We start from the raw sequence: 56,297 nt of genomic DNA, 5'->3' as shown, positions 1-56,297 counted from the left end.
TCCACGTAGTGAGCCTCTCGAGGTTGGCGGAGCTGGGGCTTTCATTCGTTCTGCGGTGGGGTTCGCTTTCCTACCCGCGTTCGTCACGTCCCTGCTAGGTGTCGTTCGTCCGCTCGTCGCGTCTCACCTGAACAGCGGAGATGCCCATTCGTCGCTCATTTGCGACCGTTCACCGCCCGGGTTGCAGTGCGGGTCGGCCGAGCGTCCGTGCTGAGCAGGCCGGACGGAGTAGAGCGTGGTAGTGGATCGCCGGATCGGGGCGCGGGCGGCTCCGGGGCGCGATGGCCCAGCGTGACGCTCCGTCAGGGCCATCCGTGCGACACCAGGCGGCGCTCCGCATGCCAGGGCGGTCGGGCTCGATGCCACACGGCGCGCCGGAGCGCGCTCCAGAAATGCCCATGTGAGTGATCGGTGTTGATCGACCTGACGTAGGGTGCGGCCATGCCGACAGCGCTCGTCACCGGTGCGAGTCGTGGACTCGGCGCCGCTTTCGCCCAGCGGCTCGCCCGCGACGGCTTCGATCTGGTCCTCGTCGCGCGGGACAACGTCGGTCTGCAGCGGGTGGCGGGAGAGGCAGCGCGTCTCGGCGTCAGGGTCGAGGTGCTCGCGGCCGATCTCGCGGACGCCGCCGAGCGGACCGCCGTGGAACGCAGGGTCGCCGACCGGGCCAGGCCCGTCGATGTCCTGGTCAACAACGCGAGCTACGAGTGCGGCGTCGACTTCCGGATGGCTGATCCGGAACCACTGCAGACGGAGATCGACGTCAACGTCACCGCGGTGATGATCCTGACCCACGCCGCGCTGCCGGGAATGATCGAACGCGGCCAGGGCTCGGTGATCAACGTCGCGAGCTTCGCCGGCTACCTGTCGGCTTCCGGCTCGGCCCACTCCGCCACGAAGGCCTGGATGATCGCCTTCACCGACACGGTCGAGGCGTCGCTGGCCGGCACCGGCGTCCGCATGATCGCGCTGGTCCCGGGACGGCTGCGCACGGGCAAGCACCGTGAGCTCGAGCCGACCGGCACGTCGATGATGTGGCTGGAGCCCGACGCGGTGGTGGATGCCTGCCTCTCCGATCTCGCCCGTGGGCGCACGGTCTGCACGCCGGGGCTGGTCTACAACGCTGTGGTCCGAACGCTCGAAACTCCCCGCCGCACGCTGCGCACGCTGGCGCGCCTCACCGGCCACCGCCGCGGGCAGATGCGGCAGACGGTGCCGGGACACCTGCCGGAGATCTCGAGCAGCTGAGGCACCGCCCGCTCGGCGGCTCCCGCCGAGCACAGCCGTGGCCGTCAGTGTCGGCCGAGCAGTCGGCCCACGGCGGATCTGACCGACTGGGTGGCGTCGCGCGCGCTCTTCTTCTTCTTGTTCTCGTCCCGCTCGCTCGTGCGGCGCTGCGCCGTCGCGTCCGTGGTCGCTACGAGCTCGGGCAGGTCGACGTCCGCCAGGGCCGCCCGGACATCGCTGAGCCGCATGTCGGGCGCGCCGTCCGTGGTCGCGAGGACGCCACTCCCCGAGAGACGCACGCCGGGGAGCCCGACCCGGGTGGGGGAGAGCTGCACCGCGCCGCCCGCCAGGTCGGAGACCTCGACCTTCGGGAGGGCGACCGCGCCGTCGGAGACCGCGACGTCGAGTCCGCCGTCCCGGTTGCGGGCGACGCTGAGGCGAGGCGGGGTCATCCGTCCCTCGGACACGGCGACCCCGGGCGTCCGGAGGGTGCCGCCGCCCGGAAGGTTCAGAACGTGCTGCGGCACCTCGACGGCGGGCACGCGAATCTCGGGCGTGGCGACGGTCACGATGGACGACCCGGCTGCCGGCTCCGCTCCCGGGGACGTGCCCAGGTCCAGGATGCTCGGTACGGCAGCGGAGGGCGGTGGCGCCTTGTCGTCGAGCCCCGGAGCTGTGAAGGGGTCGGCCCTCGTGTCGTTCGGTGCACCGAACGCGTCCCGGCCGATCTGCGTTCCGGACGCCGGCGGCCCGTACTCGGTCGCGGCCGTCGCGGCCGGAGTGAAGAGCTGCGCCACCGCGGTGAGGGTGATGTGCTGGCCCGCGCGGGACGGTTCGGGGCTCCGGGGCCGGTCCAGGGTGCCGCTGCCGGTGCTCGGGCCCGGGTCCGATGCGAAGTCGACCGCACCGCGAGGGGTCCGGACGGTGTCCACCACCGCACCGCTGAAGACCGCGCCTGCGGCGAACAGGGCACCCGCGGCGGCCGCTGCCTTGCGGGCGCTGCGACGTGGAGGCCCGGACGACACGACCGCGGGGCGGGAGTGCCCGCGTGGGGTGAGCGGACGATCGGCCGCATGGGGCCCGCGGCCCTCCCGTCGCAACAGGGCTGCGACCGAGATCATCGTGCCGGGCCCGTAGTCCACGATCGGCCGAGGCGGGTGCGCCGGGTCGAAACAGCGGACGACCAACTCGGCGACCGAGACCGTGCTCGGCGACGAATGTCGATGTCCGGACGGCCGGGGACGCAGTTCCACGGAGTCAGGGCCTTTCGCAGGGGTGGATGTTCACGGGGCGGGATCGTCTTCCTACCCGCGTTCGTCGCGCCCCGGCTAGGGGTTGGCAGCTCGTTCCTCGCGTCTCACCTGAATAGCTGAGGTGACCGCTCATCGCCGATTTGGCACCGTTCGGCGGCAAAATCGGCCGTTTCGTCCGCCATTCGGCGGCAGCACCGCGCCAAACGGCGTAGTGCGGGATCCGTGCGCGATGACTACACGTAGTGATGGAGACGATGCGGTCCGGATGGGGGATGACCCTGTGTCACCCCTGGTTAGGTCCGTCCGTGCACCTCCGACCGGAGGATGCAGAGGGCCGATAGGGAGCCTTCCGGCACCCCTCTTGCTCACCGAGGGAGAAGTCCGGGCGCCCGGCGCGACACTGAACGATACGAAACGTATCGATTAGGCGACCGTGCCCGCCCCGCCGTGACGGACGCCGCGATCACCCCTCCCGTCCCGGCATGATCGCCTGCAGAGTCGTTCCGAACCGTCCGCCGATCTTGCGTCCGAGCCGCGGTCGCCCCGGACCTGCACTCGGGCGGTGGGCAACACCCCGTGGCTCGACCCTCGATCGAGGGAGGGTCGGTTATAGTCCGCCACAGCAGATCCGGTGCGCCGCGAGGAGGGCACGATCACGACCGGCAGCGAGCGGGAAGGGCGTGCTGGTCGTCGACGGAGCCAGGAGTCGCACCACGCGATCCTCGCCGCCACACGCGAGCTCCTCGAGGAGGTCGGCTACTTCCGGCTGACGGTGGAAGGCGTGGCGGCCAGGGCCGGCGTCGGGAAGACCACCGTCTACCGGTGGTGGCCGTCGAAGAGTGCGCTCGTGCTCGAGGCCGTGGACGCCGGCGCGGCGGAGCAGCCGCAGCCCACGGGTGACATCCGGGCCGACGCCCGTGCCGCCATGGAGGCGATGCGCCTGGACCTGCGGGCCCCGCTGGCCACCACCCTCCTCGCGCTGGCCGGCGATCTGCTGCAGGACTCCCCGGGCGGTGCCGGTCCGGTGGACCTGTTCCAGGCCGGCCGAGAGGCCTTCGAGAAGATGATCGAGGGTGCGGCCGAGCGCGGTGACCTGCCCGCCGACATCGACGCCGGGCTCCTTCAGGACATCTACGCCGGCACGCTTCTCTACCGCGTGCTGTGCCGTCGGTCGACCGAGCACGTCGTGGACCGGCTTCTCGGCCTTCTCCTCGACGGCGAGCTGCCCCGGCGCGTCTCGGAGACCGGATCCGTCTGAACTCCCGGCAACGTTATTTCCTGCCGAGTGGACGACGTTGCACGTGCTGTTTCTTCCGCCTATCGTCACGGTTCCGGGCCGAAAATTCGCCCGGCACCCCAGCCCCCGGTGAATTGTAGATCGGCGATCTCCGGAAGTGGGGCGATTCCTGTGCCGGTACCTGACGCACGTCCGGGGCTCGTCGCGGCGCCCGACCTGGTCGGGATCGTCCTCCGCGCCGGTGGCGGCCTGGTCGACCATGTGCTCTGTGCGGTCCGTGACGACAATGCCGACGTCGAACTGCAGGTCGTCGACCACGGGGAACGCGTGCAGGTCTGGGCTCATGGGACGCTGCGGGTGAACGCGGCCACCCTCGCGTGGCACGCCGGCCGTCCCTTCGGGACCGCGGAACTGCAGTCGATGATCGTGTCCTGTCAAGGAACGCTCGACGTCAGCGGTGATCGTATGACGCTGATTTCGGAGAGTCGCCGAAGTGCGCGGCGCGAACGTTTTTCTCTCCGCTCTTGAGCTTTGGCGTCACGATGCGCGGGCGCGGTCGCAGAAAGTGAATATTCCTTCCGCCGCTCGGGTGGTCGAAACCTGACTGGCTGATGGTCGTACGGGTTGAGATACGGTACGTTTCGTATATAGAACGACGCCGGGCCCCAGGTCCTCGGGTGGTTCACCGTGATCGAGCGCTTCTGCGCCGACACACCGGCATCCACTACTCCGATCCATCCCATCTTCTCCCACGTTGCCGTGCCGAAGTCACCGGCAAGGTGGGTGTCCGACCGAGGCCATCGGTGGGCCGGGGTGGTGACGCCCGGGCGGACCGTGCTTCTGGAGGCCAGCCGATGAAGATCGTGGTGACCGGTGGGGCGGGCTTCGTCGGAGCCAACCTCTGCCGCCTACTGACCAGGCAGGCCGATGTGGAGGTCGTCGTGGTCGACGATCTCAGCTCCGGGCGGCTCGACCACCTGCACGGCGTGCCCGTCGACGTCCGGGTGGCGTCGATCCTCCAGGAGGAGGCGCTGCGGAGGGCGTGCGACGGCGCCTCGTCGATCGTCCATCTCGCGGCCGCGGTGCCCGAGGCCGATGGTGCCGTGCGGCGCTGCCACGACGTCAACGTGACGGGCACCCTCGCCGTACTCGACGTCGCCAGGGAAGTCGACGCCCAGGTGGTTCTCGCGTCCTCGAGTTCCGTGTACGGGCACAACCCCACCCTGCCCAGGTCGGAGGATCTGGTCTGCCTCCCCGCTACTCCGTTCGCGGCCGGGAAGCTGGCGGCGGAGTCCTACGCGTTCGCCTACCGGTCCTGGTACGGGCTGCGGTGCACGGCGTTCCGCTTCTCCACGACCTACGGCCCGTGGCAGTACCCGGACCGCGCGCTCCCGGCCGTCGTACCGGCGCTCGTCGCCGCCGCGCTGCGGGGGGACCCACTGATCGTCCACGGTGACGGCGAGCAGAGCCGGGAGCTCACCTTCGTCGAGTCCGCCGTGGAGGTCCTCGCGCGCAGTGCGCTGCAGCGCTCCTCGGACGGAGCGGTGAACCTGGCGGTCGGCACCCCCACCACGATCAACGAGCTCATCGCGGTGCTGTCCGACCTGCTCGGCCGGCGGCTCGCCGTCGAACACCGCGCGGCCCGTAGCGGGGAGGTCCGCCACTGCGCGTCGTCCGCAGCCCGGGTGCAGCGGCTGTTCCCCGGTGTCAGGAGACTGCCGATCGAGGAGGGCCTCGTTCGCACGATCGTCTGGATGGAGAGCCAGGCGGGGGTCAGCGGAGCTTGGCGCCGTACACCTTCTCGACGGTCAGCGCCATCAGCACCCTGCGGTCGGACACCATGACCGACCGGTACTCGTCCCAGTTCGGGTGCTCGCCCGCGGCCTTGCGGTAGTAGTCCACCAACGCCTGGACCTCGGCGCCGTCCGGGTCGGTTCCCGGGCCGGTGAGGGTGGCCGTGCCCTCGGCGGTGGCCCAGGCCCAGCCGTCCGAGCTGGTGACCTCGAGCGCGGCCCGTGGGTCCCGGCGCAGGTTCGCCGTCTTGGCGCGCCCGTCGGTCATCGACACGTAGAGGACACCGGCGTCCCGGTCGTACAACGGCGTGACGGGGGAGAGCTGGGGGCGGCCGTCCGACTTGATCGTCGCGAGGACCCCGAGGCGGGCATCGGCGAGCAGCGTGTGCGGGTCGAATTGTCCGGTCGTCATGCTCGGCAAACCCACCACCGGAGGCCGGCTATTCCTGATCACGCACAGCGTTGCACGTGATCAGCTCATGGTCGTCCATCCAGAGCGGCCGAGGGACCTGGCTCGTCGAAGCCGCAGCAACCCCGTACCTCACGGTGCCGGGTGCTGACGCCAGGATCGATGTCGCTGATCCACCCCGGCCTTTCGGCCACCCGTTCCGGGGGTCCCTGCCGTCCGGTGTCGTGAGAGGACAGTCATGGCAGCGATCCCGTACGTCCCGGCGCTGCTGTTCCACCGCGGCGACTACGGGCTCGTTCTTCCGCGGCCCCGTGAGGAGGCCGGGTGAGCCACTGGTAGATCACGGTATGATGACATATCACCAAAATACTTCAACGTTCATGCGTTCCCGTCTAGGTTCTCCGGTGCCGAGCCCGGCGTCGCCGGGCTGTTCACTCGGGAGTCTTGATGAACGTCGTCGCCTGGATCCTGCAGATCGTGCTCGCCGTCGCCTTCCTGGGCTCGGGCGTGATGAAGGTCGTGCGTCCGAAGCCGGCACTGGTGTCCGCAGGCATGGGCTACGCGGAGGACTTCTCCGGCGGCGCGATCAAGGCCATCGGTGCGCTCGAGATCGTCGGGGCGATCGGCCTGATCCTGCCCTGGGTCCTGGACGTCGCTCCGGTCCTCACACCGATCGCGGCGGTCGGGCTCGCGCTCGTGATGGCGGGCGCCGTGGTCGTCCACGTCCGCCGCAAGGAGCAGTTCGTCCCGGCGCTGGTGCTGGGCGTGCTGTCCCTCGTGCTCGCCGTCCTCCGCTTCGCCTCCTGACCCCCACGCTCAGGGTGGGGTGAGGGCACCGTCGAGCATGCGGGCGAGGGTCTCGGTGAGGACGTCCACGCCGGAACAGAGGTCCTCGTCGCGGGTGAACTCCGCCTCGGCGTGGGAGATGCCCTCGACGCTCGGGATGAACAGCATGACGGTGGGGACGACGTCCTTCATGTTGGTGGAGTCGTGGCCCGCCCGGGTGCGCACGATCATGGACGAGACGCCGAGGTCCTCGGCCACCGTGCGCGCCAGTTCCACCCCCTCCGGCTGGTAGAGGTGGCCCTTCCAGGTGTGGGCGAACCGGCGCTCGATCTCGACGTCGGCCTTCACCTCGATCTCGGCGAACTGCCGGCGGAGCAGGGCGTCCGCCTCCGCGAGCAGGTCGTCCGACGGCGAGCGGAGGTCGAGGTGCATGTGCACCTCGCGGGCGACGACCACGGGGGAGTTGGGCAACACGGTCAGCTGCCCGCACGAGGTGTGCAGCTCCTCGCCGAACCGGTCGGCGAGCTCCCGTACCGCGACCACGGCGAGCGCCGCGCCGTACAGGGCGTCCCGACGGTCGGCCATTGCGGTGGCGCCGGTGTGGGCCTGGGACCCGATGACCGCGATCTCGTACTTGTTCGCGGCCCACGTCGCGTCGACGAGCCCGAGCGTGGTGCCGGTCTTGTCGAGCTCGCGGCCCTGCTCGATGTGGATCTCCGCGTAGGAGCACACCTCCCGGGAGGTGCCGAAGACGTCCGTCTCGCCCAGGCCGTCGATCGCCTCGAGCGCGTCGCGGACCGTCACGCCCGCGGCGTCGGGGGTGTCGAGGGCGGTCGCCAGGGGCATGGCTCCGGTGAACACCGCACTGCCCATCATCGAGGGCTTGAAGCGGCTGCCCTCCTCGTTGAACCAGTTCACGACGCCGATGTTGAACCGCGGCGTCTCACCCGAGTCGCGGTAGTGGACGCGCAGGCGGTCGGCGGCATGCGCCGCGGCCAGCACGCCGTAGGCGCCGTCGAAGCGGCCGCCCCTCGGCTGGCTGTCGAGGTGTGAACCGGCGAGGACGAAGGGCGCGCCGGGTACGAACTCGTAGAGGCCGAACATGTTGCCGACCCGGTCGTGCACGACGGTGAACCCGCGCTCGGTCAGCCACGCCGCGAGCCAGGCACGGCTGCGGCCGTCCTCCGGGGTGGCGGCCTGGCGCTCGACGCCCCCTGCCGCGGTGGCCCCGATGGCCGAGAGGTCGACGAAGTCGGCGAGCAGCCGGGCATCGGCGCCCGGGTGGGGGGGCACGCGGGGGAAGCCGGCCGCAGCATCGGTCGTGGTCATGAACGCTCCTCGGTCCGCACGGAGAAGGCCTCTTTCCGGCAACCCCATCCAACACGTGCCGGCATGACCGATCCTGTACGAGTGATCGGATTTCTGGGTACGGGCCGGATGGGTCTGCCGATGGTCGCCAACCTGGTACGAGCGGGCCACGTGGTCGTGGCCCACGACCTACGGCCGGAGCTGGAGGCGAAGGTCGTGGCGTGCGGGGCGCGGTGGGTCGGCACGGTGGCCGAGGCCGCTGCGGCAGCCGACGTCCTGATCACGATGTTGCCCGGTCCTCCCGAGGTGGTGGAGGCGATGACGGGTGCGGGCGGCGCCCTCCGGGCGCTGCCCGCCGGTGCCACGTGGATCGACATGACCAGCAGCGCGGCCGCTTCGGCCGGGCCGATCCGGGTGCAGGCCCTCGCCCGTGGCGTCGATGTCCTCGAGGCGCCGGTCGGCGGTGGTGTCCCCGCCGCCGAGGACGGGTCACTGAAGCTGTTCGTGGGGGGAGAGATCGAGGTCCTCGAACGGCACCGCTCGGTGCTCGAGGCCGTCGGTGATCCGCAGCGCATCGTCCACGTCGGTGGCCACGGCGCCGGGTACACGACGAAGCTGCTGGTCAACCTGTTGTGGTTCGGTCAGGCCGTGGCCACCGCGGAGGCTCTTCTGATCGGCAAGCGCGCCGGGATCGACCTGGGTGTACTGCGGAGCGCGGTGGCCGACAGCGCGGCGGCCACCGACTTCGTCCGGCGTGATCTCGATGCTCTGTTCGCCGGTGACTACATGGCCTCCTTCGGCCTGGACCGGTGTTGCGAGGAGCTCGCGAACGTGACGGCCCAGGCGCGGGAGTACGGGTTGCCGGTCGAGCTGTCGGATCTCGTCACCCGGATCCATCAGCGCGCGCTCGCCCGTTACGGACCTGTCGACGGCGAGCTGCTGGCCGTGGCCCTGCTGGAGCACGAGGCCGGACTCGAGCTGCGGTGAGAGCCGGACGTCAGGGGGCGTCCGTCTCGGGGGCGAGCATCCACACGGCGACGTAGATGACCACGCCCGAACCCGCACCGAGCAGCGTGAGGGCGACCAGCCCGATGCGCAGCAGGGTGGCGTCCATGTTCAGGCTCTCGGCCAGCCCTCCGCAGACCCCGCCGATCATGCGGTCGGTGCGGCTGCGGCGCAGGCGGAAGCTCGGCTTGGCCGTGGGCGGCACAGTGTCCGACGGCGGCGGGACGGCCTGCTCGGAGAACGGCGACACGGGCGGCTCGACGCCGGCATCGGAGGGCACTCGGGACGTGGTGTCGGTCGTCGTATCCATGTCCACGACTCTGCCGGGAGCCGGTCCGCGGCACCTCCGGGTGAGCCCTGGAAACGACCCCGGCCGGACCCTGACCGGCGTGCCGGGGTGATCACGGTCAGGCGTGCGAACCCAGTGCCGTCAACGGCGACGGCATGACCTGCCGCATCCACTCGAGCTGGCGTCGGCCGTGCACGGCGTCGCCCCCTTCGTGCCCGTTGAAGGGGTACACCTCGATCGACGTGGCCGGACGCCGCGGTGCCCTGCTCCCGTAATGGTTGTAGGCGGCGAAGACGGTGGAGGGCGGGCACACCGCGTCCCTCAGCGCGACGGAGAACTGGGCCGGAGCCGTCGCCCGCCGGGCGAAGTTGACCCCGTCCACATAGGAGAGTGTCTGCAACGCGGTGTCGACCGCATCGCGGTGGACCGACAGGTACTCCATCACCTCTCGCCAGGGTCCCTGTTCGGTGAGCTCGAGGGCGCGCTCCGCGTGGCAGAGGAAGGGCACGTTCGCCTGGACCGCCGACAGATCGGGTACGAGACCGCCGACGGCGATGGCGAGGCCTCCGCCCTGGCTGTTGCCGAGCACGGCCACGCGGTCGGTGTCGACGCCGGGCAGTTCGCGCACCGCGTCGACGGCCCGGACCGCGTCGGTGATGAGACGGCGGTAGTAGTAGTCGGCGGGGTCGAGGATCCCGCGGGAGAGAAACCCCGGCGCGGCGGGCGCGGAACCGACCGGGTCCGGGGTGTCGCCTCCCGAGCCGTACTGGCTGCCCTGGCCGCGGCTGTCCATCACCAGGTGCGCGTAGCCCGCTCCCACCCACGCCAGCCGCTCGTGGGGGAGTCCGCGTCCCCGTCCGTAGCCGACGTACTCGACGACGGCGGGGAGCGGCTGGTCGCCGTCCACGCCGTGGCCCGCCGCCGGACGGGAGAACCACGCCTCGATCGGCTGGCCGTCGAACCCCGCGAAGGTGACGTCCCAGGTGTCGACGAGCACGAGCCCGGTGTCGACCCGATCGACGGCGAGAACGGCGGGAGTGTGCCGGGCCTGGTCCAGGGTCGAGGCCCACCACGCGTCGAAGTCGGCGGGTTCCCTGACGTCGGGCAGGTAGTGCTCGAGCTGGGCCACCGGGAGGTCGAACTGTGCCATGCGCGTCCTCGTCCTCGGAGTCGCGGTCAGGAGCCAGTAGAGCACACACGCTTGCAGAAAACTACGGACAGTGACTTCGTGCAGCTCACAGGCGCCATGTCCGCGACCACCGTTATGCCTGGCGGACAGTGTTTCTGCGGTGTTTGTGCAAACGATGCAGAGTTGCAGAGGATCATCAGCACCGCGAGGCTCGCCGGAGCCGTGCAGACAGGACAGGAGAGCCATGAGCGCTGGCCACGTCGCCAGGCCGCCCACCCCCATGATCGACCCGTGCTGGCTCGGGCCTGCCACCACCGCGTTGCTGCGCGGGCGGCATGTGAGCCTGCTGGGGGCCGGACCGGTCGCGGACACCCTGCGCCAGGAGTTGGAGACGGCGGTCGGGCCCGCCGGCACGGTCGGTGGCGACCCGACGGGCGAACCGGCGCTCGTGCTCGCCCGTCGCGATCTGCTGGCCGGCGCCACCACCCCCCTCAGCGGTCCCTTGCGTCGTGCCGTCGACGCGGCAGCGGGGCTGGGCGAGGAGGGCTTCGCCCTCGTCGGCGACGGCCGCTCCGCCGCCGTGGTGGCCACCGGAGAGCGCGGGCTGCTGTACGGGTACTTCCACCTGCTGAGGAGGGCGGGCTCGGCCGACGTGCTGCCCACGCTGGACGTGGTGCAGGAACCGGCTCTGCCCCTCCGGATGATCAACCAGTGGGACAACCCGAGCGCCAGGGACCACCTGGGCAGCGTCGAACGCGGCTACGCAGGCGACTCGATCTTCTTCCGTGACGGGCGGATGGTGGACGACCGCCGCCGCATCGCCGACTACGCACGCCTGCTGGCCTCCGTCGGCATCAACGCGGTGTCGATCAACAACGTCAACGTGCATCCGGCAGCGGTGCGCCTGCTGACCGACGGCCTTCCCGACGTGGCCGACGTCGCCCGCATCTTCCGGGGCTTCGGGATCTCCACCTACCTCAGCGTCAACTTCGCCGCCCCGCTCGTTCTCGGTGACCTGCCGACCGCCGACCCGTGCGACGCATCGGTGGTGGCGTGGTGGGGGGGCGTGGCCGAGCGCATCCACCACGAGATCCCCGACTTCGGCGGGTTCGTGGTGAAGGCCAACTCCGAGGGCCGACCGGGCCCCTTCGACTACGGCCGGGACCACGTCGACGGGGCCAACCTCCTGGCGGGTGCACTGGCGCCCTTCGGCGGCAGGGTGTTCTGGCGCTGCTTCGTCTACGACCACCGGCAGGACTGGCGCGACCGCAGCACCGACCGGGCCCGCGCCGCCCACGACCACTTCGCGTCGCTCGACGGCCGCTTCGCCGACAACGTGGTGCTGCAGGTGAAGTGCGGGCCGATGGACTTCCAGGTGCGCGAGCCCGTCTCCCCGCTGGCCCTGGCCATGACGCGGACGAACACGGTGGTGGAGTTCCAGATCACCCAGGAGTACACCGGCCAGCAGGTCGACCTGTGCTGCCTGCTGCCGCAGTGGCAGGAGTTCCTCGCCTTCGACGTCAGCGGTGAGGGGGGCGACACCCTCGCCTCGGCACTGGCCCGCCGCGGCGCGGCGCGGGCGTCCTCGGGTGTCTGTGCCGTGTCCAACATCGGCGACGACGCGAACTGGACCGGGCACAAGCTCGCGCAGGCCAACCTCTACGGGTTCGGCCGGCTCGCGTGGGACCCGGCACTGTCGCCGCGCGAGATCCTGGACGAGTGGGTCGCGCTGACCTTCCCGGACGCGGCCGACCTGCACGAGACCCTGGTCGAGATCCAGATGGGGTCCTGGAGCACCTACGAGATGTACACCGCCCCGCTCGGTGTCGGATGGATGGTCACGCCGCACACGCACTACGGGCCGGCCATCGACGGCTACGAGTACTCGAAGTGGGGCACCTACCACTTCGCCGACCGCGACGGCCTCGGCGTGGATCGGAGTGTGGCCACCGGCACCGGCTTCTCAGGGCAGTACCCGACGGCGTGGGCGGAGCGCTACGAGCACCTCGAGACCTGCCCCGACGAACTGCTGCTGTTCTTCCACCACGTGCCGTACACGCACCTGTTGCACACCGGCGAGTCCGTCATCCAGCACATCTACGACACGCATGTCGACGGAGCCGAGCGCGTGGTGGCCGTGCGTGACCTGTGGCGCTCGCTGGAGGGCCGCCTGGACGCCGTCTCCTGGACGAACGTCATGGAACGGCTGGAGCGGCAGGTGGACTCCGCCCGGGAGTGGCGCGACCAGGTCAACACCTACTTCTTCCGCAAGTCCGGCATCCCCGACCGGCACGGGCGCGTCATCCACTGAGCCGGCGGCGCTCCCGTCAGCGGGCCGGGGTGGCGGTGAGGTAGGCCTTGGCGACCCCGACCGCGGGGCCCGAACTGCCCGCCCCGACGGCGAGCACGGCGAAGGCGAGGTCGCCGCGCGTGCCGATGAACCAGCCGTGGGAGTGGACGCCGTCGCCGTACTGGGCGGTGCCGGTCTTGCCTCTCGTGTCGGACACCCCGGCGAGCTGGGTGGCGGATCCGCCGGTCACGGTCTCGCGCATCATGGCGGCGAGCTGGGTGCGCAGGTTCTCGGGGAGCGCCTCCGGAGCAGTCGCGGTGGTTCCCGGCCGATCCTGGATCAGGGTGGGGTGGGGAGTGCGGCCCGCGGCGGCGGTGGCGGCGACCAGCGCCATCCCGAACGGGCTGGCCACGACCCGGCCCTGGCCGATCGACTCCTCGACCTGGTCGGCGGGGGAGACGGGCTCCGGGACACGGCCGGTCACCGTGGTCATGCCGGGCACGTCCCAGTCGGGCCCGAGGCCGAACAGCGCGGCCGTGCTGCTGAACGCGGTGGGATCGAGGCCGACGCCGAGACGGGCGAACGTGGTGTTGCAGGAGTGGGCGAAGGCGGTGTGGAGCGGGACGGTGCCGAGGTCGAACTGGTCGTCGTTGGGGATCTGGCGCCCCTGCACGTTCTCGGTCCCGGGGCACGGCAGCACGGTGTCGGGCGTGGCCAGGCCGGCCCGCAGTGCGGCGGTGGCGGTGACGACCTTGAACGTGGAGCCCGGCGGGTAGAGACCGGTCAGCGCGATCGGGCCCTCGGCGTCGGCGGCCTCGTTCTGGGCCACCGCGAGCACCTCCCCGGTGGACGGGCGGATCGCCACGAGCGCTGCCGCGTCGTCGAGCCCGTTCACGGCGTTCTGGGCCGCGGTCTGGGCGTCGAGATCCAGGGTCAGGCGCACGTCGGACGCCGGTCGGGGGTCCTCCCCGGCGAGGCGGGTCCGGAGGGTGCCGTCCGCGGTGACCGTGCCGACCTGCCAGCCCGCTCCGGCGTCCTCCGGCTGTTCCTGGGCCAGCTGGGACAGGGCGGGGGAGCGCACGCCCCGCTCGGTGAGGCGCCGCTGCTGGGACGAGAACACGATGCCCGGAATTGCCTGCAGCGCCTGCTCGACGCGCGCCGCGTCGTCCTCGCGCAGGGTGATCAGGGTGGTCGGGCCGGTCGTCCCGGACGCGAGGACCGCGCGGAGCGACGCGCGGGTGACGTCGGGGTCCACGCGGGCGAGCACCGGCGCGACGGCGTTCAGGGTGGCGTCGAGGTCCTGGGTGCGGGCGGGATCGAGCCGGACCAGCGTCACCGTCTGCGTCCTGACGAGCGGGAGGCCGTTGCGGTCGACGACGCGAGCGGCTGCCGTGCGCATCGCGCGGAGTTCCAGGTGCTCGCCGGCGCGGAGCTCGTCGTGCAGCACCGACGGGGCCCACCGGACCCGCCGCTCGCCGCCGTCTTCTCCGAGCGCACCGTGCGCGAGATAGGACCACGTGCGTCCGTCGCCGAGATCCCAGGACGCCTGGTAGGAGAACCGCTCGTCGGCGACCTCCCGCACCTCGGCGGTGAGCCGCGGGTGCCCGAGGCCGTCGAGGACGCCGGTGATCGTCTGCGTCGCTGCCGCCGGGTCGTCGGTCGAGGCGGCGGCCGCCGCCACGTCCCCGCGTTCGAGCGCGTCGACGAACCGGCCCACCGCCGACTCCGCTGCCGAGGGTCCGGGAAGGAGGGAACACGACGTGGTGACCGCCAGGCCGGTGACCGAGAGTGCCGCCACCACGGTCATCGTCAGGCGGCGTTGCTTCGTTCTGCGCACGCGCAGAGGCAATCCGAGCAGCGACGATAGTGCAAATAAGAATATTGCCGGGGTGCGATATTGATCTGATATCGCGGCCGGTAGGTTCGCGGAGTGGATCTGCTCCGGCACCTGGATTTCTTCGTGGCGATTGCCGAGGAGGAGCACTTCGGCCGGGCTGCGGGCCGGCTCGGGATCGCGCAGCCGCCACTGTCGCAGGGCCTGCAGCGACTCGAGCGCAGCCTCGGTGTGGTGCTGGTGGAACGGAGCCCGCGCGGCGTCCGGCTGAACGCGGCGGGCCGGGATCTGCTGCCCCGCGCCCGCGCGCTCCTGCAGGACGCCGAGGACCTGCGACGGGTGGCGGCCACCCACGGCGCCGCGGCCGCATCGCTCCGGGTGGGGACGGTCCCCCAGGTCACCGCCCGGGTGGCCACAGCGGTGGCGACCGCGTGCCAGTCCGAGACCGGCGGTCTCGTGGAGATGACCACGGCCTCGACCACGGAACTCGTCGACGCCGTGACCGCCGGACAGCTGGACCTGGCCGTCGTGATCCATCCCGCGCTGCTGGGCGCGCTGCGCAGCGGACCCGTCGTCCGCTTCGAGACCGCGCTGCTGGTGCCGGCCGCCCATCCCGCGGCACGCAGCGGAGAGCCGGTGGTGATCCGGTCGCTGCGTGGCCTCAGGATGGCGATCCCTCCCCGCTCCCACGGGACGGCAGCACACGACCTCCTGCTCGACGCGCTCGACCAGCGCGGACTCGTGGCACCCGCGCTCTCCGCGCCCGACGACCGCGCCGCGCTGGTCCTCGTCGCCACCGGCCGCGCGTTCGCCCTCACCGCGGACCCGGACCTCACGGCACCGGGCGTCGAGCGGCGTCCGGTCGCCGGCGATCCACTGCCGTTGCGGCTGCGCGTCGTGTGGCGCAAGGAGGCCCCTGACACGGCGGTACCGGATGCCGTGCTGTCGGCGTTGCGCGACGAGGCCGGTGACCGGGGGATAGCCTCGTGAACGAGCGGGAGCACGAGATCCGGCAGGCCTTCACCGACGCGGGCGTGCGGGGCTGGCTGCACGCCACAGCGCTCGGCGGGCCGCGCACGCGGGAGATCGGGCTCGGGCCGGACGAGCCGGTGGTGATGGCCTCGGTCTACAAGCTCCCCCTGCTCGTGGCCTTCTGCCGCCAGGTCGACGCGGGCACCGTCGCCCCCCGGGAGGAGGTCACGATCGTCCCGGCCGAGCGCACCGCGGGCTCGACCGGCCTGTCGGTGCTGCGGGACCCGGTGACCATGTCCTGGCGTGACGTGGTCTGCCTCATGATCGCGGTGTCGGACAACGCCGCCGCCGACGTCGTGCTGGAGCGGATCGGGCTCGACCGGCTCCACGAGACGATGGCCCACCTCGGCCTCACCCGCACGCAGGTGCGTGGGGGCATGGCGGACGTGCACCGCACTCTCGTCGCCGACACCGCCACCGCCGACACCGCGGCCGCGTTCCAGGCGCTGGCCAGCCACGACGTCGCGCCGGAGATCCGTGCCTACGACCCCGGCTACGGCAGCGTCACCACCCCACGGGAGATGACGGGCCTGCTCGCCGCGATCTGGTCCGACCGGGCGGCCTCACCGGAGCAGTGCCGGTTCGCCCGCGAGGTGCTCCACTCCCAGATCTGGCCGCACCGCCTGCGGTCCGGCTTCCCGTATGCCGGGGTCCGGGTGGCCGGCAAGACCGGCAGCCTCGGTGCCCTGCGCAACGAGGTCGGCGTCGTGCACTTCGAGGGCGAGCACCCCGTGGCGGTCGCGGTGTTCACCCACGCCGCCCGAGCCGACGCCGCCCTACCCCGCGCCGACGCCGCGATCGGGCAGGCGGCGCGGCTCGCCGTCACCGACCTGCGCTCCGGCCGGCTGTGACCCGTGGAACGGAAGCTCGCGGGTTCGAGACTCACGCCGGCGCCCTCCCGGGGGCGCAAGGGCGGATCTCACGGCGATCACCGAGTGAGCGCGGGCCCGCGAGGGCAGGCCGATGTGTGCCGGACTACTGCTCCCCGAGCTGGGGCCAGGGCGCGTCCAGGGCCGGGTCACGGTGTTGTGCGAGCTCGTCCGGGGTGAACACCGGTGCCGGGACGGTGGGCGGGATGCCCACGCCCTCGTAGTTCCGGCCGTCGGGGGCGAGGTAGTCCTCGTTGCCCAGGGTGAAGGTCCAGCCGTTGGGCAGCTTCCGTTCCATGTCGTCGGCGAACACGCCCTGGGTTGCCGTCCCGACCCGGCTGGGGGCAGGCGTGCGGCCCAGCAGCGCCTCCGTGAAGGTCTCACCGGCACTGACGGTCAGGTCGCTGGTGAGCACCCGCACCGGTCCGGTGTAGCGGGGACCGGACCCCGGGGTCACGGTCACCACCCGGAGGCGCCCGTGGGCGCTCGGGTCGTCGGGGTTGTTGCGCGCCTGCTTGGAGTAGGCGGTGTAGGGGGTGCCGGTCAGCCGCCCGGCGACCTGCAGTCCCAGTTGGTCGTCGCCGCCGCTGTTCCAGCGGACGTCGATGATCAGTCCCTTCCAGGCCTGGACCCGGGCCTGGGTGAACACCGAGTCCAGCGCCGTTGCGAGCACGGCGCTGTTCTCCGGGAAGAGGTTGTCGTCGGTGCCGTAGCTCTCGAACCCGGTGATGCGCAGATAGCCGCGGGCGCCGGGCAGGTCGGCGTAGGCGATCTTGCCGTCGGCGAAGGTCTGGATGTCGGTGACGCCCAGGTCCTGGCGGAGATGATCGTCCACGGCCCGGGTGGCGTCCCGGCGTGATACGTCGTCGCCGTCGCGGGTGCCCGGCCGCTTCCCGGAGAACGAACTGTCGCCGGGCCCGTCGATGGAGGCGTGCGCGTCACCGAGCGGCCTGATCATGTCGACGAGGATTCGGTACAGCTCGTCGGGGGTGGTGCCGGCGTTCACCATCGGCCGGTACTTCTCTCGAATCGCGTTCCAGTCGACGTTCTTGCGCTGGGTGGAGTTGTAGTTCTCCGCGAATGTCGCCCAGAAGATGTCGAAGTCGGTGAGCGGGTTGTCCGGCGTTTCCCGGGTACACGCCGCGGGCAGCGCGGAGATCGGAACGAGGTCGATGTCCGCCGCGGTGCCCAGCAGGCGCAGAGCAGCCTGGCCGTTCGCCGTCCGGTGCAATGTCTCCACGGCCACCTGGTCGTCGTTGCCGTACTGCACGGTGCCGTCCGGCCCGGCCGTCCCGAGCTGGGTCAGGGTCTGGTTGGGCAGGCAGCTGACCGATGTGGTGTCGAACGTCTCCGCGTGACCGTCTCTGACCGCGACGATCCAGCCGTAGCCGTCGGTTCGCCACACCCCGTCCACCGGGGTGGTCCGGCTGCCGGTGGCCGGTGCGGCGCAGGCCGACAGCACGACGGCCAGCACGACGAGAACTGTCGCGCGGAGCGACGGATGCATGGACGTCCTTCTGGTACGGCGGTCGGCACGTGGGCAGGAAAACGCAATGCTTGCCGCTGTACCCACGCACCGCTGCTGAACGTGAGCGGACGAACATCGAGGGAATAGAACCGCGCACCAGGAATCGTCTGCCTACTCGTGATCCGTACGCGTTCACGTAATCGTCAGCTCATAGGCTCGGCGTCGATCCCCAGGCGGTGATCGTGAGCTCCCAGCGCAGTCGCCCGTCCGGCCCGGTGGTCGCGGGCCGTCCGGGACCCGAGCCGTCGAGGGTGGCGGTTGATCCGACCATCGGCTCGACGCCGACCGACCGGTAGGGGCGCGTTGCGGGCCATCCGCCGAGGTTGCGCCACAGCAGCAGCGAGCAGGTGGCGGCCGGGTCGCCCGCCGTGACGCGCCAGCGCAGGACGAGGGCGTCCGGGCCGTCCACCACCGCGGCGGCACTGCAGCCCGGCAGCACCGCGGCGACGGCCGTGCCGTCGTCGGGGCCGAGCCGGTCCAGGGGCGTCCCGCCCGGGCCTACCGGCCACGTCAGCACGGCGACGGCGCCGTCTACGGGGTGGTCGAGCACGTGGGCGGTGTGGATCCCGGGCACGTGCAGCCGGGCCGCGGGGGAGAGGTCGAGCAGGGCGTGCACCGCGTGGACGAACGGGGTGCCGGGCGGCCCCGTCACGGCGTAGTCGACGGTGAGCGACCCGTCGGCGCGCATCCGGCGGACCAGGCGCAGCGTGCCCGCTCGGACCCGGTGCTCGCCCTCGGCGGCAGCCCACGGTCGGGACCAGACGGCTCCGTGGTCGGGCTCCCCGCGGACGGTGGGACAGCACTCCTCGACGCCGCCCGCGTCGACGAACGCCGCCCCCGGGCCGACCGCGCACCGCGCGGCGGTCACCTCCGGGTCGGGGTTGTTCCACAGCCACTCGCGCTCTGCGACGCCGTCACGAGCCGAGCGGAGCGAGGTCCAGCGCCCGCCGAGGCCGGGGTCGGTCTCGACCGTCAGCGACCGGGGTTCCCACGCCGGATCGTCCGCAGGCCAGATCCGGGTGCCGGTCACGCCGACAGGTCCAGGACGATCACGTCGCAGTCCGGGGCGAGCGCGAACGGCACGGGCACCCCGGCGGCGGCCAGGTCGTGGCCGGCCAGCACCCCGCACTCGACCGCGCCTTCGCCTGCGCCCGCGTGCACCCGGTAACGCGCGTCGTCGTCGAGGCCGGCGAGCGGCACCCGCACGGGAGCATTGCCCCGGCCCGCGCCCGGCCGGGACCACGCCAGCACCACGGCACGTGAGGAGTCCGCCGAGGTGTACTGCACGGTGTAGACGGGGTCGGACGGGCGCCCGTGGCGGGTGACCGAGCCGGTGTGCACGACCGGGCGGATCTCGCGGTAGAGGGCCACGAGCTCACGGGCCCTGGCTCGTGTCGGTTCGTCCCAGGCGAGCAGATCGGCGCCGATGCCGAGCACCCCGGCCATCGCGACGACGAACCGGAACTCGAAGCTCGCGGGTTCGGTGTCGAGGCGGTCGGGCTCGTCGGTGACCCACGAGCTCGTCACGTGCGGCGGGTACGCCGACAGGAACCCGTGCTGGACGGCGAGGCGGTCGCGCGGGCCGGTCTCGTCGCTCGGCCACACGACGTCGGACAGGGCGAGCACCGCGTTGTCGATCCGGCCGCCGCCCCCGGCGCACGCCTCCACGGTGACGTGCGGGAACTCCTCGCGCAGCAGCGTCATCAGCCGGTGGTAGGCGCGGGTGTGCTGCACCGACCACTCGCGCCCGCGTGGGTCGCCGGGCCTGCCGCCGTCGCTCACGGCGCGGTTCATGTCCCACTTGAGGTAGCTGATCGGGTGCTCGGTGAGCAGCCGGCGCAGCGTCGTGGCGGCCCACTCCTCGACCTCGGGCCTGCCCAGGTCGAGCACGTACTGGTTGCGCATTGTCGTGAGCGGCCGGTCGCCGGCGCGGTAGACCCGGTCCGGGTGGGCGCGGAACAGGTCGCTGTCGGGGTTGACGGCCTCCGGCTCGACCCAGAGCCCGAACCGCATCCCGCGGTCCAGCACGCCTTTCGCGAGCGGCCCGAGCCCGTCGGGGAACTTCGCCGGGTCGGCGTACCAGTCGCCGAGCCCCGCGCGGTCGCTGGTGCGCCCGCTGAACCAGCCGTCGTCGACGACGAAGACCTCGACGCCGAGGTCCGCAGCCATGTCGGCCAGTGCCAGCTGGTGCTGGACCCGGACGTCGAACCCGGTGGCGTACCACGAGTTGTAGACGATCGGCCGGTGCCCGGGCCCGGTGCTGCGGGCGAGCCTGCCGCGCTGGTAGTCGTGCCAGCCGCGCGCGAGCCCGTCGAGCCCGTCGGGGCTCCACGCGCCGAGCAGGTGCGGGGTCTCGAACTCTTCGCCGGGTGCGAGCGTGACCACGGTGGTCTCGTCGTCGCCGCCGCCGCTGACCCGGACGACGTCGCGGAACGGGACGGCGTCGACGACCATGCGCCACGACCCGCTCCACGCCAGCGCGACCCCGTACGCCTCGCAGCCGTCCCCGGAGTCGCGGGCGCGCAGCGCGACGACGGGGGAGTACAGGTGCGAGGTGATGCCCTGCCGGCTTCCGAGGCTCAGCTGTCCGGCGGGCAGGTCGACCTCGGCCGGGGTGAACTCCTGCGACCACGTGCCGACCAGCTGCGTCACCCGCGCGCCCGGTCCGACGGGCACGTTCCAGGCGGCACCGAACGCCCTGGTCAGGTGCAGGTCGCCCGCGGCGCGGAGGGAGCGCACCACTGCCCATCGCTCGATCACGTCGTGCGTGCGCGACGTGCGGACGTGCACCTCCACCTCGATGCCGGTGTCCGTGTCGCGCAGCAGCGCGCTCAGCGCGGCGTCTCGCCCGTCGTCGGTCACGGCCACCGAACCGGGAACCAGCCGCAGCAGGGCCCCGTCCACGCCGCCGGGCCCCTGCACGAGCAGCTCGGCGAACTGGGCGTGCCGGGTGCCTGCCGCGGCGAACTCGAGCGGCACCTTGTCGGCCGGCGCCTCGAACGGGGTGCGGGCCGGGGGAGCGAGCTCGCGCCGCTGCCCCGGACCGCCCCAGTGCCGCAGGACGAGACCCGCGTCCGTCTCGGCCACGACGTACTCCGACCGGGCCGTCGGGAGAGTCCATTCCGTCATTTGTTCGACCCCACCAGCAGACCCGAGACGAACTGCTTCTGGAAGATGAAGAACACGATCGCCGTGGGCACGGCGGCGACGAGTGAGCCCGCCGCGATGACGTTCCACGAGTTGGAGAAGCCGCCCTGCAGGTTGAGCAGGGCCGCGGTGATGGGGAACTGCGCTTCGGTGCGGAGCACCGTCATGGCCCAGATCAGGTCGTTGAAGATCCACGTCGTGGCGAGCGCCGTGAGTGCGGCGAGCGCGGGGCGGCAGAGCGGCAGCACGATGCTCCAGAACGTGCGGGCCGTGCCCGCGCCGTCGAGCAGCGCCGCCTCGAAGATCTCGCCCGGCAGCGACCGCATGAAGCCGTGCAGCACGAACGTGTAGAAGCCCAGCCCGAAGCCGACCTGCACGATCACCAGCGCGGTCAACGTGTCGTAGATGCCCAGGTCCTGGGTGATCCGCGAGACCGGGATGAGCAGGATCTGCGGGGGCAGCAGGTTCCCCGCCAGCATGATGAGCAGGATCGTGCGGCGCAGCGGGACGTGGAAGCGGCTGAGTGCGTAGGCCGCGGCCGACGCGAGCGCGAGCGAGGCGACCACGGTGAAGACGGTGACGATCGCGCTGTTGACGAGCGCGCGCCCCACCCGGCCGTCGGCGAGGGCACCGGCGAAGCCGTCGAGCGAGAGGCTCGCCGGCAGCGCGCCGAGGCCGCGGGCCGCGATGTCGTCGAAGTTCCGCAGCGCCACGAGGACCACGAAGAGAATCGGCGCGAGCCACAGGATCGTGAACGGGACCATGACGATGTGGAACCACGGCGACCGGGAGGCGTGGCTCCGGCGGGCCGGGGGCGTGGAGGTCGCGGTGACCATGTCAGCTCTCCTCCGCACGAGCCTGGCGGGCGAGGTAGGTGATGATGAACGCGATCGCGAGCAGGAAGATCACCACCGCGATCGCGGAGCCGTAACCGAGGTTCACCACCGTGAACGCCTGCTGGAACATGTACGTCGACAGCAGCTGGGTGGTGTTGTACGGCCCGCCGCGGGTCATCGCCCAGACGATGTCGAACGTGCGCAGCGAGTCGATCACGGTGACCGCGAAGACCACCGTGTTCACGCCTCGCAGCTGCGGCATCACGATCCGCCAGAACCGCTGCCAGGCGTTCGCGCCGTCGACGGCCGCGGCCTCCTCGAGGGTCGGGTCGGTGCCCTTCAGCCCGGCGAGGTACAGCACCATGATGTAGCCGACCTGCCGCCAGACGGCCGCGATCAGCACGGCGTAGAGCGCGGTGTCGGGGTCGGCCAGCCACTGCCGCTGCAGCCAGACCAGGCCGAGCGCACCGAGGCCGGCGTCGATCGGCCCGTCGGGCTGGTACATCACGCGCCAGAACAGGCCCGTCACGGCGAGGGAGATGACCATCGGCAGGTAGATCGCGCTGCGGTAGAACCCGACCCCGCGCCCGGGACGGTTGAGTGCGACGGCGAGCGCCAGCCCGCCCACGACGGACAGGCCGCCGAACCCGACCACCCAGATCACGTTGTTGCGCAACGCCGTGTGGAAGATCGGGTCGGCGGCGAGGCGCTGGTAGTTCTCCAGGCCGACGGGCTTCGCCGCGCCGACGCCCTTCCAGCTGGTGAAGGACAGCGAGAAGCTGTTCATCGCGGGCCAGAACACCCAGAACAGCTCGACGGCCAGCGGCACCGCCAAGAACACCCACACGAGCAGCGGAACCCGCCGCAGCGGTCCACCGCGGCGCCGGTCCCGGGGGCCGCGCGTCGAGGGCGCCGCACTCGCCGGTGCCCGCTGGATCGTGGTCATGACGAGAAGACCTGCTGGGCGGCCTGCTGCCACTGCCGTTGGGTGCCGCGGATGTCCGAGGGGTTCGCGATGAACTGCGTGAGCGCGGCGTCCGCCGTGGTCTGCAGGGCGTCGCTGGAGTCGCGGTTGAAGAACTGCGTGATCTCGGCGGTCTCGTTGAGGAGCGTGATGCCCTTCTGCACGAGCGGGCTGAACGTCGAGGTGTCGACGTCCGGCGAGGTCGGCAGGTTCGACGACCCGGACTTCTCGATGAAGGACTGCTGCGCGGGCGCCGACGCGAGGTAGGACAGCAACTGCTTGGCCCCCTCGGGGTTCTGGCTGCCCGCCGCGGCGAAGAACCCGTCGGTGGGGGCCTCCTCGGCGCTCGGCACCGACGGGTCGATCGTCGGCACGGAGAAGAAGTCGAGGTCGTCACGCTGGCCCTCGGGGAAGTACTCCGTGCAGAACGCCCCGACCAGGTACATCGCGGCCTCGTTGTTGACCATGGGCGTGACCGCCTGCTGGGCGTCCCACGAGGTCTGGTTGGGGTGGAAGTAGGGGACGAGCCGGGCGTACTGCTCCAGGACCGCGGTCACCTGCTGGTCCTCGAAGGAGTGCTTCCCCGCGAGGAGCTCCCGGTGGTAGGTGGCGCCGTTGATCCGCAGGTTCAGGTAGTCGAACCAGCCCGCCGACATCCAGGCCGTCGACCCGATGCCGTTGGTGAGCGGGTGGATGCCGCGGGCCTTGAGCCCGTCGCACAGCGCGATGAACTCGTCCCACGTCTTCGGTGGCTGCACGCCCCACTGCTGGAACGCCGACTTCTTGTAGAAGATCGACCACCAGTAGTAGTTCTGTGGCACGAAGATGGCCTTGCCGTCCGCGCCGGTCGACAGTGCCCGCAGGGCGTCGGAGAAGCCCGCGCACGCGCCGCCGGGAGCCCACAGGTCCGACACGTCGAGCAGCAGCCCCTCATCCGCGTAGGAGTTCGCGACCGACCCCGCGTACCAGCCGAGCACGTCGGGCGGTGTGGCGCTGGTCAGGTACGTCGAGAGCTGTGCCCGGAACTGCTCGGTGGCCACCGAGTTCAACGTGACCGGCGGCCCGTCGAAGGCCGCTACGACGCTTTCCAGCGCCGCCTTCGGCCCGGCGTCCTGGATCCACGACTGCAGGGTCAGGGCGGTCGTCCCGCCGCCTGCCCCGCCATCGGCGCCGGTGCCGACGCAGCTCGAGAGCAGCGGCACGGTGGTCAGGCTCGCCGCGCCGAGCAGGAACGAGCGGCGGGAGAACGGTGGAGTACCCATGGAAACCTCCAGGCGCCGTCGTTGGCGCGGTCGGGGATCAGGCGGATCGCGGGGTGGGTTCCCGCGCGGGGAACACAGGGGACGTGCGCGGCGCGGACGCCGCCGAGAACAGTGCGGTGCACTCCTGCTGGAGCGCCACGTCGGACCACATGGGGTGCTGCGGCGCCGCGTTGGAGCACACGACGGTGCCCCAGGCGCCGATCCGGCGGGCGTGCGTCACGGCCTCGCGGCAGATCCCGGCCCCGACCGGGCCCTCCTCGAACGTGCCGTGCAGTGGGGTGTAGCCGACCCAGCCCTCACCGAGGACGACCGGGACGTCGTGGGCGGCCGCCCAGTCGGCGGCCACGTCGAACCAGAACCGCAGCTTCTCGGCCATGGCGATGCGGTGCTCGCCGTAGTGGTCGTAGAGCCAGCGGTCGAACGCCACCGGGTCGGCCCAGTCGTGGACGTACGCCTCGGCGGCCGAGACGATCGTGGCGTCGAGGCGCCAGCGGTGCTCGGCGGGCACCGTCCACTCGGCGGCGGGCGGTGCCCCGGGCCGCAGGAGGTGGGCGGCGGCCGCGTCCTGCGGGAACTGCGCCACGGGCCGGCGAAGGCCGAACTCGTCGATGAGCGCGTCGAGCACGCCGTAGATGTAGGGGTGGACGGCCAGCACGTCGACGTTCTCCGGGATGCCGCGCATGCTCTCGTGCGGCACGCGCGCGTAGTTGACGGTGCAGCGGCGGCCGGGGTGGCGGTGGTGGAACTCGTCGATCGCCTCCTCGAGGAGCGGCCGCAGCGCCACCACGGTGTCGGCGTCGGTGGGAAGCCCGTCGGTGAGGTGCCCGACCTGCACCTCGTTGTGGATCTCGGTGAACGCCACGCGGTCGTCGAGGCCCTCCGCGACGAGCAGGTCCAGCAGGTCGGCGTGCGCGGCCGCGAGCCGGCGCGGCCGTTCCGCCGGTGGCACCGCGCGCAGGGCGTCCCACCAGGCCGGATCGGAGGCGAACGCCGAGCTCTGCTGGTACTCCCACGACGAGACGATCACGAAGCAGCCGTGCCTGCGCGCCGCGCGGAACAGGGCGAGCAGGTGCTCGCGGGCGTCGATCGTCGTCCGTGCCTTCACGTCGTACCAGCGCATCCGCTGGGCGAAGTCGCCACCCAGCGGGCCGAGGGTCAGCGCCGCCGTGTCGAGGCCGGAGCCGAACAGCAGGAACGGCATCGCGCAGATCCGCACCGTGTTGTAGCCCCGCTCGACGGCTTCCGCGAAGGCGGCGTCGAGGTCGGCGAACGGCTCACCGGGACCGGTGCGCACGTACCAGGAGAAGTCCCACAGGGTGATGGTCAGGCGCTCGGGGAGCGGTTCGTCGGGCGGCATCAGGCCTCCTCGAGGACGGTCGACGGGGTGAGCGACGCGAGCAGTTCGAGCGCGTCGACGTGGTGCGGATCGTCCGCCAGCAGCTCCGCCAGCCGGTCCCGGGCGTCGCTCTCGTCGCCGTCGAGGACGGCGAGCTGGGCCCGGAGGAACGCGACCCGCCTGCGCTGCACCACGTCCGGATCCTCGGTGAACAGCAGCATCGACGGCAGCGATGTGGCGAAGTAGTCGACGGTGGCGGGAGTCGCCGCGAGCGTGGCGCAGAACTCGCGCAGGGCCCCGGCGAGGTGCCGGGCCTCGTCGTCGCGGCCGAGCCTGCGCAGCGCGAGAACGGACGCCGCGGTCGCCTCGGAGTAGGGCTGGGTGCTCATCACCAGGAAGTCGCCCTGCTGGTCGGCGGCCGACTCCCACGCGGCCACGGCGGCGTCCCGGTCACCCGCCGCAGCCAGCGCGTCGCCGCGCAGCAGCTGCAGCTGGGCCGTGCTCGCGAGCGGGTGACGGGCCTCGCCGAGCGAGAGCGGCGGGTCCAGCGCCGCGTCGAGCAGCGCGACCGCGGCCCCGCCGGCGGCCGGCTCGCGCTGTGACTGCAGGCGGGCGAGCCGGTCCCAGGCCCGCAGCACCTCGCCCTCGCCGCCCTCCCACGGCTGGAAGGTGCGGGCGAGCAGCAGCGACCGGGCCTCGTCCAGGCGTCCCGCGGTGAGCAGCAGGTGCGCCAGCGCGACGGTCGCGTCGTCGCGGGACTCGACGACCTCCCGGGCCGCGAGCAGCCGCTCCAGCCTCCGTTGCGGGGGCACGCCGCGGCGCGCGTCGAGCTGGTCGCTCTCGAACAGCAGCCGAGCGTCCGGGCCCGCGACGGCGAGTGCGCGGTCGTAGGCCTCCCGCGCGAGGTCGGCGTCGCCGAGGTGGTTGTGGGCGGCGAGCCCGAGGTTGCGCCAGACCACGGGGTCGGTCGGGTCGAGCTCGCTGCTCGCGCGCCACGCCGCCACCGCGTCGCCGGGCCGGTCGTGCGCGTAGAGCCAGTGCCCGAGCAGCGCGTGGGCCCTGGCGTCCTCCGGGTCGGCGGCCACGGTGCGCTCCAGCACGAACGCGTCGTCGAGCCGGGCGGGGAAGCACCAGGTGGCGTCGGTCTTGCGCGCCCGCTCCCGCGCCTGACGCGCCTCGTCGGCCCGTCCGAGCCGCTCCAGCACGACGGCGCGGTGGTAGTCCAGCAGCGGCCCCGTGGCCGTCTGCCCGATTGCACGGGCGGGCTCGCGCTCGGCGGCGAGGTCGAGCATCCGCAGCGCCGCGTCGAGCTCGCCGACCCCGGCGTGCTCGACCGCCACGTCCAGGCACGTCTGCGCGTCGGTGGTGACCGGGAGCCCGAGCACGTCGCGGGTCCACCAGTCGAGCGGGTCGAGGGCGAGCGTGGCGCCGGCGACCTCGGAGGCCTGCTCGTGGCGACCCGTGCGGCGCAGCACGATCACGCTCAGCGCGCGGGCCTGCAGGTGTTCGGGCTCGACGCGCAGCACATCCTCCAGCCGGGAGAGCGCGGCGTCGTCGCGTCCGGCGGCGGCGTCCAGGCGTGCCATCCGGTACCCGGCCGCGGCCCGCCACGGCCGGGTCCACGAGCTGGTGGCGAAGGCGGCGTACGCCTCGTCGGGTCGGCCCTGCCGTTCGAGCACCAGGCCGAGCGCGTAGTGCGCCGTGGTGTCCTGCGGGTTCCCGTTGAGTGTGGTGAGCCGCGCGACCGCGGCCCGCAGCAGTGCCTCCGACCCGGCCAGGTCGCCGCGTCGGTACGCCCTGGCGGCGAGCCCGACGCTGCTGGCGACGTGTCCGGGGTCGCGGCGCAGCGCCTCGCACCAGTACGCCTCCGGCGACCGGGTCGCGTGCCGGTACTGCTCGAGGTGGGCGCCGATCACGGCGAGCTCCTCGACGGTCGCGACGTCCGCGGGCGCGGCCGGCTCCCGGGCCGCCGTGACGTCCTCGGAGCCGTCGGGGACGAGGGAGTCCCAGGTCACGAGCTCGGTACCGCCGTGCAGCACGCGCAGCCGCAGCCGGCCCCCCGCCTGTCCGGCGGTCAGCGGGAGCCTGCGCAGCCACGGCCGTCCGGGTGCGACGTCGGCGACCTCCTCGGCCACGACCCGGCCGTCGCCGTCCTCCAACCGCAGGATGCAGCCTGGGCGTTCGGACGTGGTCGCCAGCCCGACGTGCGCACCGTCCGGCTCCACGTCGACGCGCACGGCGGCGTCGACCGTGGCGGCCTGCGCGGGGCCGATCTCCTGGATCGGGTACCAGAACTGCGAGAACACCTTCGTCTCGCCGGGGGCGATGAACGCGAAGTCGGGCTGGTTGTCGGTGAAGACGCCCGCCATCAGCTCCACGTAGGCGCCGCCGTCGTCGCTCAGGTTGCGGTCCCAGGCGTGCCCGAAGCGCGCGTCGCCCCACGTCCACTGCTTCTTCCCGACGGAGAGGAAGCGGTCGGCCACGTGCACGAAGCCCGCGCGGGCGCCGTGGTCGTAGCCGCCGAAGAAGCCTTCCCGGCTGCCCACGCACATGTAGGAGGTGGGCACGGGGATGTTGCGGTACCAGTCCAGGCGGTCGCCGCGGACCTCGCTGCCGCCGGCGGCCACCGCGACCCGCTCGTGCCGCCCCGGGTAGTCGATGCCGTAGTAGGGCCGGTCGGCAGCGGGGAACGCGGTCGTGGCGCGCCGCGCGTGGTCGGCGACCACGCGGACGTCGCGCGGGAAGAACGACTGGTAGTCCGGGCCGACGCGGGCGGCGACGTTCGCCCACCACAGGAACGTCTGGGTCTGCTCGCTGCGGTTGTACAGCCGCACCCGCAGCTCCAGCGTCGCGCGGTCGGGCCGCAGCCGGATGCCGTGCATGCCCTTCATCCGCGTGAACGGGTCGTGGTCGGAGCACCAGACGGTGACCGCGCCGTCGGGCTCGTGCTCGACCTCGACGTCGGTGGGCAGGAACGTCGCCGGGCGGTGGTGCTGCGGCCAGTTGAACTCCACGCCGCCCGCGATCCACGGGCCGGCGAGTCCGACGAGCGCCGGCTTGATCACGGGGTTGCAGTAGAAGAAGTCGTAGCCCGAACTGCGGTCGTGCCCCACGTGGATCCGGCCGCCCAGCTCGGGCAGCACCAGCACCCGCAGCCACCGGTTCTCCAGGTGCACCGCCGCCCACTCCGCGGGGGCCTTCACGGGGCTGATCCGGTCGTGGAAGGGCAGCGGGTAGACGCGGCCCGAGGAGCCCTGGTAGACGCGTCGATCGAGGTAGGCCGGGTAGCGGTCGGGCGGTTCGGGGAGGTAGCTGTCGATCGTCAACGGGTCCCGCCAGACGGCCACCCCCGCGCCGGCCTGTTCGGCAGGGCGGGGAGGGAGCTGCAGTCGTGACTCGCCGTCGAGCATGCCGAGACGCTACGAGCGGACGCGGCGCGTCTGCATAGGCGAATCGACCGAGTTACCTGGACGATTCGATTACCAGGGGTACGGTGCCGCCGTGTTGCTGCCCGACGGGTTCCCCGGCCAACGGCTGCGCGTGCTCCCTCGCCCGCTCGTCTCGTCCGCGTTGCGCCGGCCGCCGACGGCGAGCCTCCTCGTCACCGACGCCGGATACTTCCCACGAGCGGCGAACCACGGCCGACGCCGTCCGGAGGGCGCCGACGAGGCCGTCGTGATCGTCTGCACCGACGGCATCGGACGGTGCCAGGTGGAGGACCGGACCACCGTCGTCGCGCCGGGAAACGCCCTCGTCCTGCCCCCGCGCCTGGCCCACACCTACTGGGCTGATCCCGGCAACCCATGGACGATCTGGTGGTTGCATGCCGCCGGCTCACAGGTGCCCGAGCTGCTCTCGGTGGTGATCGAGAACGGGCGGGAGGGCCTCGTCGAGCTGCACGACACCTACCGCGCAGTGTCCACCATCGACGACGCGATCGGGTTCCTCGAGCGGGACGAGACCCTGCCCAGCCTGATCTCCGCATCGGGTGCCGGATGGGGGCTGCTGGCGCAGCTTGCGGCCGACGCCGTCGGCGGCGGGTGGCAGCGGACCGAGCCGATCCGGCAGGCCCAGGAGCACCTGCGCCGCAACTTCGCGAAGCCGGTGAGCGTGCCGGACCTGGCCCGCACGGCAGGGCTGTCGCCATCGCATTTCTCCGCGCTCTTCCGCGCAGCGACGGGCGGGGGCGTCGTCGAGTACACCAAGCGCCTGCGGATGGCGCGGGCGCGCGAACTGCTCATCACCTCGTCGCGGAACATCGCCGACATCGCGACGGCCGTCGGCTACACCGACGCGTTCTACTTCTCGCGCCAGTTCCGCACGGTCCACAGATGCAGCCCCAGCGACTACCGCAGCGGGAACAGGGGAGTATAAGGCTCCCTCTCAGGCATCGCTCAGCCTCGGCGAGGATGCTGGGGCACGGAGGGGATGTCCATGAGTGCCATCGGCGCTGTGCTCGGATTCGTCCTACTGCTGTTCCTGATCGTCCTGGTCGTGCGCGCCGTGCTGGACTGGACGGGCGTGCTGGGCGCGGGAGACTCCGGAGGGGTCGCCCGGGCTCGACGGCTGTCACACACGCTGACCGAGCCGGTGCTCGCGCCGGTGCGTCGGGTGCTGAAGCCGGTGCGGGTCGGCTCGGTGCAGATCGACCTCGCCTTCACGGTCGTGTTCCTCGTGGTGCTCGTGCTGCGGTCGATCGTGCTCTCCTTCTGAGCAAGGCTCCGCACGACCGGCCGGCCCGACCCGCCCGGGTCCCGGCGGGATCGATGATCGGCTCAGCTGCGCGGGTGCGGCATGATCGCGACATGGCCAGCGCCCGATCCGCCTCCGACCTCGATCTCGACGGTCGGCGGTTCGCCATGGTGTCGTCCACGGCGAGCGAGGTCGATGCGGCCTCGCCCACGGTCTTCGACTACCACGAGCGCGACGGCATGGTCTGGGGAGAGTACGAAGGTGACACGGTACGAATCGGTCGATTCGTCGGCACGCGTACGGACCAGCTGATCTCGATCCGGTTCACCCACGTCGTCGACGCCACCGGTGAGGTGGTGGGCGGTGCGGCCGAGAGCCGCATCGAGCCGCACGACGACGGCCTGCGGCTCGTGGAGGGCTTCCGCACGGCCGACGGCGACCAGGTCAGCGTCTGCGCGGAAGTCCTGTAGCGCACGGGGTGGCGTCGACATCGACGTCAGCGCGGTCGCGGTCGCGCCACCACCACTCCCACGTCGATCTCGCTGCTAGTCGAGCCCGGCGTGGTCGTCGCTCGCCCGGATGAACCGCGTCATGCCGACCTGCTGGGTCGGGGGCGGCGAAGTGGGCACGTCGTGTGGCAGGAGGTAGGGCCGGCGGACCACCTCGTCCATCACGAGCACCGACTCCACCGCGCGGATCTCGGGCAGTGGCGCCAGCACGTCGGTGACGAAGTGGTGCACCTCGGCCACGTCCCGGGCGCGGACGAGCAGCATCGCATCGTGCTGGCCCGTGGTGACGGCGCAGTACTCGACCTGGGTCATCTCCGTCACGCGGCGGCGGAACGAGGACCAGGTCTGCGGGCTCACCGTCACGAAGACGAGGGTGCAGATCCCGAAGCCGACCTTGCGCGGGTCGACATGGGCGCTGAAGCCGGTGATCACGCCGGAGGTGAGCAGGTTCTCCACGCGGGTGTAGACCGTGGCGCGGGAGACCCCCACCTGATCGGCGAGCGCCGACATGGAGATCCGGCCGTCGCTGCGTAGCCCGGCGAGGATCCTCTGGTCGACGTCGTCGGGTGGACCAGCGGTTCGTCCAGTCGACGGGCTCTCGGCATCTTTGCCTCTGGACATTCGTGCCCTCTCTGGCCGCAACAGGTGTCGTTCATCCGACGTGATCGATTGTTACTGGACGAGCTGAGAAGCAGTGCCGCATGATACGGCCGAATCGTCTAGTTGACGCTGTCTGCGGGCGCAATCCGTCGAGCCGCGACACGCGCGCGTGGGGGTACTCATGACCGGTCCGATGTCCATCCGTGGCCGCGGCCGCTCGGTGGCGGCGGCTGCTGCCGCCGCGCTGGTGGCCGTGGCCGTGGCCGCCTGCGGGTCCGGCTCGCCCGACGGCGGCGGTGGCGCCGGTGGGGGCACGCTCGTCGTCGACTCGAGCTTCGACCTCAAGACGATCGACCCCGGCCGCGAGTACGAGCTGACCGGGCAGATGCTCACCAAGGGCATGTACGAGACGCTGCTGACCTTCGCCGGCAACGACCTGACCAAGCCGGTCGGCGAGCTCGCGACGGGTTACGAGCTCTCGCCGGACGCGACGACGCTGACCCTGCCGCTGGCGCAGGGGCGTGTCTTCTCCGACGGCACCCCGGTCACCGCCGACGACGTGGTGTTCTCCCTGCAGCGCCTCATCGGCCTCAAGGGCAACCCGTCGTTCCTGCTCGACGGCGTCACGGTGGCCAAGAAGGACGCCACCACGGTGGTGCTCACCAGCGCGAAGCCCAACCCGGCCCTGCCGTTCATCCTGCCCAACCCGGCGCTGTCGATCGTCAACTCGAAGGTCGTCACGGCCAACGGCGGCACCACCGACGACAAGGACGCCGCCGAGGGGTACCTCAACGGCGCGTCCGCGGGATCCGGCCCGTACGTCCTCAAGTCGCTCGACGTGGCCAGCCAGGCCGTGCTGACCCGGAACCCGGCGTACAACGGCCCCGACAAGCCCGGGTACGGCACCGTCGTGATCCGCAACGTCAAGGCGGCCACCCAGGTGCTCAACGTCCAGAAGGGCGACTCCCAGGTCGCGCTCGACCTCTCGGGCGACCAGGTGACGAGCCTCGACACGAGCAAGGTCTCCGTCGCCAGCGGCGCGTCGGCGTACACGATCTTCCTGCTGCTCAACCAGAGCGCCGAGGTCTCGCCCGCCACCAGCAACCCCCAGTACGTGTCGGCGGTGAAGAAGGCCATCGACTACCCGGGCCTGCTGGGCGTGGCCGGGACGGGCTCGGTGCAGCCCGCGGGCATCATCCCGTCGATGATCGCGGGGACGCTGCCCGCCGCCGACGCCCTCAAGCCGGACGTGGCGGGCGCCCAGGCCGACCTCGCCGCCAGCGGGATGGCGGAGCAGAAGCCCAAGCTCGCCTACCCCAGTGACCTCACCCTCAACGGCTTGAGCTTCCAGACGCTCGCCGAGAAGCTGCAGTCCCAGCTCGCCGCGGCCGGCATCGCCGTCGACCTGGCACCCGCCCCCGTGGCCACCGAGCTGGACAACTACCGCAACGGCAAGGAGCAGATGGGGCTCTGGTACTGGGGACCGGACTTCCCGGACCCGTCCAACTACCTGGCCTTCGCTCCCGGCGGCCTGATCGGGAAGCGCGCGAACTGGCCCGCCACGGCGGCGCCGGACATCGACGCGGTGGCCACCACCGCGGGGGCGACCGTCGACACCGCCCAGCGTGACGCCGCCTACCAGCAGTTCCAGCGGAGCCTCAACGCCTCCGGGCCGTTCATCCCGCTCGTGCAGCCGCCCTCCAACATCGTCACGGCGACGTCGGTGACGGGAGCTGCGTACAACCCGATCTGGACGGTCGATCTCGGTGCCATCGGAGCCAAGTAGCCCGGACAAGGGCACGGGAGCCGACAGCGACACGCACCGGGCCGGTCACCCGCTGGTCCGGTACGTGCTGCGCCGCATCGGGGTGTCGGCGCTGCTCGTCGTCGGCGTCACGCTGGTGACGTTCGTGCTGACGAACCTCGTGCCCGGCGACACCGTCGCGGCCAACCTGGGGCAGCAGGCGGCGGAGGACCCGACGATCGTGGCGGCCTACCGCGCCCACTACGGGCTCGACAAGCCGTTGCCGGAGCAGTACGTGATTTACCTCGGCAACCTGCTGCGCGGCGACCTCGGGGAGTCGCAGCAGACCCACCGGTCGGTCGTGGCGGACCTGTCGGCCGCGGTGCCCGCCACGTTGGAGATCGCGATCGGCGCGATCGTGCTGTCGATCCTGGTCGGCGTCGGCCTCGGGGTGGTGGCGGCGGTGCGGCGCGGGCACCTCACCGACAGCGCGCTGCGGCTCGTGTCGCTGGTGGGCATCTCCGTGCCCACGTTCTGGCTGGCGATGGTGGCGTTCTACGTCTTCTCCTACCAACTCGACATCGCCCCCGGGTCGGGCCGGCTCTCCCCGGCCACCACCGCGCCACCGGACGTGACCGGCCTGTACACGGTGGACTCGCTGCTCGCCGGGCAGTGGGTCACCTTCGGCGACGCCGTCGCGCACCTGATGCTGCCCACGCTGGTGCTGACGCTGTACACGGTCGGGCTGCTCACCCGCTTCACCCGCTCCGCCGTGCTGGAGGTGCTCGACCAGGACTACGTGCGCTCGGCCCGGGCGAAGGGCCTGCCGGGACGCACCGTGCTCGTGCGCTACGTGCTGCGTGCCGCGCTGGTGCCGATCCTGACGGTGGTCGGCCTGGCGTTCGGCGCGCTCCTGTCGGGCACGGTGCTGGTGGAACAGACCTTCTCCTGGCCCGGCATGGGCTCCTACGCCTACCAGGCCGCATCGCACCTCGACCTGCCGGGCGTGATGGGCGTGGGGCTGGTCGTGGGCGTGATCTACGTCGTGATCAACCTGGTCGTCGACCTGCTCTACGGCGCGATCGACCCCCGGGTGCGGGTCACATGAGCGCTGTGGTCGGCACGGATCCGCTGCGGTCGAGCGGCCTGCGGGCGCGGTTCCGCAAGCGGATACCCCAGGCCTGGCGCACCCCGCTGGGTGTCACCGGCGCGGCGGTGGCGGTGCTGTGGATCGTCGTCGCCGTCCTCGGGCCCGTCCTGTGGCCCTACGGCCCGCTGGCCCAGGACTTCGCCCGGCTGGAGGCGCCCAGCGGCGCGCACTGGTTCGGCACCGACGAACTGGGCCGCGACGTGTTCACCCGCGTGCTGGCGGGCGCGCAGGTGACCGTGCCGCTCGCGCTGCTGCTCGTCGGGCTGTCGGTGGTGGTCGGTGGCGTGCTCGGGCTGTCGGCGGGGTTCTTCGGACGCTGGGTCGACGAGACCGTGATGCGGCTGACCGACCTGGTGATGGCGTTCCCGATCGTCATCCTCGCCATGGTGGTGGCCGCGGCGCTCGGGGCGAGCCTGGTCAACGCGGTGCTGGCCGCACTGGTCGTGTCGTGGCCCGCGTACGCCCGCGTGACCCGGGGGCTCGTGGTGGGCGTCCGGACCGCCGACTACGTGCTGGCCGACCGGTTGCTCGGCTTCTCCGCCCTGCGGTCGCTGCGCACCGACATCGTCCCGATGGTGGTGGGGCCGGTGCTGATCCTCGCGACCCTGGACATCGGCACCGCGACGTTGCTGCTCTCGGGCCTGTCGTTCCTCGGGCTCGGGGCGAAGCCGCCCACCGCGGAGTGGGGGTCGATGGTGTCCACCGCGGTCCAGAACTTCGACTCGTGGTGGCTCGGCGTGTTCCCCGGCCTGGCCATCCTGACCGTCGTGATGGCGTTCAACTTCCTCGGCGACGCGCTGCGCGACGCCCTGGACCCGCGCACTGCGGGCGTCCTCGGAAAGGCCGAAACACGATGACGGCGGCGACCCGATGACGGTGCTGGACATCGCCGGACTCATGCTCTCCATCGGCGGGACCGAGATCCTGCGCGGCGTGGACCTGCGCCTGGAGGCGGGCCGGATCCAGGGCCTGGCGGGGGAGTCCGGGTCGGGCAAGACGATGACGGGGCTCGCGGTGATGGGACTGCTGCCGTCCGGGTCCCGGGCCACGGGGCGCATCACCTACGACGACCAGGAGCTACTCGGACTTCCCCCGGGCCGGCGCAACGCGCTGCGCGGCACCGAGATCGCCATGGTGTTCCAGGACCCGTCCACGAGCCTGCACCCGATGCTCAGCGTCGGCGCCCAGACCACCGACCACCTGCGCCACCACCTCGGGTTGCGCCGGGGCGCCGCGCGCGAGCGGGCCGTCGAACTGCTCTCCCGGGTGCGCATCCCCGATCCGGCGGGTGCGCTGCGCCGCTACCCGCACCAGTTCTCGGGCGGGCAGCGCCAGCGGATCGCCATCGCGATCGCGCTGGCCTGCTCGCCCAAGGTCCTCATCGCCGACGAGCCCACCACCGCGCTCGACGTCACGGTGCAGGCCGGCGTGCTGCACCTGCTGCGCGACCTGGCGTCGGAGATGGGCCTGGCGGTGCTGCTCGTGACGCACGACCTGGGCGTCATGAGCGCGGTGGCCGACCGGGTGGCGGTGATGCGGCACGGCGAGGTCGTGGAGGACGGCGAGCGCCACCAGGTGTTCACCGCCCCCGCGCACCCCTACACCGCGTCGCTACTGGCGAGCCTGCCCGGCGCCGCCGGCGGCGTGCAGAGCCTCGACGACGTGCGCGCACTGGAGGCGTCGTGAGCGAGCTTGCGAGCGAACCATCAGGCGCAGCAGCTCCGCGAACGTGGCCGACGAGCGTCAGCGTGGAGGCGACGTGAGCGAGCTTGCGAGCGAACCATCAGGCGCAGCAGCTCCGCGAACGTGGCCGACGAGCGTCAGCGAGGAGGCGACGTGAGCAGGCTGCTCGACGTGACGGGGCTGCGCGTGACCTACCGCGGCCGCCCGCCGGTGCGGGCCGTCGACGGCGTCGACCTCGCCGTGGATGCCGGGCAGGTCGTGGGCCTGGTGGGGGAGTCGGGGTGCGGCAAGTCCACCATCGCCCGCGCCGTCTGCGGTCTCGTGAAGCCGTCGGCGGGCACCGTGACCTTCGACGGCACGCCCGTCACACCGCTCGGGCTGCGCCGCCGTCCGGCCGCGCTCACCCGCGTCCAGATGGTGTTCCAGGACCCGTTCGGCTCGCTGCACCCCCGGCGGGCGATCGGCGTGCAGATCGGCGACGGGGTGCGCGCGGCCGTCGGCCGGGGTGCGGCGCCCTCCGAACCCGCGGAGTGGCTGCGGCGGGTCGGGCTGGATCCCGACGCCGCCCGGCGCTACCCCCACGAGTTCTCCGGCGGCCAGCGCCAGCGCATCGCGATCGCCCGGGCGCTGGCGGCGCGGCCGGACCTGCTCATCGGCGACGAGCCGATCTCGGCGCTGGACGCGTCGACGCAGGCCGTCGTGGCGGCGCTGATGCGCGACCTCGCGGTGGACAGTGGGGCCGGGCTGCTGTTCATCTCCCACGACCTGTCGGTGGTGCGGCTCATCGCCGACCGGCTCGTCGTCATGTACCGGGGGCGGGTCGTCGAGTCGGGCCCGGCCCAGGAGATCTGGCGCGACCCGCAGCACCCGTACACCCAGGCGCTGCTGGCGGCGGTCCCGGTGCCCGACGGCTCCGGGCGGATGCCCGCCCCACCCGTCGACGACGCCCGGTACCCGCAGGAGGCGGTCCTGCGCTGACGCGGACCAGCGACCGGCGTTCTCGCCGGTCGCTTGTAGGATCGACGGGATCCGATCGGCCCGCCGATCCGAGAGCGATCCGCGAAAAGTGAGGCTGTGATGGCGACCCCAGCGGTCCCGGCGCAGGCCGTCGAGTTCGACATCACGAACATGGTCGGCCACCTGCTTCGCGTCTGCCAGCAGGCACACCTCGCGATCTGGTCCGAGGTCTTCCCCGCCGGTCTCACGAGTCCGCAGTTCGCCGTGCTCAACGCGCTGGCTCACGAGGGCGAGCTCAACCAGACGACGCTCAGGTCACGCGCTCGTCTCGACCGCTCCACCGCGGCCGACGTGATCCGGCGCATGGCCGCCCGGCGGCTGATCACTCACATCAAGGATCCCGCCGACGCCCGACGCCGCGTCGTGCGGCTGACCCAGGCAGGCCGCGCGGTCCACTCCGAGGCCGTCGAGCGTGCTCTGCAGGTCAACGAGATGGTGCTCAAGGGGCTCGACGACACGCAGGGCATGCAGCTGGTCTCGCTCCTCCAGGCACTACTCGACCAGCATCGCGAACTGCTCGGCTACCCGGTCGACGACTAGCCCACTGCGCGTCGTCGCCGTCGATGCAGCCGATATTCATCCGTCGGCTGACTAAGTGATTATCTCCTCTTTGCGGTCGAGAAGCTGTGGCGCGGGACACCGCTCGACGAGCGTCTTAGCTGTTCAGAGCACTCAGGGCCTGGGTGACGGTTGACCACGGCTCGGAATTCTCCGTAGCTTCGTCAGTATGCGGATGAATTTCCCATCGACCCGGATCGATCCTCGATGACCCGCCATGAGCGCAGTGAGTTCCTGGTGGTCGGAGGCGGTATCGGCGGCCTTGCCGCCGCGCTCGCGCTGGCCCGCGAGGGTCATCAGGTTCGTGTGCTGGAACGCGAACCGCAGTTCGGCGAGATCGGAGCGGGGCTGCAGGTGGCGCCGAACGCCTCCAGGGTGCTGGAGCGCCTCGGCGTCCTGTCCGACGTCATGCGCGACGCGTTCTTTCCCCGCCGTCTCGTCCTGCGCGACGCCATGACCAGCGAGCCGATCACGGCGCTGGAGACGGCCCAGCCGTTCCTCGACCGGTTCGGCCACCGCTACTTCGTGACGCACCGGGCGGACCTGCACCGCGCGATACAGGTGGCCTGTGAGGACAGCGGGCTCGTCGAGCTGCTGCCGTCCAAGCACGTGCTGCGCGTCGAGCCCCGTCCGGACGGAGCGCTGGTCGCCTGCGCCGACGGCAGTGAGTACGAGACCACGGCACTGATCGCCGCGGAGGGGCTCCACTCCCGGACCCGCGGGCTGCTCATCGAGGACGACGCGCCTGAGGACTCCGGCTATGCCGCCTACCGCGGCACCGTGCCGATCGGTGCGCTGGCCGAGCACGGCGGGCTGCGTGAGCCGGACGGCATGGTGATCTGGGTCGGGCCACACCTGCACCTGGTGCAGTACCCGGTGCGCCGCGGGGAGCTGGTCAACCAGGTCGCCACGTTCGACACGCGCTACTACCCCGCCGGCACCGACGACATCGGACGCCAGCTCGACCGGGTCTTCGAGCGCACGTGCCCCGAGGTCGCCCACGGTGTGGCGCTCGTGGACCGCGCCCGGCGATGGCAACTGGTGGAGAGGGCGCCGGTGAGCGGGTGGAGCCGGGGCAACATCACGCTGGTCGGTGATGCCGCGCACCCGATGCTGCAGTACCTCGCCCAGGGCGCCTGCCAGGCGATCGAGGACTCGGTTGCGCTCGCCGACAGCGTGGCGGGGCATCCCGGCGACATCGCGGCCGCCTTCACGGCCTACGAGTCCCTCCGCTACCCGCGCACGGCGAAGGTCCAGACCACGGCCCGCACCTGGGGCGAGATCCTTCACATCGACGGGGTCGGCGCCGTCATGCGAAACGCGCTCCTGTCGCAGCGGGCCGACGACGATTTCGAGATTGTCGACTGGCTCTACGGGTACGACCTGAGCAGCAGTATCCCCAGGGAGAGGGACCTCGCACGATGACGTCACGCCGGACGAGGGGATCGAGATGAGCGACCTGCTGAGTGCGGTGCTGGAGGCCCACGGTGGGCTCGAGCGCTGGAACGAGCTCTCCCGTGTCCAGGCCTCCATCGTCACGGGTGGTGAGCTGTGGGGGATCAAGGGTCTGGTGCAGGACCCGGCCCCGCGACGGATGACCGTGGCGACGTACGAGCAGTGGGCCTCGGTCCAGCCCTTCGGCTCGCCCGACCAGAAGACCGACTTCACCCGCGACCGGATCGCCATCGAGAAGCTGGACGGTCAGGTCGTGGCGGAGCGGACCGACCCGCGGGAGTCGTTCTCGGGGCACGAGCTGACCACGCCGTGGGACGCGTTGCACAGGGCCTACTTCAACGGCTATGCGCTGTGGACCTACCTCACCACGCCGTTCCTCCTCGCGATGCCGGGCTTCTCGGTCGTCGAGATCGACCCGGTCGAGGAGCGCGGGCAGACATGGCCCGGGCTGCAGGCGCGCTTCCCTGCTCAGATCGCCAGCCACAGCACCGTGCAGGAGTTCTACGTCGGGGAGGACCACCTCCTGCGCCGGCACGACTACCGAGTCGACGTGGCCGGGGGGTTCGCCGCGGTTCAGTACGTCCACGACATCATCGATGTGGACGGTTTCCGGCTCCCGTCGAAACGGCTGGCCTACCGGTGCGGTGCGGACGGCCGAGCGGACCTGGAGCAGCTGATGGTGTCGATCGACCTCGGCGACATCCACTTCGTCAGGTGACGGTCGTGGCGCGGTGGAGGAGACCGGCGATGCCGAGCACGACGATCGTGAGGGCGAGCACGGCGGTGGTCGCCGCATAGACCTCGGGTGCCGTGCCGTAGGTGAGGCTGCTGTAGAGGTAGACCGGCAACGTGCTCACGGACGGTGTGGTCAGGAAGGCCGAGATCACGACGTCGTCGAAGGAGAAGGTGAAGGCCAGCACGGTGCCGGTCAGCACCGCGGGCAGGAGCGCGGGAACCACGATGTCGCCCAGGATCCGCAGCTCGGAAGCGCCCAGGTCGCGCCCGGCGTCCTCGAGTCGGCGATCGAGGGTGAGCACCCGCGCCCGGACGATGAGCACGACCACCACCATCGTCATCGGGGTGTGCGCGGCCGCGAGCGTCAGGAAGCCGAGCGGGACGCCGGTCCGACCGGCGAACTGCAGGACGAGACGGCGAGCACGACCTCCGGCATGATCACCAGCAGGTAGCCGAGGCCGCCCGGCGCCCGGCGCACGCGCGCCGACGGGTGGCGCACCATCGCATAGCCCCACGCCGAGCCGAGCAGGCCGGAGACGGCCGCCACCACGAGGGCGACCTGCAGGCCGGTGAGCGCGGCCGAGCGGAGCGAGTCGTCCCGCCACGCGTCGGCGTAGGCCCCCAGCGACCAACCGGTGAGACGGGCGGTCTGCCTGCCGTCGATGCCCTGGTTGAACGAGTAGAGCACGGAGACGAGCAGCGGCAGGTACAGCACGGCGAGCCCGAGGCCGCAGATGATGCCCAGCGCTGTGCGGGTGGACCGCAGTCTCGTCATCGCAGCCGTCATCGCGGCGCCTCGTCGAACCCACGCGTCAGGCGGAGCAGCATGGCCACCAGCACACCGACCGCGACCAGGATGAGCACCGCGATCGCCGAGCCCAGCGCGTAGTTCTGGGACTGGACGTACTGCGTCTGCAGGAGCTGCCCGAGCAGGAGGCCGCGCCCGCCGCCGAGCAGTTGCGGCACCACGAGCTCGCCGAGCATCGGCACGGCCGTGAGGAGCGCGGCGGTGGCCATCCCCGGCCGGGCGAGCGGCAGCACCACCGAGGTGAACCGGCGCCATGCCCCCGCGCCGAGGTCGGCCGCCGCGTCCGTCGTCGACCGGGGGATGCGGGAGAAGACCACGTACTGCGGGAGGACGGCGATCGGGAGGTAGCCGTAGACGATGCCGATGACCGTCGCGGCCCGGGTGCCGATCAGGTCCAGCGGCGCGTCCAGCAGCCCGAGTGCGTGGAGAACCGCGTCGACCGGCCCGCCGCTCGCCAGGATGACCTGCCAGGACAGCACCCTGATGAGGAAGCTGGAGAAGTACGGCAGCAGGATCGCGGCCAGCAGCGCGCCGGCGAACCGGCCGGCGTGGCGCGCGATGAAGTAGCCGATCGGCATGGCGAGCAGCACGCTGAGCGCGCCGCAGCCCACCGCGAGCACGACGGTCTGCACGAAGGTCTGCGCGTACAGCCCGCTCAGCGCGGTGCGGTAGTTGTCGAGGGTGAGCCCGAACGTCACGTCGCCGAAACCGGAGTGGGCGAAGGACAGCGCGACGGTCAGCAGCACCGGCGCGACGAAGACGACCGTGAGCCACAGACCCGGCGCGGCGGCCAGGAGATGGGGCAGGAGCGTGGCTGCGCCACTCCTCGGCGTTGCGCGCCGCGTCTGGTCAGGACAGCGCATGGAGCTCGGTCTGGATCTCCTGGTAGACCGGGATGGTGTCCGGGTTCACCACGAAAGTGGTGAGCTTCGACAGGTCCACCCCGGCGCCACCGAAGATGAGGTCGACGTTGTCGATGCCCGGCGGCAGCTTGCCGCGCAGGCCCGCGAGCCGGTCGGGTAGCCGAGGAACCGGGTGTCGGTGATCTGTGCCTTCTCGGTCAGCTCGTAGTTCAGGAACGAGTAGACCGCGTCGAGGTGCGGGGCGTCCTTCGGTATCGCGTAGCTGTCCACCCACAGCTGGCTGGTGGGGCCGGGCACCGACCAGCGCAGCGCGGGGTTCTGCTCGATGGCGCGCCGCGCCCCGGCCTGGTCGTGGATGGCCAGCACGATCGAACACGGTGTTTCAGAACTACGCGCTGTTTCCTCATCTCTCCGTCGCCGAGAACATCGGGTACGGCCCCAAGCTGCGCGGGGGTGAGGACCACGGACCGGGCGGTCCTGGTCGACCATCTCCTGCGGCTCGTGCAGCTCGAGGGTGCGCAGCAGCGGCGTCCCGCGCAGCTGTCGGGCGGGCCAGCAGCAACGCGTCGCCATCGCACGGGCACTGGCGAACGAGCCGGCGGTGCTCCTGCTCGACGAGCCGCTGGGGGCTCTGGACCGCCGGCTGCGGGGGGATCTGCAGATCGAGCTGCGCCGGATCCACCGCGAGCTGGGCACGAGCTTCGTGTACGTGACCCACGACCAGGACGAGGCCTTCGGCCTCGCCGACCGGGTCGTGGTGGTGCACGAGGGCCGCGTGGAGCAGCAGGGCACGCCCGCCGAGATCTACGACGCGCCGGCGACGCTCTGGGCGGCGCGCTTCATCGGGGAGTACAACTTCGTGGACCTCGCGCCGTTGCGCGGGCAACGACGTGACGTCGCGGCCACCGATCCAGACGCTTCCCGAATCCGGTCGCTCGAACCCGCCCAGCACCCGCATCGCCGTCGTCTTGCCACTTCCGCTCGGTCCGACGATCGCGACGAACTCACCCTCCGCGACCGTCAGATCGAAATCGACAAGTGCCTCGACGCCGGGATAGCTCTTCGACACACCACGGAGCTCGGCACACCACGGCCCCGTCGAGAAAGCAGCATGGATCGATGCTATTGCGCTCCCAGTCGTACGTCGAAGGGAGGAAACATCAATTCTTCGATGCGTCCGTCACATCTGGGAAAATCCTTCCGGGGCGTGACATCGGAGCCTGATCGGACATTCATCGCGGAACGAATGGCACTGCTGCGGCGCCTCTTGAATGAAGGATGCCGCGGGCAGCTGCCGACAAATGCCGTGCCACCGGGGGCCGACGCGGAGATCCGCAGCTCGGGGCCCACGTCGACGACCTCGGTGACCCGCACGGGCACGGCGTTGTCCACCGCGAACCGCGGGCGCGGTTCGATCGCCACCCGCTCCTGGCGCACCGCGACCGCAACGTGCTCGCCCACCGCGGGAGCTCCGTGTGCCGTCTCGGCGTGCAGGAGTCCCACATCCGTGGCGATGCTCCACCGCGAACCACGGACGGTGTCGACCCGGCCGGTCAGCCGTTGACGATCGGGTCCACGTCGGAGCTGGTGAACTGCGGTTTCGTCCGGGTGACCCAGTCCTTCATCCGATCACCGCCCGCGCGGATCACGGACTGGTCGGTGGTGTTCCAGTCCTTGCCGTCGGCCCAGAGCGCGACGCCGACGTTCTCCCAGCCCGACCCGGAGAGCCGGATCTTCCGAGAGCGTGTCGTTGGAGTCGTAGGTGGTGATCTTCGGCGTGATGCCGCTCGACGCGGTGATGGCGGTGAGGTTGTCCTGGGCGAAGTGGTTGGCCCAGCTGTAGATGTCGAGCTGGGACGTCGCCGCCGAGCCGCCGCCCGAGTCACCGCAGGCGGCAAGGAACGCGGCGGCCGACAGCGCACCGGCGGCGCCGAGGAAGTTCCGGCGGGTCAGCCGCAGGTCGTGCAGGGTCATGGAGGGCTACCGTTCATCAGAGCGGTGGACAACGGATAGACGTGCGCCGATGCGGCGGCCCAGTGCGCCACGACGTCGGCACCGACGTCGGGAACCGTGGAGTCTCCCCAGATGGTGTTGTGGGCGATCAGTGGGTGGTGTGCCGGGGGACGGCGCAGCCGTCGGGGCCGCAGACGCCGTCGGCCTCTCCGAGGACCAGGAGTGGCTGAGGATCGGGGTGGCTGTCCTGCCACGCCCGGGTCATCATGGCGAGCAACTGGTCGGTGTCGACGGCGCCGGGGACGGCGTAGCGACCGTCGATGACGAGGAAGGGTGCGCCGCGGGCCCCCAGACGCTCGGCCTCGCGCTGGTCGGCTTGCACCTGCGTGTGGTAGCGCCGCTCGTGCAGCGCCTCGGCTGCCTCGTCGCGGTTCAGGCCGACCTCCTCCGCGAAGTCGAGGACCTGGTCGGCGGTCCACAGCGTGCGCGCTTCTCCGAAGTGGGCGCGGAACATCGCCGTCCAGGTCTCGGGGCCGCGGCCCTGGGCGGCGGCGTGGGCGAGCAGTTCGTGGGCGTGGTCGGTCGGGCCCAGGGTCCGGTCCAGCGCGCGGTAAGGGTCCAGGCCGTCGGCGTGGGCGGCGGCCTCGATCCCGGTCAGGATCTCCACGCCGGTCGCTGTGGGCATCCCGGCCATCTCGAACAGCCGGCGCTGCGTGACGCCCTCGCGGGGGAGGTCGGGGTGGAGTTGGAAGGAGCGGTGGACGACCCGCACGTCGTCGGCGTGCTCGAAGCGGTCCAGCGCCAGGGACAGTCGGTGGTCCATCAGCCCGCAGTACGGGCAGATGATGTCCGACCAGAAATCGATCTTCATGCCGATAGCTCCTCGGAAACTTCTCTTCTGTTCGTAACCACACCCTGCATTAGAATCAGGATCGATACAAAAGGCACATTCATGTGCGTGACCAGCGAGGGGTGACAGGCGTGAGCCGGAGCAAGCTGGGGGAGGCGCGCACCGACGTGCGCGCGAACGTGCGGCGCGCTCCGGGCCCGTGCGCACGCTGGAACGACCTGGACGCGGACTTCATCCGGGAGATCCTTGATCTGGTCGGTGACAAGTGGAGCGTGTTGATCATCGGGACCCTCGCCGACGGCCGGGTTCGCTACTCCGACCTGGCCGACGCCATTCCCGGCATCTCTCAGCGGATGCTCACTCTCACGCTCAAGCAGCTGCGGCGCAGCGGCCTGGTCGCTCGCACCGCCTACCCGGAGGTCCCGCCCCGCGTCGAGTACTGCCTCACCGAACTCGGCGCCTCACTGCTGTCCACGGTCCTGGCCTTGGCGGCCTGGTCGGTCGACCATCAGGCCGAGATCCGCCGCCACCAGCGAGCGTTCGACCCTGTCGACACGCCGCCGAACGCTGAGCCGGCTCGACAGATGAGAGGGACTCGCGCCCCCTAAGGAGGCCGTATGGCATTCGATGTTCTCAGGGAGCGCTGGGGGACGTTCGTTCGATCGCCGTTCCTTCCAGGAGCTGTGCTCGTGGTGGTCGCGACGGTTGCGGCCGGCTTGTTCGCGGGTTCCTACACCTACGCGACGGCCAACCCGATGCCGCGCGACATTCCCACGGCGGTCACCGGCGTTCCGGGCGCCGTAGCCCCCCAGGCCACGTTCGTTGCAGGCCTGGAGCGCGCGATAGGTGCCTCGCTGCGCTTGCACCACTACGACTCCTACGACCAGGCACGTGAGGCGGTCGACCAGCAGCGAGAGTTCGCCATCCTGCGACTGCACGCGGATGGCACGGAACTGCATGTCTCCGGTGCCTCGGGTGCGTCCGTCGCGCAACTGCTGGAGCAGGTCGCTCCGGAGGTCGCCAGGTCGCTCGGCGTGGCAGTCACGGTGCGGGACATCAACCCGCTGCAGCGTGGGGATCCACGTGGGCTGGCCATCTTCTACATCGTGCTGGCGTCGGTGGTGGTGGGCTTCGTGGCGGCCATCCAGCTCAGCGTGCACGCAAAAGGCCTACGATCTTGGCAGATGCTGGCTTTCACCGCGGGCTATGCGGTGCTGGGCGGACTGGCGATCCTCGCTGCCGTCGACTGGGTGTTGGGAGCGCTGCGGCTGCCGCTGGCCGAGTCGTGGCTGGTACTTTCGCTGACCCTGTTCACCTGCGGCGCCGTCTTCCACATGTTCAGCTCGTTGTTCGGGCGCTGGGCGATAGCGCCGACGTGGGTCCTGCTGGTGATGCTCGGCAATCCCTCGTCCGGTGGCGCCGTGTCCTGGCCCTTGTTGCCGACGCCGTTCGGCACGATAGGTCGATGGTTGCCGCCAGGCGCGGCAGTGAACGCCCTGCACACCGCCATCTACTTCGGCGAGAACCAGTATGCGTTCCCGTTCCTGGTCCTCCTGGTATGGGCGGCGGCCGCCTGCGCGGTCTTCGCGTTCCGGAGCTCGAGAATTCCCGTGGTGACGAGATAACTTGTCGAGGGGCCCGTCGGGCCGGACGCGCGTCGCTGTGAGCTTTGTCCAGGGCACGGTTCGGATCGTGTCCGCTGCGTCACCGGAAGCCGTTCAGGATGACCACAGCGGCGAGACTGCAATGATGGATCACGTAGTGTCGACAACAGCGGGAGAGGTTCGCGGACGCGCGGCGAACGGGGTGTCCCGCTTTCTGGGCATTCCGTATGCGGCGGCGCCGGTGGGGCCGAACCGGTTCGCTCCGCCGGCCCGTCCGCCCACCTGGGACGGGGTCCGCGACGCGCTGGAGCACGGACCCACGGCACCTGCGTCCAGCGACCCGGGGCCACTGGAACGGCTGCTCCCGGCTGTGGTCATCCCCGGAACGGAGTACCTGAACGTCAACATCTGGGCTCCCGCAGACGCCGGCGGAGCTCCGGTGATGGTGTGGGTCCACGGTGGCGGCTACGTCAACGGGTCCAACTCGCGGCCGACCTTCGACGGCACCGGCTTCGCGCGCGACGGCGTGGTGCTGGTGGGCGTGAACTACCGGCTCGGCGCCGAGGGCTTCCTGCTGCTGCCGGGCGGCACGCCGAACCTCGGCCTGCTCGACCAGGTGGCGGCGCTGCGCTGGGTGCAGGAGAACATCGCCGCGTTCGGGGGTGACCCCGCCAACGTCACCGTGTTCGGCGAGTCCGCAGGCGGGATGAGCGTTGCGGCGCTGCTGGCCATGCCCGTCGCCGACGGCCTGCTCCGGCGGGCCATCGTGCAGAGCGGCGGTGGTCATCTCGTCCTGTCGGCGGCTACGGCCGCGCGGGTCGCACGCCAGGTGGCCGACGAGGTCGGCGTGCCTCTCGAGCACCTCCCGCAGGTGTCACCGCAGCGCTTGGTGGAGGCGCAGCAGGCACTCGCCGCCCGGATCCAGGCAGGCCCCGATGCCGCCGGGTGGGGCGGGGCCGCCGTCAACGCACTGGTCTACGAGCCGGTGGTGGACGGCCAGGTACTGCCCGACCTGCCGATCCGCCGTATCGCCTCGGGATCAGCCGCCGGGATCGACCTGCTCGTGGGGTCCACCCGGGACGAGTACCGGCTGTTCCTCGTGCCGTTCGGCGTCATGGACCGCGCCACCGAGGAGACGCTGCAGGCCATCGCCGCCGAGTACGGGCTGCCGGAGGGTGCGCTCGACGAGTACCGGGCGGTGCGCCCGGATGCGTCCCCCGGCATGCTGCTCACGGACGTCGTGACGGACTGGTTGTTCCGGATCCCGACGATCCGGATGGCCGAGGCGCACCCGGGCACGCACGTGTACGAGTTCGACTGGCCGTCGCCGGAGTTCGGCGGCGCGCTCGGTGCCTGTCACGCGCTCGAACTGGGGTTCGTGTTCGACACGTTGCGCTGCACCGCTGGACTCGCGGGCCACGAACCGCCGCAGGACCTCGCCGACGCGATGCACCGGGCGTGGGTCGCGTTCGCCACCACCGGCGATCCGGGGTGGGAGCTCTACGGGCAGGAGCGCGCCGTCCGGCGCTTCGGCACGACGGTCGAGACCGTGCGCGACCCCCGCGGCAACACCCGGGCGGTCTGGCACGCGATCCGCTGAGACGTGGCCGGTACGGCTGGCACTCATCGTCAGCCTGCCGGCACTCCTGGTGTGGTGGGCGCCGGTGCGGGCGAGGCAGCCTCGAGGGACCCGAATGCCCGAGGAATCGAGGAGCAATGGCAGTGGTGCTCGACCGGCCGAGCGTCGGTGAGGCGGACCGCAAGCAGCGTGCGGACCTGGTTGCGCGGGCCGCGGACCTGGTCCCGCTGCTGCAGCGCAACGCGCAGCGGACCGAGGACGGGCGGCGCGTGGTCGAGGAGAACATCGCGGCGATCGAGGCCGCCGGGTTGTTCCGGCTCACCCAGCCGAGGCGGTTCGGCGGGTTCCAGGCCGACTTCCGCACGAAGATCGAGGTGATCAGGGAGCTGGCCCGTGGCTGCGGGTCGACGGGATGGACGACGAGCCTGCTCACGGGCGGGTCATGGTTCATCGGCATGTGGAACGAGCAGGTGCAGAACGACGTGTGGGGCGAGGACCCCGACGCCCGGATCGCCGGTGTGCTCGCCCCGACCGGCAGCGCGACGGCAGGGCCCGGCGGCTTCACCGTCTCCGGGCGGTGGTCGTACTGCACCGGCTGCCTGCACGCCCAGTGGCTCTTCCTCGGTGTCCCGGTCGTGGACGCCGAGGGCACGGTGGTCGACCACGGGCTGGTGCTCGTGCCCGTCGCCGACGTGGGCATCGAGGAGACCTGGTTCGTCGCCGGGATGCGGGGCACCGGCTCCAACACCGTGGTCGCGGACGAGGTCGTCGTGCCGCGGCACCGGTTCATCTCGTTGCGCACCCTGCAGGAGGGCGGGAACGACAGCCCGCACCCCGACGAGGAGCTCTACCGCGTCCCCTTCGCGGCTGCCGCGATGACCGACCTGGCAGGCCCGCAGCTGGGGCTCGCGCAGGCGGCGCTCGAGTTCGTGGTGGAGCAGGCCGGCCGCCGCGGAATCGCCTACACCGACTACGCGACCCAGGCCGACTCGCCGGCCGTCCAGCTCGCGGTGGCGAAGGCGGCAGCCCTGATCGACACCGGTGAGCTGCTCGTGTTCCGGGCGGTCGCCGAGATCGACGACGCCGGGCGGCTCGGCTCGATGCCGGACCACCGCACCCGCGCCCGCTGCCGGATGGACGTCGCCCAGGCGGTCGTGAACGCGCGCGAGGCGATCCGTGAGCTGGTCTCCGTGCACGGCTCGGCGGGGTTCGCAGAGTCCAGCCCGCTGCAGCGCATCTGGCGCGACAGCGAGGTGGCCAGCAGGCATGCCGTGGCCAACCCGGCGGTCGGCGCGCAGGTCTACGGCCGTGCCCTGCTCGGCCTGGGCGAAGGGATCACGCCCCTCGTGTGAGGGGCCGCAGACGTGTGCCGGCGGTTGAGGGGACCGCCGGCGCCGCGGCCGCGCGGCAGGTCGGTGCGGAACGCCACGCCGATCGGGACCGCACGGGCGGGAGCATCATGGACGGGTGACCGTGCCCCAGGACGACCCCACGTCCGACGCCGCCGGGGCGTCCAGCGGGTGGTCGACCCGCGGCATCCGCCCACAGGGCGCGTTCGCCGCATACCGGGACGTCATCAGCCACACCTTCGTCCCGCTCGCCGCCACGCCGCTGCGCGACGCCGCGTTCCGCGCCACCATCGATCACGCCGGCGGCCGCGACCTGCAGCTCTCGACGGTGCGGGCCGACGCCCACCGGATCCGGCGCACGTCCAGGCTGATCGATGACGCGGACGAGGCCTACCTGATGGCCACCGTCCAGGTGGCCGGGCAGAGCACGGTGCAGCAGGACGGCCGGGAGATCGAGCTCCTCCCGGGGTCCCTGGTGTTCTGCGACAGCACGCGCCCCTTCGACTTCACCTTCGACGACGCTTTCGAGCAGGTCGTCGTCCAGATGCCCAGGACGTTGCTCCAGGCGCGCAGCGGACTGAGCGACCGGGCCACCCGGCAGGCCACAGCCGTGCGACTGGACCCGGAGGGCTCGGTGTCGGTGATCACCGGGTTCCTGTCGTCCCTGGCTTCGGTCTCGCGGCAGGACCCTGTCGGCGCGGCCGTACTGGGCGACCATGCACTGGGGCTGATCGGCGCGGCGCTCGGGTTGGCGGCCGGCGCGGGGCCGTCCGAGCCGGACGCCCACGAACTGGGGCGGGCGCGGGTGCGGGAGTTCCTGCGCATGAACTTCGTCGACCCGCGGCTCGACGCCGACGTCGTTGCACGCGCCTGCCACATGTCGCGCCGCTCGCTGTTCCGCCTGTTCGCCGACTCGCCGCTCTCGCTCGCCGACGAGCTGCGGCGGATCCGGGTGGACCACGCCGGCCGGCTGGTGCGGGCCCGCCCGTCGATGTCAGTGGCCGACGTCGCCGCCGCCTCGGGATTTGCCGGCGAGACCCAGCTGTATCGGGCGTTCCGCACCGTGCTCGGCACGACTCTCACCGCCCACCGGGCCGGCGCCGGACTCTAGGGCTGTTGCGCGGACGCCGATATCGACAAGATATCCGTGCGGTGGTTATGACGGCCGTGGAAGATGGTCAGGGGGGCGCCGACGCCCGGCAGGTATGTGCGTCAATACGGACAGAAGGTCCGGCGCGGTACCCAAGAGGGACAAATGTTGGGGTGGCTGACATAGCTGTGCGAAAAGTGGCTGGTATCCGTGATCCGCGTAACGTGGCAACTCTTCTGGCTCTCGTGGTGTCACTCGGATTGACGTTGACCGCGGCCAGTGGCGCCGCAACTCCGGAGCGCTTCGTGGTGCGCGTCCTGGTGATCACCATGTTCGATGCCGAGACCGCTCCGTGGCTCCACCACGAGTCCCTGCCGGTCACGATGCAGGTGCCCTACGTTCCCGAGCCTCTGCACTGCAGCGCCGCAGGGCTGTGCGTGGCCACGATCGGGGAGGGAAAGTCCAACGCGGTGGCGAGCATGACGTCCTTGCTCGACGACCCAGGTCTGGACTTCCACGACGCCTACTTCCTGACGGCGGGCATCGCGGGCGTATCGCCCGGCGCCGGGACGCTCGGGTTCGCGGCATGGGCGCGGTGGGTGGTGGACTGGGATCTCGGCCATCACCTGGAACCGGGCAGTGCGCCCGGCGTTCCGTACGGTTACCTGCCCTACGAGGACCAGCATACGAACGTCTTCCATCTGAACGACAAGCTTGTGGACGAAGCCTTCGACCTGACGAAAGGGCTCGTGCTGTCCGACAGCGCAGAGGCGGTCGCAGACCGAGGTCACTACCCGGGACAGGCCGGCCGGAAGCCGTTCACGACGGTGTGCGACACCGTCACAGGCGACGACTACTGGGCCGGCGCCGAGTTGTCGAAGACCGCCCAGTACATCGTCGGGGTATGGACGAACAACAAGGGGAAGTACTGCACTTCTCAGATGGAGGACAGCGGTACGGCCACTGCTCTTGCGCGTCATGGGTATCTCGATCGGTATCTCGACCTGCGCACCGCGAGCGATTTCGATCAGCCCTATCCCGGGCAGGACATCCGAGACCTGCTGGCGCAGTTCCCGGGCGCGGTTCCGGCAGTCCAGAACGCCTACCTCGTGGGCTCGACCGTCGCCCACCACCTGCTCGACCACCCGCACTGAGCAGCGCGAGCAGCAGGACGGGCAGCAGTCCGTGCTCCGCGCGCGGCATCGAACCCTGATCTGCGCCCCGTGACTGACTGACCGACGTCCTGCGGTCGGGCCTCCCGACGTCACAGATCCGGTCCCTGTCCTGTCCTTCAGGAAGCGGGCGGCGCTTCTGCCTGCTCGAGTGAAGGGACCATCGAGACGTGTTCGACCAGCGGCAGCACCACCATCGGGGACGCGTGAGGACGGGCGACGGGCAGGTCAGCGGCACTGGGTCCCACGGCAGCCACGTGGCCGCGCGCGACCATTGCCTCAGCCCGGGACGCGCGGTGGACCGGCCCACCGGGGCGGCCCGCTACGGACGCATGTTCCCGGACCTGGACCCGCTGGGTACCGATCCGCAGTTGTTGATGCGTGCGGGTGGTGACGGCGGGATCTGCGATGCCGCGGCGGTGCTGGAGGGGCTGAGCCCCGGTGACGAGGACGATGCCACCGAGGCTGCGGGGTGGCCGTTCTTCGGTCAGTTGGTCGCGCACGACATCACCGCCGACCGCTCACCCATCGCAGGCGACGTCGCCCCCGATGCGCTGCGCAACGCTCGTGCCCCGATGTTGAACCTGGAGTTGCTCTACTCGGACGGCCCGGTCGGCTCGCCGTACCTGTTCGATGTCGGTGACCCGGCGAGGTTTCTGCTCGGACCGGACGGCGCCGACGTGCCGCGGAACCAGCAGGGCGTGGCCCTGATCGGTGACCCCCGCAACGACGTGCACCTGTTCTCGCTGACCCTGCACGTCGCGCTGCTGCGCGCGCACAACCGCATCGTCGACCTGCTGCGCGCCGACGGGGTGCCCGAGGCCGACGTCTTCGACCGGGCACGGACCGCCCTCACCTGGCATTACCAGTGGATCGTGGTCCACGACTTCCTGCCCCGGCTCGTGGGGACGGGTCTGGTGGAACATGTGCTCGCCGAAGGCGGCCGGTGGTTCGCTCCGTCGCTGTCGCAGGCCTTCATCCCGTTGGAGTTCGCCGACGCCGCCTACCGCTACGGCCACGGCCAGATCCGGCACACCTACCGGCTCGTCGACGGCGGTCCCGCAGTGCCGATCTTCCCCGACCTGGTCGGGTTCGGACCGCTGCCGGTCGACCGCCGCCTGGATCTCGGGCAGGTCTTCGATCTGCCCGGGCGCCGTCCCGCGCAGCGGGCCAAACGCATCGACGGGCGCCTCGCGGCCAGCCTCATCGGTCTTCCCGAGCAGGTCACCGGCGCGGTGGACACCGACGCGTACCGCTCGCTCGCGGTGCGCGATCTGCTTCGGGGGGAAACCACGGCGCTACCCAGCGGTGAGGCGGTCGCGCGGCTCGTCGGCGTGGCGCCGCTGACCGGTGACGAGGTGGAGCAGGCCTGGCCGGACGGCACCCCGCTGTGGTTCTACATCCTCAAGGAGGCCGAGCACCGCGGCGGCGGAGATCGGCTCGGTCCGGTCGGCGGCCGGATCGTGACGGAGGTCCTGATCGGGCTGTTGCGCGCCGACCCGACCAGCTACCTGGGCCGGGAACCGGACTGGGAACCGACCCTGCCTGCCACCGGACCGACCTTCGGCCTGGCCGACCTGCTCGCCCTCGAAGCCGGCGCCGAGCGTGGTGACGGTGAGGAGGTCACTCGACGGCGGTCCGGCGGAGGCCCCGGTCGCCCGTGACATGGCCGCCGGCAGGGCGCTGTTCGCGGGCCGACGTGTCACAGATCCGCGTGCTGCCTTGTCCTCGCTTCCGACGCCGCCCGATGACGAGGGCGGCGAACCCCGTTCGTCGAAACGAAGGGATACGTCGTGAAGGTCGTTGTGATCGGTGGAACGGGACTGATCGGCTCGAAGCTGGTGGCCAAGCTCGGCGAGCACGGGCACGAAGCGGTGCCCGCCGCCCCGAACACAGGCGTGAACACCCTCACCGGTGAGGGGCTCGCGGAGGTGCTCGAGGGCGCGGCGGTCGTGGTGGACGTGTCGAACTCGCCGTCGTTCGCCGACGACGCGGTGCTGGAGTTCTTCCGGACCGCCACCACCAACCTTCTCGGCTACTCCGCGAAGGCGGGGGTCGGGCACTACGTGGCGCTGTCGGGTGGTCGGCACGGACCGGCTGTCGGGGTCGGGCTACTTCCGGGCGAAGATCGCCCAGGAGAAGCTGATCCGCGAGTCGGGCCGGCCGTACTCGATCGTGCACGCCACCCAGTTCTTCGAGTTCGTCAAGGCCATTGCGGACGTCAGCACGGTCGACGGCGAGGTCCGCCTGCCGTCGGCCCTGATCCAGCCGATGGCGTCCGACGACGTCGCCGCCGGGGTCGGACGCGTGGTGGTGGGCGAGCCGCTGAACGGGATCCGCGAGATCGGCGGCCCGGAGCAGTTCGGGCTCGACGAACTGGTGCGCAAGGGTCTCGCGGCGAAGGGCGACCCCCGGAAGGTCGTCACCGACGAGGAGGCCCGCTACTACGGGGTGCGGCTGGGCGCGCGGACACTGCTCCCCGGTCCGGACGCCCGGCTCGGGGAGACCACCTTCGAGAAGTGGCTCGCCCAGCAGTAGTCGCGAGCCCGCGGCCGCCGCGCACCTGCGGGTGCTTCAGGGGGCCGGATCGTCGCGGTGCATCCAGCAGGACGAGCAGGTGCCGAGGACCTCGACGGTGTGGGTGAGGTCGGTGAACTCGTGCCGCAACCCGATCGTCGCGATCCATGCCTCGAAGGGCTCGGAGTGGATCGGGACGCTGTAGCCGCAGCTGCGGCAGCGCAGGTAGTGGTGGTGACCGGAGTCGGGGCGGTAGCGGTAGAGCACGGTCCCGTCCTCGGAACGGGTCCTGTCGATGTCGCCGATGTCCGCGTAGGTCCGCAGGGCGCGGTAGACGGTGGTCAACCCCATCCGGTGCCCGTCGGAGGTGAGCTGGGCGTGGAGGGCCTGGGCCGTCACGAACGCGGAGCTCGCGGCGAGCGCGGCGAGGATGGCCCGTCGCTGCACCGTGGCGACCGGGACCGACGGCGCTCCGCGGGTGCGTCGTGCACGGCCCCGGTCCGGTGTCGACGGCCCACCCCGCGCGGGGTCGTTCATCGCGGGGGCGCCGGCACCGGGCCGCTCGTACGGCGGGGGACGGCGCCGGGGCGTGCGCGTCGGGCGGCCCGCCGCTGGGTGATCACCACGGCGAGGACGTACTCGGCGGCGGCGGCCGCCATGATCGTGAAGCTGGGCGGAAGGGTCGGCACGGCGTAGGCCAGCACGATCCCGGCCCACGTGGCGACGAGGGCCAGCGCGGCCGAGAGCGCGAGGCCGTGCCACGGCCGGTCGGTGAGCCGCCCCGCGGCGGCCGCAGGCGCGGCGAGCAACCCGAACACGAGGAGCGCGCCCACGATCTGGCTCGTCTCTGCCGCGGCAGCGCCGACGACGGCCAGGAAGAGCGGCCCGATCAGGCGCACGGGCACCCCGGTCGCGGCAGCAACGGCGGAGTCGACGCTGGCGAACAGCAGCGGGCGGGCGATCACGAGCAGCACGACGATCAGTCCGGCGGCGATGGCCGCCGCCGTGGCCGCCGCGCCGAAGCTGATCCCAAAGATCGATCCGAACAGGACGGTGACGTTGGCGTTGCTGTTGTTGTTGGCCGCATGCGTGGTGAACAGGGCGAGGAAGAACGCCCCGACGCCGAGGACCCATGCCAAGGTCGTCCCGATGATCACGTCGTCGGCGTTCACCCGGCCCCCCAGCAGCCCGAGGACGATCCCGAGCCCGACCGCGGCCACGAACAGACCGAAGCGCAGGTCGAGGCCGGCGGCCAGCGCCGCGAGCGCGCCCGTGTAGGCGACGTGTGAGAGCGCGTCACCGGCGAACACCTGACCCCGCAGGACGACGAAGTAGCCGGCGAGCCCGGAGAGAAGAGCGATGGAGGTGCCGGCGATCAGGGCCGTCTGGATGAACGGATGCGAGAGCATGGCGATCACGATGTGCGTCCGGCGGGTACGGGTCGCGGTTCCGGCATCCCCTGCCGGCCCGGGCGCTCGAGCCGGGCACGGTAGGCGATGGCCAGCAGGTACACCGCGAACGCCAGGGTGGTCACCCAGAAACCGATCGGGTACGGCGAGAAGAACGCGATCGTCTCCCCGGCCCAGGTCACCAGGAGGGCGAGCCCGACCGACAGGACGACCGCGGCAGCCGGCCTGGCGGACAGACGGGTGGCCGCCGCAGCCGGCGCCACCAGGAGTGCGAAGACGAGCAGGCTGCCCGTGACCTGGCTGCAGCCTGCCGTGACGATGCCGAGCAGCACCAGGAACGCGACGTCCAGCAGGCGCACGGGGATCCCGCGGGCGCGCGCCACGTCGGGGTCGATGGTGGCGAACAGCAGGGGGCGGCCGAGCGCGACGAGCACGACCAGGCACCCGACGCCCGCGACGAGCAGGATGAGTACCTGCGCGTCGGAGACACCGGTGATGGTGCCGAACAGCAGGTTGTTCAGTCCGGACAGGAAGCCCTTGTAGAGGCTGACGAACATGAACCCGGACGCCAGCGCCAGGGCCTGCACGGTGCCGATACCGGCCGACTCCTCGCCGTGGCCGCCCGGGCCGGAGCCCGGCCGGCGGGCCCCCGGGAGCAGGGCGATGACCAGCGCTCCGGCGATGCAGAACCCGAAGTAGCCGGCGGCGACGTCGATTCCCAGCCACGTGGCACCCGCTGCACCCGGGAACCCGATCGTGGCCAGCGTGTGCCCGGCGAAGCTCTGCCCGCGCAGCACCATGACGTAGCCGACCGCACCGGCGACGACGGCGACGATCGTGCCGGCGCGCAGGGCGTTGAGCATGAAGTGGTAGCTGAGCATCTGCTGGACGTCGGCCACCAGATTCCAGGTCATGGCACGGACCTGCCGGGCTCGGACGGGTGGTCGGGGCGGCCGACCACCACCAGCCGGCCCTCGCGGTCCCGCAGCACGTCGATGGGGGTGCCGTAGAGCATCGACAGGGTGTCGGCCGTGATGACCTGCTCGGGCGGCCCCATCACCGCGCCGCTGTGTGCGAGGTAGATGACGTGGTCGAGGTAGCGCAGGATCGGGTTGACGTCGTGGGCGACCATGAGCACCGCCACGCCCTGGCTGCGGCAGACCGACTGGATCAGTGCGCTGACCGACGCCTGGGTCGTGACGTCGAGGGAGCCGAGCGGCTCGTCGAGCAGCAGTAGCTCGGGCCGGCGGACGAGGGCCTGGGCGATGAGGAGCCGTTGCTGCTCGCCGCCCGAGCACTGCCCGATCGGGCGCTCGGCGTAGGCACCGGCGCCGACGAGGTCGATCACCTCGGCCACGCGCTGCCGCGTCGCGCGGGCGCGCCGTCCCGACAGCACCCGGGGCAGCGGGATTCCCCAGCGGTCGCC

The 56,297-nt window shown here is 71.5% G+C and carries 53 protein-coding genes, 2 pseudogenes and 1 riboswitch (1 of these 56 running past the window's edge); of the genes and pseudogenes, 29 read left to right on the top strand and 26 right to left on the bottom strand.

Going from position 1 to position 56,297, the window contains the following annotated elements; genetic code table 11:
- Positions 1-441 precede the first annotated feature (441 nt).
- On the top strand, positions 442-1,248 hold the full coding sequence (locus AC5L35_RS31420; protein ID WP_495063356.1) for an SDR family NAD(P)-dependent oxidoreductase: 807 nt from the start codon (positions 442-444) through the stop codon (positions 1,246-1,248).
- 44 nt (positions 1,249-1,292) lie between these two features.
- Here the strand turns inward: AC5L35_RS31420 and AC5L35_RS31415 are convergent, their stop codons facing one another.
- A complete protein-coding gene (locus AC5L35_RS31415; protein WP_495063355.1) occupies positions 1,293-2,414 on the bottom strand; it encodes a hypothetical protein in 1,122 nt (373 codons plus the stop codon).
- A gap of 697 nt (positions 2,415-3,111) precedes the next feature.
- On the opposite strand from AC5L35_RS31415, the gene AC5L35_RS31410 reads away from it, so the two are divergent.
- From AC5L35_RS31410 to AC5L35_RS31400, 3 genes are all read left to right on the top strand, one after another.
- Positions 3,112-3,738, top strand: a complete 627-nt coding sequence (locus AC5L35_RS31410; RefSeq protein WP_495063354.1) for a TetR/AcrR family transcriptional regulator — start codon at positions 3,112-3,114, stop codon at positions 3,736-3,738.
- 27 nt (positions 3,739-3,765) lie between these two features.
- Positions 3,766-4,245, top strand: coding sequence for an MmoB/DmpM family protein (locus AC5L35_RS31405; protein ID WP_495063353.1), 480 nt, complete (start codon positions 3,766-3,768; stop codon positions 4,243-4,245).
- A gap of 326 nt (positions 4,246-4,571) precedes the next feature.
- Positions 4,572-5,561: an NAD-dependent epimerase/dehydratase family protein gene (locus tag AC5L35_RS31400; protein ID WP_495063352.1), complete on the top strand. Its 990-nt coding sequence runs from the start codon at positions 4,572-4,574 to the stop codon at positions 5,559-5,561.
- Here the strand turns inward: AC5L35_RS31400 and AC5L35_RS31395 are convergent.
- Positions 5,491-5,922, bottom strand: a complete 432-nt coding sequence (locus tag AC5L35_RS31395) for a PPOX class F420-dependent oxidoreductase (protein WP_495063351.1) — start codon at positions 5,920-5,922, stop codon at positions 5,491-5,493. The genes AC5L35_RS31400 and AC5L35_RS31395 overlap by 71 nt on opposite strands.
- A 72-nt stretch (positions 5,923-5,994) precedes the next feature.
- Positions 5,995-6,084, top strand: a riboswitch (SAM riboswitch).
- Positions 6,085-6,366: 282 nt separating this feature from the next.
- Between AC5L35_RS31395 and AC5L35_RS31390 the strand changes: the two genes are divergently transcribed.
- The gene (locus AC5L35_RS31390; protein WP_495063350.1) at positions 6,367-6,726 is read left to right on the top strand and encodes a DoxX family protein; all 360 of its coding nucleotides are present in this window, start codon (positions 6,367-6,369) and stop codon (positions 6,724-6,726) included.
- Between the two features lie 9 nt (positions 6,727-6,735).
- Here AC5L35_RS31390 and AC5L35_RS31385 read toward each other — a convergent pair whose 3' ends face one another.
- Positions 6,736-8,034, bottom strand: a complete 1,299-nt coding sequence (locus tag AC5L35_RS31385; protein ID WP_495063349.1) for a M20 family metallo-hydrolase — start codon at positions 8,032-8,034, stop codon at positions 6,736-6,738.
- A gap of 81 nt (positions 8,035-8,115) precedes the next feature.
- Between AC5L35_RS31385 and AC5L35_RS31380 the strand changes: the two genes are divergently transcribed.
- Positions 8,116-9,000, top strand: a complete 885-nt coding sequence (locus AC5L35_RS31380; protein WP_495063348.1) for an NAD(P)-dependent oxidoreductase — start codon at positions 8,116-8,118, stop codon at positions 8,998-9,000.
- Positions 9,001-9,010: 10 nt separating this feature from the next.
- Here AC5L35_RS31380 and AC5L35_RS31375 read toward each other — a convergent pair whose 3' ends face one another.
- Together AC5L35_RS31375 and AC5L35_RS31370 are read right to left on the bottom strand one after the other, a co-directional pair.
- Entirely contained in the window at positions 9,011-9,328 is a 318-nt protein-coding gene (locus AC5L35_RS31375) for a PspC domain-containing protein (RefSeq protein WP_495063347.1), read from the bottom strand.
- Positions 9,329-9,425: 97 nt separating this feature from the next.
- Positions 9,426-10,457 (bottom strand): acetylxylan esterase, encoded by a 1,032-nt coding sequence (locus tag AC5L35_RS31370; protein WP_495063346.1) that lies wholly within the window; start codon positions 10,455-10,457, stop codon positions 9,426-9,428.
- 223 nt (positions 10,458-10,680) lie between these two features.
- Here AC5L35_RS31370 and AC5L35_RS31365 point away from each other — a divergent pair, with 223 nt between their 5' ends.
- The gene (locus tag AC5L35_RS31365) at positions 10,681-12,747 is read left to right on the top strand and encodes an alpha-glucuronidase (RefSeq protein ID WP_495063345.1); all 2,067 of its coding nucleotides are present in this window, start codon (positions 10,681-10,683) and stop codon (positions 12,745-12,747) included.
- Positions 12,748-12,763: 16 nt separating this feature from the next.
- On the opposite strand, the gene AC5L35_RS31360 is transcribed toward AC5L35_RS31365, so the two are convergent.
- On the bottom strand, positions 12,764-14,563 hold the full coding sequence (locus tag AC5L35_RS31360; protein WP_495063344.1) for a penicillin-binding transpeptidase domain-containing protein: 1,800 nt from the start codon (positions 14,561-14,563) through the stop codon (positions 12,764-12,766).
- 93 nt (positions 14,564-14,656) lie between these two features.
- Between AC5L35_RS31360 and AC5L35_RS31355 the strand changes: the two genes are divergently transcribed.
- Together AC5L35_RS31355 and AC5L35_RS31350 are read left to right on the top strand one after the other, a co-directional pair.
- A complete protein-coding gene (locus tag AC5L35_RS31355) occupies positions 14,657-15,550 on the top strand; it encodes a LysR family transcriptional regulator (protein WP_495063343.1) in 894 nt (297 codons plus the stop codon).
- Positions 15,547-16,443 carry a serine hydrolase gene (locus tag AC5L35_RS31350; protein ID WP_495063342.1) on the top strand — a complete coding sequence of 299 codons (897 nt, stop codon included), beginning with the start codon at positions 15,547-15,549 and terminating at the stop codon, positions 16,441-16,443. Before AC5L35_RS31355 ends, AC5L35_RS31350 begins: the two co-directional genes overlap by 4 nt.
- Before the next feature lie 124 nt (positions 16,444-16,567).
- Here AC5L35_RS31350 and AC5L35_RS31345 read toward each other — a convergent pair whose 3' ends face one another.
- The 8 genes from AC5L35_RS31345 to AC5L35_RS31310 all read right to left on the bottom strand — a co-directional run bounded on the left by AC5L35_RS31345 (position 16,568) and on the right by AC5L35_RS31310 (position 28,944).
- Positions 16,568-17,968: a S41 family peptidase gene (locus tag AC5L35_RS31345; protein ID WP_495063341.1), complete on the bottom strand. Its 1,401-nt coding sequence runs from the start codon at positions 17,966-17,968 to the stop codon at positions 16,568-16,570.
- Between the two features lie 169 nt (positions 17,969-18,137).
- On the bottom strand, positions 18,138-19,019 hold the full coding sequence (locus AC5L35_RS31340) for a hypothetical protein (RefSeq protein WP_495063340.1): 882 nt from the start codon (positions 19,017-19,019) through the stop codon (positions 18,138-18,140).
- Complete coding sequence (locus AC5L35_RS31335) at positions 19,016-21,118, bottom strand: alpha-galactosidase (protein WP_495063339.1); 2,103 nt, start codon at positions 21,116-21,118, stop codon at positions 19,016-19,018. Before AC5L35_RS31335 ends, AC5L35_RS31340 begins: the two co-directional genes overlap by 4 nt.
- Positions 21,115-21,972, bottom strand: coding sequence for a carbohydrate ABC transporter permease (locus tag AC5L35_RS31330; protein ID WP_495063338.1), 858 nt, complete (start codon positions 21,970-21,972; stop codon positions 21,115-21,117). Before AC5L35_RS31330 ends, AC5L35_RS31335 begins: the two co-directional genes overlap by 4 nt.
- 1 nt (position 21,973) lies before the next feature.
- Positions 21,974-22,918 carry a carbohydrate ABC transporter permease gene (locus AC5L35_RS31325; protein ID WP_495063337.1) on the bottom strand — a complete coding sequence of 315 codons (945 nt, stop codon included), beginning with the start codon at positions 22,916-22,918 and terminating at the stop codon, positions 21,974-21,976.
- On the bottom strand, positions 22,915-24,198 hold the full coding sequence (locus tag AC5L35_RS31320; RefSeq protein ID WP_495063336.1) for an ABC transporter substrate-binding protein: 1,284 nt from the start codon (positions 24,196-24,198) through the stop codon (positions 22,915-22,917). The genes AC5L35_RS31325 and AC5L35_RS31320 overlap by 4 nt, the downstream gene beginning before the upstream one ends.
- 37 nt (positions 24,199-24,235) lie before the next feature.
- Positions 24,236-25,555 carry a cellulase-like family protein gene (locus tag AC5L35_RS31315; protein ID WP_495063335.1) on the bottom strand — a complete coding sequence of 440 codons (1,320 nt, stop codon included), beginning with the start codon at positions 25,553-25,555 and terminating at the stop codon, positions 24,236-24,238.
- Positions 25,555-28,944: a DUF5107 domain-containing protein gene (locus tag AC5L35_RS31310; RefSeq protein ID WP_495063334.1), complete on the bottom strand. Its 3,390-nt coding sequence runs from the start codon at positions 28,942-28,944 to the stop codon at positions 25,555-25,557. Before AC5L35_RS31310 ends, AC5L35_RS31315 begins: the two co-directional genes overlap by 1 nt.
- A 91-nt stretch (positions 28,945-29,035) precedes the next feature.
- Between AC5L35_RS31310 and AC5L35_RS31305 the strand changes: the two genes are divergently transcribed.
- From AC5L35_RS31305 to AC5L35_RS31295, 3 genes are all read left to right on the top strand, one after another.
- Positions 29,036-29,908 (top strand): helix-turn-helix domain-containing protein, encoded by an 873-nt coding sequence (locus AC5L35_RS31305; RefSeq protein ID WP_495063333.1) that lies wholly within the window; start codon positions 29,036-29,038, stop codon positions 29,906-29,908.
- Between the two features lie 60 nt (positions 29,909-29,968).
- A complete protein-coding gene (locus AC5L35_RS31300; protein ID WP_495063332.1) occupies positions 29,969-30,247 on the top strand; it encodes a YggT family protein in 279 nt (92 codons plus the stop codon).
- Between the two features lie 92 nt (positions 30,248-30,339).
- A complete protein-coding gene (locus AC5L35_RS31295) occupies positions 30,340-30,696 on the top strand; it encodes an avidin-fold protein (protein ID WP_495063331.1) in 357 nt (118 codons plus the stop codon).
- A 75-nt stretch (positions 30,697-30,771) separates the two neighbouring features.
- On the opposite strand, the gene AC5L35_RS31290 is transcribed toward AC5L35_RS31295, so the two are convergent.
- On the bottom strand, positions 30,772-31,356 hold the full coding sequence (locus tag AC5L35_RS31290; RefSeq protein WP_495063330.1) for an Lrp/AsnC family transcriptional regulator: 585 nt from the start codon (positions 31,354-31,356) through the stop codon (positions 30,772-30,774).
- 160 nt (positions 31,357-31,516) lie between these two features.
- On the opposite strand from AC5L35_RS31290, the gene AC5L35_RS31285 reads away from it, so the two are divergent.
- The 8 genes from AC5L35_RS31285 to AC5L35_RS31250 all read left to right on the top strand — a co-directional run bounded on the left by AC5L35_RS31285 (position 31,517) and on the right by AC5L35_RS31250 (position 39,660).
- Positions 31,517-33,121, top strand: a complete 1,605-nt coding sequence (locus tag AC5L35_RS31285; RefSeq protein ID WP_495063329.1) for an ABC transporter substrate-binding protein — start codon at positions 31,517-31,519, stop codon at positions 33,119-33,121.
- Complete coding sequence (locus AC5L35_RS31280) at positions 33,102-34,187, top strand: ABC transporter permease (protein ID WP_495063328.1); 1,086 nt, start codon at positions 33,102-33,104, stop codon at positions 34,185-34,187. Before AC5L35_RS31285 ends, AC5L35_RS31280 begins: the two co-directional genes overlap by 20 nt.
- Positions 34,184-35,086: an ABC transporter permease gene (locus AC5L35_RS31275; RefSeq protein ID WP_495063327.1), complete on the top strand. Its 903-nt coding sequence runs from the start codon at positions 34,184-34,186 to the stop codon at positions 35,084-35,086. The genes AC5L35_RS31280 and AC5L35_RS31275 overlap by 4 nt, the downstream gene beginning before the upstream one ends.
- A gap of 13 nt (positions 35,087-35,099) precedes the next feature.
- On the top strand, positions 35,100-35,915 hold the full coding sequence (locus AC5L35_RS31270) for an ABC transporter ATP-binding protein (protein WP_495063326.1): 816 nt from the start codon (positions 35,100-35,102) through the stop codon (positions 35,913-35,915).
- Positions 35,916-36,065: 150 nt separating this feature from the next.
- Positions 36,066-36,890, top strand: coding sequence for an ATP-binding cassette domain-containing protein (locus AC5L35_RS31265; protein ID WP_495063325.1), 825 nt, complete (start codon positions 36,066-36,068; stop codon positions 36,888-36,890).
- A 99-nt stretch (positions 36,891-36,989) separates the two neighbouring features.
- Positions 36,990-37,469, top strand: coding sequence for a MarR family winged helix-turn-helix transcriptional regulator (locus tag AC5L35_RS31260; RefSeq protein WP_495063324.1), 480 nt, complete (start codon positions 36,990-36,992; stop codon positions 37,467-37,469).
- A gap of 225 nt (positions 37,470-37,694) precedes the next feature.
- Positions 37,695-38,912, top strand: coding sequence for an FAD-dependent oxidoreductase (locus AC5L35_RS31255; protein WP_495063323.1), 1,218 nt, complete (start codon positions 37,695-37,697; stop codon positions 38,910-38,912).
- 25 nt (positions 38,913-38,937) lie between these two features.
- A complete protein-coding gene (locus tag AC5L35_RS31250; protein WP_495063322.1) occupies positions 38,938-39,660 on the top strand; it encodes a hypothetical protein in 723 nt (240 codons plus the stop codon).
- On the opposite strand, the gene AC5L35_RS31245 is transcribed toward AC5L35_RS31250, so the two are convergent.
- The 4 genes from AC5L35_RS31245 to AC5L35_RS31230 are packed head-to-tail and all read right to left on the bottom strand — an operon-like array spanning position 39,653 to position 41,714.
- Positions 39,653-40,018 (bottom strand): ABC transporter permease, encoded by a 366-nt coding sequence (locus tag AC5L35_RS31245; protein ID WP_495063321.1) that lies wholly within the window; start codon positions 40,016-40,018, stop codon positions 39,653-39,655. The genes AC5L35_RS31250 and AC5L35_RS31245 overlap by 8 nt on opposite strands.
- Positions 40,019-40,041: 23 nt before the next feature.
- A complete protein-coding gene (locus AC5L35_RS31240) occupies positions 40,042-40,452 on the bottom strand; it encodes an ABC transporter permease (protein ID WP_495063320.1) in 411 nt (136 codons plus the stop codon).
- Between the two features lie 8 nt (positions 40,453-40,460).
- Positions 40,461-41,348: an ABC transporter permease gene (locus AC5L35_RS31235; RefSeq protein ID WP_495063319.1), complete on the bottom strand. Its 888-nt coding sequence runs from the start codon at positions 41,346-41,348 to the stop codon at positions 40,461-40,463.
- A gap of 45 nt (positions 41,349-41,393) precedes the next feature.
- Positions 41,394-41,714 (bottom strand): hypothetical protein, encoded by a 321-nt coding sequence (locus AC5L35_RS31230; RefSeq protein ID WP_495063318.1) that lies wholly within the window; start codon positions 41,712-41,714, stop codon positions 41,394-41,396.
- Positions 41,715-41,862: 148 nt separating this feature from the next.
- Between AC5L35_RS31230 and AC5L35_RS31225 the strand changes: the two are divergent.
- A pseudogene (locus AC5L35_RS31225) lies at positions 41,863-41,937 on the top strand (hypothetical protein); the annotation flags it as partial.
- Positions 41,938-42,261: 324 nt separating this feature from the next.
- Here the strand turns inward: AC5L35_RS31225 and AC5L35_RS31220 are convergent.
- The 3 genes and pseudogenes from AC5L35_RS31220 to AC5L35_RS31210 form a co-directional block, all read right to left on the bottom strand.
- Positions 42,262-42,417: pseudogene (locus AC5L35_RS31220) on the bottom strand (ATP-binding cassette domain-containing protein); the annotation flags it as partial.
- A 560-nt stretch (positions 42,418-42,977) separates the two neighbouring features.
- Positions 42,978-43,322 carry a hypothetical protein gene (locus AC5L35_RS31215; RefSeq protein WP_495063317.1) on the bottom strand — a complete coding sequence of 115 codons (345 nt, stop codon included), beginning with the start codon at positions 43,320-43,322 and terminating at the stop codon, positions 42,978-42,980.
- Positions 43,323-43,449: 127 nt separating this feature from the next.
- Complete coding sequence (locus AC5L35_RS31210) at positions 43,450-44,172, bottom strand: DsbA family oxidoreductase (protein WP_495063316.1); 723 nt, start codon at positions 44,170-44,172, stop codon at positions 43,450-43,452.
- Positions 44,173-44,282: 110 nt separating this feature from the next.
- Between AC5L35_RS31210 and AC5L35_RS31205 the strand changes: the two genes are divergently transcribed.
- The 8 genes from AC5L35_RS31205 to AC5L35_RS31170 all read left to right on the top strand — a co-directional run bounded on the left by AC5L35_RS31205 (position 44,283) and on the right by AC5L35_RS31170 (position 53,483).
- Positions 44,283-44,759, top strand: coding sequence for a winged helix-turn-helix transcriptional regulator (locus tag AC5L35_RS31205; protein WP_495063315.1), 477 nt, complete (start codon positions 44,283-44,285; stop codon positions 44,757-44,759).
- A gap of 9 nt (positions 44,760-44,768) precedes the next feature.
- Positions 44,769-45,776 carry an ABC-2 transporter permease gene (locus tag AC5L35_RS31200; protein WP_495063314.1) on the top strand — a complete coding sequence of 336 codons (1,008 nt, stop codon included), beginning with the start codon at positions 44,769-44,771 and terminating at the stop codon, positions 45,774-45,776.
- A 121-nt stretch (positions 45,777-45,897) separates the two neighbouring features.
- The gene (locus AC5L35_RS31195) at positions 45,898-47,355 is read left to right on the top strand and encodes a carboxylesterase/lipase family protein (RefSeq protein ID WP_495063313.1); all 1,458 of its coding nucleotides are present in this window, start codon (positions 45,898-45,900) and stop codon (positions 47,353-47,355) included.
- Between the two features lie 116 nt (positions 47,356-47,471).
- Complete coding sequence (locus AC5L35_RS31190; protein ID WP_495063312.1) at positions 47,472-48,686, top strand: acyl-CoA dehydrogenase family protein; 1,215 nt, start codon at positions 47,472-47,474, stop codon at positions 48,684-48,686.
- A gap of 115 nt (positions 48,687-48,801) precedes the next feature.
- Positions 48,802-49,794 (top strand): AraC-like ligand-binding domain-containing protein, encoded by a 993-nt coding sequence (locus AC5L35_RS31185; protein ID WP_495063311.1) that lies wholly within the window; start codon positions 48,802-48,804, stop codon positions 49,792-49,794.
- 284 nt (positions 49,795-50,078) lie between these two features.
- Entirely contained in the window at positions 50,079-50,927 is an 849-nt protein-coding gene (locus AC5L35_RS31180; protein ID WP_495063310.1) for a purine-nucleoside phosphorylase, read from the top strand.
- A 314-nt stretch (positions 50,928-51,241) separates the two neighbouring features.
- Positions 51,242-52,609 (top strand): peroxidase family protein, encoded by a 1,368-nt coding sequence (locus AC5L35_RS31175; RefSeq protein ID WP_495063309.1) that lies wholly within the window; start codon positions 51,242-51,244, stop codon positions 52,607-52,609.
- A gap of 415 nt (positions 52,610-53,024) precedes the next feature.
- Positions 53,025-53,483, top strand: a complete 459-nt coding sequence (locus tag AC5L35_RS31170; protein ID WP_495063308.1) for an SDR family oxidoreductase — start codon at positions 53,025-53,027, stop codon at positions 53,481-53,483.
- 36 nt (positions 53,484-53,519) lie between these two features.
- Here AC5L35_RS31170 and AC5L35_RS31165 read toward each other — a convergent pair whose 3' ends face one another.
- From AC5L35_RS31165 to AC5L35_RS31150, 4 genes are all read right to left on the bottom strand, one after another.
- A complete protein-coding gene (locus AC5L35_RS31165; protein ID WP_495063307.1) occupies positions 53,520-53,909 on the bottom strand; it encodes a Fur family transcriptional regulator in 390 nt (129 codons plus the stop codon).
- Positions 53,910-53,995: 86 nt separating this feature from the next.
- Positions 53,996-54,871, bottom strand: coding sequence for a metal ABC transporter permease (locus tag AC5L35_RS31160; protein WP_495063306.1), 876 nt, complete (start codon positions 54,869-54,871; stop codon positions 53,996-53,998).
- Positions 54,872-54,876: 5 nt separating this feature from the next.
- A complete protein-coding gene (locus tag AC5L35_RS31155; RefSeq protein ID WP_495063305.1) occupies positions 54,877-55,785 on the bottom strand; it encodes a metal ABC transporter permease in 909 nt (302 codons plus the stop codon).
- A protein-coding gene (locus AC5L35_RS31150; RefSeq protein ID WP_495063304.1) for a metal ABC transporter ATP-binding protein crosses the window boundary here: on the bottom strand, positions 55,782-56,297 show its 3' portion. Its footprint extends 360 nt past the window's final position; 516 of the gene's 876 nt are visible here — the last part of the coding sequence; its start codon lies off the right edge, out of view — the gene reads right to left on this strand; its stop codon occupies positions 55,782-55,784. Before AC5L35_RS31150 ends, AC5L35_RS31155 begins: the two co-directional genes overlap by 4 nt.

This window comes from Pseudonocardia sp. OZ21, assembly GCF_059359135.1.
This window is presented reverse-complemented; position numbering and strand designations above follow the sequence as displayed.

Excerpts from the sequence above, each read along its gene's own strand:
- AC5L35_RS31310 (WP_495063334.1), bottom strand. The coding sequence starts at position 28,944 with ATGCTCGACGGCGAGTCACGACTGCAGCTCCCTCCCCGCCCTGCCGAA.
- AC5L35_RS31420 (WP_495063356.1), top strand. The coding sequence starts at position 442 with ATGCCGACAGCGCTCGTCACCGGTGCGAGTCGTGGACTCGGCGCCGCT.
- AC5L35_RS31155 (WP_495063305.1), bottom strand. The coding sequence starts at position 55,785 with ATGACCTGGAATCTGGTGGCCGACGTCCAGCAGATGCTCAGCTACCAC.
- AC5L35_RS31190 (WP_495063312.1), top strand. The coding sequence starts at position 47,472 with ATGGCAGTGGTGCTCGACCGGCCGAGCGTCGGTGAGGCGGACCGCAAG.
- AC5L35_RS31330 (WP_495063338.1), bottom strand. The coding sequence starts at position 21,972 with ATGGTCACCGCGACCTCCACGCCCCCGGCCCGCCGGAGCCACGCCTCC.
- AC5L35_RS31300 (WP_495063332.1), top strand. The coding sequence starts at position 29,969 with ATGAGTGCCATCGGCGCTGTGCTCGGATTCGTCCTACTGCTGTTCCTG.
- AC5L35_RS31295 (WP_495063331.1), top strand. The coding sequence starts at position 30,340 with ATGGCCAGCGCCCGATCCGCCTCCGACCTCGATCTCGACGGTCGGCGG.
- AC5L35_RS31210 (WP_495063316.1), bottom strand. The coding sequence starts at position 44,172 with ATGAAGATCGATTTCTGGTCGGACATCATCTGCCCGTACTGCGGGCTG.
- AC5L35_RS31325 (WP_495063337.1), bottom strand. The coding sequence starts at position 22,918 with ATGACCACGATCCAGCGGGCACCGGCGAGTGCGGCGCCCTCGACGCGC.
- AC5L35_RS31160 (WP_495063306.1), bottom strand. The coding sequence starts at position 54,871 with ATGCTCTCGCATCCGTTCATCCAGACGGCCCTGATCGCCGGCACCTCC.
- AC5L35_RS31260 (WP_495063324.1), top strand. The coding sequence starts at position 36,990 with ATGGCGACCCCAGCGGTCCCGGCGCAGGCCGTCGAGTTCGACATCACG.
- AC5L35_RS31215 (WP_495063317.1), bottom strand. The coding sequence starts at position 43,322 with ATGACCCTGCACGACCTGCGGCTGACCCGCCGGAACTTCCTCGGCGCC.
- AC5L35_RS31390 (WP_495063350.1), top strand. The coding sequence starts at position 6,367 with ATGAACGTCGTCGCCTGGATCCTGCAGATCGTGCTCGCCGTCGCCTTC.
- AC5L35_RS31320 (WP_495063336.1), bottom strand. The coding sequence starts at position 24,198 with ATGGGTACTCCACCGTTCTCCCGCCGCTCGTTCCTGCTCGGCGCGGCG.
- AC5L35_RS31245 (WP_495063321.1), bottom strand. The coding sequence starts at position 40,018 with ATGACGATGGTGGTGGTCGTGCTCATCGTCCGGGCGCGGGTGCTCACC.
- AC5L35_RS31285 (WP_495063329.1), top strand. The coding sequence starts at position 31,517 with ATGACCGGTCCGATGTCCATCCGTGGCCGCGGCCGCTCGGTGGCGGCG.
- AC5L35_RS31290 (WP_495063330.1), bottom strand. The coding sequence starts at position 31,356 with ATGTCCAGAGGCAAAGATGCCGAGAGCCCGTCGACTGGACGAACCGCT.
- AC5L35_RS31255 (WP_495063323.1), top strand. The coding sequence starts at position 37,695 with ATGACCCGCCATGAGCGCAGTGAGTTCCTGGTGGTCGGAGGCGGTATC.
- AC5L35_RS31370 (WP_495063346.1), bottom strand. The coding sequence starts at position 10,457 with ATGGCACAGTTCGACCTCCCGGTGGCCCAGCTCGAGCACTACCTGCCC.
- AC5L35_RS31275 (WP_495063327.1), top strand. The coding sequence starts at position 34,184 with ATGAGCGCTGTGGTCGGCACGGATCCGCTGCGGTCGAGCGGCCTGCGG.
- AC5L35_RS31375 (WP_495063347.1), bottom strand. The coding sequence starts at position 9,328 with ATGGATACGACGACCGACACCACGTCCCGAGTGCCCTCCGATGCCGGC.
- AC5L35_RS31315 (WP_495063335.1), bottom strand. The coding sequence starts at position 25,555 with ATGCCGCCCGACGAACCGCTCCCCGAGCGCCTGACCATCACCCTGTGG.
- AC5L35_RS31250 (WP_495063322.1), top strand. The coding sequence starts at position 38,938 with ATGAGCGACCTGCTGAGTGCGGTGCTGGAGGCCCACGGTGGGCTCGAG.
- AC5L35_RS31395 (WP_495063351.1), bottom strand. The coding sequence starts at position 5,922 with ATGACGACCGGACAATTCGACCCGCACACGCTGCTCGCCGATGCCCGC.
- AC5L35_RS31240 (WP_495063320.1), bottom strand. The coding sequence starts at position 40,452 with ATGACGAGACTGCGGTCCACCCGCACAGCGCTGGGCATCATCTGCGGC.
- AC5L35_RS31235 (WP_495063319.1), bottom strand. The coding sequence starts at position 41,348 with ATGCGCTGTCCTGACCAGACGCGGCGCGCAACGCCGAGGAGTGGCGCA.
- AC5L35_RS31400 (WP_495063352.1), top strand. The coding sequence starts at position 4,572 with ATGAAGATCGTGGTGACCGGTGGGGCGGGCTTCGTCGGAGCCAACCTC.
- AC5L35_RS31385 (WP_495063349.1), bottom strand. The coding sequence starts at position 8,034 with ATGACCACGACCGATGCTGCGGCCGGCTTCCCCCGCGTGCCCCCCCAC.
- AC5L35_RS31365 (WP_495063345.1), top strand. The coding sequence starts at position 10,681 with ATGAGCGCTGGCCACGTCGCCAGGCCGCCCACCCCCATGATCGACCCG.
- AC5L35_RS31200 (WP_495063314.1), top strand. The coding sequence starts at position 44,769 with ATGGCATTCGATGTTCTCAGGGAGCGCTGGGGGACGTTCGTTCGATCG.
- AC5L35_RS31335 (WP_495063339.1), bottom strand. The coding sequence starts at position 21,118 with ATGACGGAATGGACTCTCCCGACGGCCCGGTCGGAGTACGTCGTGGCC.
- AC5L35_RS31270 (WP_495063326.1), top strand. The coding sequence starts at position 35,100 with ATGACGGTGCTGGACATCGCCGGACTCATGCTCTCCATCGGCGGGACC.
- AC5L35_RS31195 (WP_495063313.1), top strand. The coding sequence starts at position 45,898 with ATGATGGATCACGTAGTGTCGACAACAGCGGGAGAGGTTCGCGGACGC.
- AC5L35_RS31345 (WP_495063341.1), bottom strand. The coding sequence starts at position 17,968 with ATGCATCCGTCGCTCCGCGCGACAGTTCTCGTCGTGCTGGCCGTCGTG.